Genomic DNA, 57671 nt, shown 5'->3' on the forward strand with positions numbered 1-57671 from the left:
TAATCAATGACTTAGCTCGCAGGTTCGAGATAGATGTTAGTGACCTGGATGAAAAGTTAAAATCGATCCCGGTTGAAATAGTTAAGCATTCTTTGAAGAAGGAAGAGTCACAGCCAGGAGAACTGCGTGCTTGCCCGGAAATCTTTGATTTACCGACGGCTTTCTTTCCCTCCGATATGGCTCCCACAAGCTACACCGATCTGTTGGAAGAGTTTGCTGCTAGATATTACGATACAGGGGATCGTCTGTGCCTTCCGTTTCAGTCTTATCAAGCGGTAGAAAAATCCCCAAAAGACCGTATCAGAGCAGCTCATCTACATTCAAGAAATTCTTCTGTAGAGGGGGCTAAGAAACGTTTAACTGCTAAACAAAAGTGTGAGCTGAAAAGGCTGATTACCAGCAATAGTGTACAAAGCCTGAAACTGAGAGGGGCTCAGTGGTCAAAAACAAATGTAGCTGAGTTGGTAAGGAAAACTTTTCAAGTGGCCTGCTCTGAGGATTATGCAAACCATTTGGTTTACTCGCAGGGAATGAGTTTTAAAGGCTTAAATAAGCCTCCAAAGTTATAACTAATACTACATATATCGCGGCGTAATTATTAAGAGTTTATGTTTGAATCTTGCCTTCTGAAAGCTCATCGGCAAGCTCTTCAAGCACCTCAGGGTCGTGCCAGGCGTTGATGATTTTCTGGATGGTTTCCTGGCTCATGGACACCTGATTGACGATATCTGCCATCTCATCTGCTTCCAGACAGTGGCCATTCAGCCCATAACAAAGTGTACTGAATGCTTGAAGCTGGTCAAGGATGTTGGCAGTAGACAGGCTTTTCAGGCCAATAAACTGAATGGCATTCAATACTCGTGGGTGAAGATGCCCATTTCTACCCAGAGTATGAATGGCCTGACGAAAAACTTCAGCCAGAATGGGAGATTCAGAGTCATTATTATCAAATGAGGTATTATTCACGATGTTGCACCAACGCTCCTGTTCATCATAAGACCATCTGCGCATCAGAACACTGAAGTCGGTATTACTCAGGCTCGGGTTAAATGTCTGCAGTTTGCGAAAGGCCTGTAAACGGGGCATTATTCCGGGCCACACCATATAGATTCGACCGAGATCTTCACTTAATGCCTGATACTCAGACTTGCTTGCTATCAGGCCGGAATCAATCAGTTGCTCACTGGAAATGCTCTTTAGGGCTTTGGGCGTTTTTCCATAAGCTTCTGCTGAGGCCATGGGCGTTTCCTGTTCCGTTATTAATGAGTTTATGGGGTACACAACCCACTCAATATCTTTTCTTTCTTTTTGGTTCCTGTTTACAAACTCGGTGATGGCCTGATTGATGGCTTCAGAAACGCAGTTGATCAACGTTTCATCCGGAGCTTCATCTGATTCCTGCCGGGATCGGATAGTGTCATTGGCCGTTTCCACAAGTAGGCTCTTGAAGCAGCCAAGGTCTTTTTCTGACTGACTTATCTTATGGAATTGATCCCAACTGTTCTGCAGTTGATCTTGCAATATTGAGAACCAGTCGCTTTCAGTCAGTTCTGAAAGCTCATTACAGTGTCGGCTAAAGCCAGTACTGATGCTTTTGTTCAGAATAGTGGTAGCCTCAACAGCCTGCCCATGTGCACTTTCGACCAGGCTACGAATCAGTGAGGCAAGATGTTCGACCGTAAATGATGGCCAGTTGAAATCAGTAAATGTCTTTGTGAACTGGGCTTTCAGCCCCATATTGTGGCCAAGCTGATCTGCCCGTTTGGCTGCATTCAGACAGGTGGCTTTTATTTGCTCCCGTTCCGAAGCGCTTTTCATTGATGCTACTTTATTGAGCAACCCCTTTGCTGAGCCCCTGCCTGCAACCAGCTGTTTTTTTTCATTTAACCGGGCTGGCGAGGTGCCAGAGCCACTTTTAATGAGAATGTTAGCCTGTGCAAGCCACTTGCGAAGATATTGGTAGTCCGAGAGCATCGGGAGGGTCCTTTCTAAATTCCTTTTGTTTTTTATCTACATTTTTTTAATTTAGTTCAGGAATAAATGGTGGGTTGCTCTTTATTTCGGTTTATTGACGTCTGGCAAGATAAACTGGTCACCGCCTCCATATACTCAGAATCAATGATAACAATGAAGATGTGAGGCGCTCGTTATGAAAAGCGGCATGGCTGAGTTACACAACGACCCTATCCGAAATATCGCCTTGCTGGGGCACTCTGGCAGCGGAAAATCCACGTTGATTGAGGCTCTTCTAATACAGGCAGGAGCGATACCGGATCAGGAAGGCCAGGGGCGGAGAATTACGGATTGTACCCCTCTCGAACAGCAGGCTGGCCACTCACTGGAAACGTCTCTTTTTCATCTCCATCATCAAAACACTCATGTAAACCTGATCGATACTCCCGGAACGCCTGAGCTCTTTGGCCGGGCTATGAGCATATTGCCTGCTGTTGAGTCAGTGGCAATGGTGATTAATGCCCAGCTGGGAGTGGAGCCGGTCTCCCGTAAGTCCTTTGACTTGATGCAGAGCAGGAAAAAATGCGGGCTGATTATTGTCAATCACTGCGATGCCGGTGATGCCAAGGCTGAAGGCATTTTGGAGACTCTGCAGGATCGGTTTGGTCCGCACTGTCTGCCCATCAATCTGCCTTCCAGTGACCATTCTCGGGTTGTGGACTGTTATTTTCAGCCTGATTATGCCGCAGAGGTTGCCTTCAGCTCCGTCAACGAGGCTCATGACCGCTTGGTTGAGCAGGTGATCGAGGTTGATGATGATCTGATGGATCTCTATCTGGAACAGGGGCAGTCCATTGAGCCCCCCCAGCTTCACGATCCTTTTGAGCAGTGTCTGCGGGATGGTCATTTACTGCCAGTGTGCTTCGTTTCGGCCAGAACGGGAGCAGGTGTTGATCAACTTCTGAGAATAATCTGTGAGTTAATGCCAACCCCCGAAGAAGGGAATGCACCACTCTTCATGAAAAAGGAAGGCTCGAAGATGGGAGAGCCGGGTGTTGCTGTTTCGGTAACTGCTGATCCTGAAGCCCATACGATAGCCCATGTTTTCAAGGTAGTAACTGACCCCTTTATTGGTCGTATGGGAATATTCAGAATTCACCAGGGTACGGTGAAAACAGGCAGCCAGCTCTATATTGGCGATGGGCGCAAAGCCTTCAGGGTCAATCATCTGCTGAAATTACAGGGAGACCAGTCTTTAGAGGTGGGCTCTGCTGGCCCGGGAGATATTTGTGCGGTAGCGAAGGTAGATAATATTCACTTTGATGAGGTATTGCATGACTCTCATGATGAAGATCATTTCTATCTAAAGCCACTGGCCTTCCCTGAGCCCATGAGCAGTCTGGCTATTGATACCACACGTCATGGGGATGAGCAGAAGTTGTCGGATGCGCTCCATCGGATGATGCTTGAAGATCCCAGCCTGGTTGTTGAGCACCGTGAGTCCCGGAACGAAACGGTGATCAGTGGTTTGGGGAGTGTACACCTGCAGATAGTTCTGGAAAAAATGCAGGCAGTATACAATCTTGAAGTAAGTACACGCTTACCAATGATTCCTTATCGTGAAACCATTCTGAAACCATCAGAAGGTCATCATCGACATAAGAAGCAGAGTGGTGGTTCCGGCCAGTTTGGTGAGGTCTTTCTACGGATTGAACCATTGCCGAGAGGCGCTGGCTTTGAGTTTGCCAGCGAGGTCGTCGGTGGTGTGATACCCAGTCAATATATACCTGCGGTGGAAAAAGGGGTTCGTGAAGTGATGAACGCAGGAGCCATTGCCGGTTGCCCGATGCAGGATATTCGGGTTGTGGTTTATGATGGCAAACACCACAGTGTGGACTCCAAAGAAATTGCCTTTATCGCCGCTGGAAAAAAAGCATTTCTGGATGCCATTAGCCGAGCTGAAGCTGTGCTCCTTGAGCCTTACATGGCGTTAAAAGTGACGGCGCCTGTATGGAGCGTAGGGGATATTACCGGTCATCTCTCTGCGGATCGAGGGATGATTACTGGGTCAGAGTCCAGAGAAGGCGATGAAGTCTGTATTGAAGCAGAGGCTCCGCTGGCCAGTGTTATAGAGTACAGTAACGCCCTGAAGTCCATGACCTCTGGTGAAGGTGAATTTTCCATGACATTCAGCCGCTATGAACAGGTTCCTGGTAGTATCCAGAAAGCTTTGGTTGCAGAAGCCAGACAATAACGCCTCATGACACTCAATTCACTGGGTTGAGTGTCTTCTTTCCCTTCATCTATATCTGGTCTTTAATTGCAGGCATACTGATACCGTTTTTCGCCGATTGCCAAAGATTTTTCCCATGACGTTTTTCAATTCGCTGCTCCATAGAAAGGGCAGAAATAAAAGGATGTTCTCAGCGCTGTTGATTGCCGCATTATCCATTATTCCCCAGCAGGGAATGAGTAATGAGCAGGCTGTTGCCGAAGCAGAAATTAAAGCCATTGAGAGTGATATTCAGCATGCGAAGAAGCTGCTGGAATCTCTCAATTCTGAACGAACTTCAGCCCAGAACCAGGTTCAGACTAATGATAAAGCCATCCATCAACTGAACAGCGATATCAGTTCTCTGGAAACTCGCCTTAAGGAGGGGCAGGGCGAAATAAAAAAGCTCCAGAGCCGTCAGAAACAACTGACGGCAAAGAGTGAGCAGCAGAAGGTACAGGTTGCACAGAGTCTGCAATCTCTTTACAAGAGTCTGGGTGATAGTCGTATCAAGCTATTGCTGAACCAGGAGGATCCGGAGAGTGTTTCCCGGCAACTGGTTTATCTTGATTATTTTCAGAAGGCACAGCTTCAATCCATTCGAGAGTATGAGACAACGGTTGCGGAACTAAAGTCTGTGGAAAGCTCTCAGCACATGCTTATTACCCGACTTAATCAGGAAAAGGCATTGATTGATCAGAAAAAGCAAACACTGGTCAAACAGCAATCTGAACGCAAAAAGCTATTGAAGGATTTGGCGAATCGCTATCGCAAAGGGGGAAAGGAGCTTAAGCAGTTGGAGCAGGAGCGGGAGAAACTGGATAAGGTACTTGCCAGTATCATCAGTCGGCAGCTTAGTAACAGCCAGTCCTTCAAGACCCGCAAAGGCAAGCTTCTGTGGCCGGTGGATGGCAGGGTTCTGTTCAAATTCAACGATCAAAACCCCGAAACCCGTATGCGTTGGCAGGGCATGTTTATTGCCGCAAAATCTGGAACAACGGTAAATGCAGTACATGATGGCCGGGTTATTTTTGCTGACTGGTTAAGCAGTTACGGCCTGCTGGCTATCATTGATCATGGGGATAACTTTCTGACGTTGTACGCTCATAATGATTCCATTCTCAAGCAGGAGGGTGATACCGTTCTGGCTGGTGAACCGCTGGCATTGAGTGGTCAGAGTGGCGGGCAGCTGACAGAAGGCGTTTATTTTGAAGTCCGCCATAATGGTAAACCCCAAAATCCATCTCTATGGCTTGGCCGGTAGTAGCCTGCCTGAGTAATCAGTGTAGTTTCAATCGGTGATACCGATAAGTAATTCCTATACTTCACTGATTTTTATAAATGCTCGGGAGCATTCATGAATTTGATTTTTAACCTCAACCGGCTTTTCAAGGCATCATCTTTAGCGCTGGCTACCAGCCTGGCACTGAATGGCTGGGCTGATACTGTCGGTCAGGAGCCACAAGCTCTTGAGATCCCTGTTACCGGAAATACCGGTCAGGCACCGGTTGAGTTGGAGGCTGAGCACTCTCAAGAAGAGAAGGAGGAACTGAAAGGCAGACTCCCTCTTGATGAGCTTCGGACTTTTACCGAAGTCATGGAGCGTATTAAAAAGGCCTATGTTGAGGAAGTGGATGACAGGACGCTACTCGAAAACGCCATTCAAGGGATGCTGAGTGGTCTTGACCCTCACTCTGCCTATTTGAAGCCTGATGACTTTAAAGAACTGGAAGAAAATACGTCAGGAGAGTTTGGAGGGCTTGGTATAGAAGTAGGCATGGAAGATGGCTTTATCAAGGTGGTTAGCCCCATTGATGATACCCCGGCATCAAAAGCAGGTGTTCAGGCAGGAGATCTGATTATCAAACTGGATGATGTCTCTGTTAAGGGGATGAACCTGGGGGAGTCTGTCGACAAGATGCGCGGTAAGGCTGGAACGCCTATCAAGTTGACGATTGTTCGTGAAGGTGAGGAGAAACCGCTTGAGATCTCTTTGGAACGTGCTGTCATTAAAGTTCAAAGTGTCAAGGCTAAGAATCTTGAGCCGGGTTACGGTTATATTCGTGTCAGCCAGTTTCAGGCGGATACCGGCAAAGAACTTGTCGATACACTGAAGGAACTGAAGAAAGATCAGAAAGACGGCAAACTTCATGGTCTGGTTCTTGATCTTCGCAACAACCCTGGTGGTGTTCTTCAGGCTGCGGTTGGTGTTACCGATGCTTTCATCAGCGAAGGCTTAATTGTTTACACCGAAGGGCGTATCCCAAACTCTGAGCTACGATTTAACGCCACCGCTGATGATCCTTCACAGGGGGTTCCACTGGTTGTCTTAATCAATGGTGGTTCTGCCTCAGCTTCAGAAATTGTTGCCGGCGCTTTGCAGGATCATAATCGTGCGGTTTTGATGGGAACCGAGTCTTTTGGTAAGGGATCGGTACAAACGGTATTACCCTTAAGTGTCGATTCTGCAAAAGGCTTGAAGCTGACGACAGCACTTTATTATACGCCTAATGGGCGTTCGATTCAGGCGGAAGGCATCAAACCCGATATTGTGGTACAGCGGGCTAAGGTAACGCCGATTGATGCACCTCAGCAATATAAAGAAGCAGATCTTCAGAGACATCTGAGCAATGGCAATAAAGAAGATCAGGGGACATTAAGTCAGAAACAGTCAGAGGCCAGCTCAAATGCCAGGAAGGCAGAAAAAGAAATAGCGAATATGCTGGCTCAAGATTACCAGTTAAACCAGGCTCTGAATGTTTTGAAAGGGATGCACATTAACGCAGTCACTGCTGGTAAATCAGAAGAAAAGAAAACGGCTGCCCTGAAACCAATGAAGACCAAGCCTTAAAAACGGTAGGAAACACCAAAGCTGATAACGGGCTGCCAGCGTGCAGTTTCCGTTTCATCGAAATTATTTCTTGAAATGGACTTCAAACTATTGACTGAGGGGGTTGCAAGGTTGTGCCCCTCGTTATTTTCATAAACAGCGCCAACGTCGACTCTCACATCCAATCGTGCCTGATCAACCATTTTCTTCCAGCCTACGCCAAGGTATGTCTTGTTGTTATAGCGTGCGGTCTGAGAGTCTTTGGAAGAGTTATGAAAGCTGCCCGCAGACATACTGAAATTGCTGTCAAATGGCTGATAGTCAATACGCAGGCCTTTGGCATTATCAGCCGGATTTAGAGATTGGTTGCTCAGTTCAATAGCAGAGGTATGATCTTTAACGGAGGAATGAACTTCGGAAATCTGACCCATTGAGTCTATCATTCTGACATGGTCGTTTGCCTGAGCCGTGCTCAGAACGGTTACTCCTAAGGCAATGATAAACAGATGACCATTCATGGCACCTTTTCCTCCATCCTTCTCTCCATTTATATGGAGAACCGGAAAATGGTATGTTCTATGCCAGTAGATATTGAACAGCATTTTTTATAAGACGATTTTCTTTATCCTCCCTATATCGATCACAATAATCAACTATTCTTTTTCCCAGACCTCATCTATTTTTTAATGCACTATTTTTGTTCACTGATTACTTTTTATGAAGTCAGTTTCTTTTTCACTAGCTCAAGGCTGCACTGTACTAGGTATTTTTCACAATACCCGCTGAATTTACCACTCTGATACCTGATTCCTCTCACTGATAGACTTAGCGCCAAAATCGATTGGCTGTGGATAACCCGATGCAAGTTCAAAATATGCCCAACTATGGTGCAGTTCCTCCTGCGGAAATGGCAAAGCTGGCTGAGCAGGCGGCAATAGGTAAAGCAAAAAAGCATCCTGAAGTAACCATGATTCTGGCGATTATGGCTGGTATCTTTGTTGCGATCGCCGGAATGTTTTATTCCGTGGTTATGGCTGGAGCTCAAGGCATGCCTTACGGTATGTCCAAGCTGGTGGGTGGTATTGTGTTCAGTACCGGCCTGATGCTCGTGGTGCTCTGTGGTGCAGAACTGTTTACCAGCAGCACGTTGTTGCTGATGGGTAAGGCAACTGGCAAGCTGAAGTTCCGCAACATCGTAAAGAACTGGGGGCTGGTTTACGTTGGTAACTTTATCGGTTCTATTCTTTTTGCCCTGCTGATTATCGGTGGTGGTGTCTGGGAAGGCGGCAATGGTCAGGTAGGTCTCTCTTCCATGTATATTGCCAAGGCCAAGCTGGGCTACCCATTCTTCCAGGCATTAATCCTCGGCGTTCTCTGTAACCTGCTGGTCTGCCTGTGCTACTGGATGACGCTGAGTGCGCGTACGGCTGCTGGTAAAATGATGGCCTGTATTCTTCCAGTTGCAGCATTCGTTGTAGCAGGTTTTGAGCACTCAGTTGCCAATATGTACCTGCTGCCAATGGGCTACATGATCAAGTCTCTGGCAGGTCCTGAGTTCTGGCAGGCCATCGGTTATACGGCAGCGGACTTTGATATGATTAACCTGACCAATATCTTTATGAACCTGCTGCCAGTGACTATTGGTAACATCATTGGTGGTGGTGTTATGGTCGGTTTGAGTAAGTGGTTTGTGTACCTTCGTGTGAAGGGATAATTTTCCCATCCTGAATGGTCAGTTCTCATTGCATTAAAGCGGCTTTTTATAGCCGCTTTTTTGTACCTGTATGCAATGGTGTGAAGTGACAATTCTTTCATGCCGAGTGGTATTGTGACTGGTATTATCTGATGATGAAAAGATAAGTGCTGGAAATTAAAGTGGCTGGGGGAGAGCTATGAAGTCCGTTGCAATATTCTGTGGTGCCCGATATGGCCGGCAGGAGGCCTATCGTCAGGCGGCTGAAATACTGGTGAATAAACTGGTAGAAAGAGGTGTGACTATTGTCTACGGCGGCGGCAATGTTGGCTTGATGGGAGCTATTGCCGATCGTGCTCTTGCCTGTGGTGGCAAGGTGGTTGGTGTTATTCCCCATGCTCTTGTCGAACAGGAGCAGGCCCATAACGGTTTGAGTGAATTGATTCATGTGAATGACATGCATGAGCGTAAGCAGAAAATGAGTGAGCTGGCTGATGGCTTTATCACGTTGTCTGGTGGTGCCGGCAGTATGGATGAACTGTTTCAGGAAATTGCTCATAAGCAGATAGGTTACCATGGTAAACCCTGTGCCATTTTGAATACGGCTGGCTATTATGATCATTTGTTAGCGTGGTTGGAAAATGCTGTGAATGAAGGCTTTATTACTCAATACTGGTATGACCAGCTGGTTATTGAACGGTCTCCGGTTGAACTTGTGGATAGATTGATGGAAGCCATAATATGAAGCCGCTGCTTGTTTACCTTCATGGTTTGAACAGCTCCTCCCAGTCTCGGAAAGCCATTCAAACGGTAGAGTATGTGCAGCAGCACCATATGGAAGTTGAGCTCTGGGTACCAGATTTGCCAGTCTTTCCATCTGATATCATTCAGTGTTTACAAAGCCACCTTAAAAAGTCGATAAACCAGCGAGACATCTACATTATTGGAAGTTCACTGGGCGGCTTTCTTGGTACCTGGTTATTGGATTGGCTAGTGAATAATAGGCACCAGCAAAAGGTTCGGCTTGTGTTGATCAACCCTGCAGTTGTTCCCCATGAGCGATTTGAGGCATTTCTTGGTCCTCAGAAAAACTACCATACCGGTGCTGATTGGGTCATGACGGAAGAGTACGTTGAACAACTGTTACTTCTGGAAGTAGAACCAGCACCTTCACCTGAAAACACTCTGTTACTGGTTCAGACGGGAGATGAAACGTTGGACTACCGACTGGCTGTGGACAAGTATAAAGAATGCAGAGCCATCGTTCAGGAAGGAGGTACTCATGCCTTTGATCATTTTGAAGATATTCTCCCAGAAGTCTTCGATTTTCTGACATCCGTTTGAACAAATCCCTGTGCATTCGTTACACTTCCTTCATTAAACGATTTGTCAGCAAGGACTCATGGTAAAGAACGACTACAATGCCGAGGCGATTGAAGTACTCAGTGGCCTCGACCCGGTGCGCAAACGCCCCGGCATGTATACCGATACTACCCGGCCAAACCATCTTGCCCAGGAAATCATCGACAACAGTGTGGATGAGGCGCTGGCAGGTTTTGCCTCCTATATCAAGGTCACTCTGCACAAAGACCAGTCTCTGGAAGTAGTGGATGATGGCCGTGGTATGCCGACTGATATCCACCCGGAACATGGCATCTCTGGTATAGAGCTGATTCTGACTCGGTTGCACGCTGGTGGTAAGTTCTCCAATAAAAATTACCAGTTCTCCGGTGGTTTGCACGGGGTGGGTGTTTCCGTCGTCAATGCGCTCTCCAGCCGGTTGGAAGTAACCGCTCGCCGTGGTGGCGTGGTTTCGTCCATCAGCTTTAAAGATGGCTACAAGGACGAAGACCTGCATGAGGTGGGTACCTGTGGGCGTCGTAATACCGGAACAACGGTGCATTTCTGGCCCGACCCCAGTTACTTCGACTCTCCACGCTTTTCAGTCCCCCGGCTGATGCACATCCTCCGTGCCAAGGCAGTACTGTGCCCTGGTCTGCGGGTTGAGTTTAATGACAAGATTTCCGACGACGTTACCGAGTGGTACTACGAAGATGGCTTGAATGACTACCTTAAGAGTGCAACCAGGGGGTTCAGTACACTGCCTGCGGAACCTTTTACGGGCTCACTGAAAGGTGAAAGCGAAGCTGTGGACTGGGCCGTCCAGTGGTTGCCTGAAGGAGGAGAGTTACTCACTGAAAGTTATGTAAACCTGATTCCAACGCCTCTCGGTGGTACCCATGTCAATGGTTTGCGAACCGGTTTACTGGAAGCTATTCGAGAGTTCTGTGAATTCCGGAACCTTCTACCCCGTGGTGTTAAGCTCGGTGGTGATGACCTATGGGAAAACTGCGCCTATGTCTTGTCTGCTAAGCTGGCTGACCCACAGTTTTCCGGCCAGACCAAGGAGCGCCTTTCTTCAAGAGAGTGTGCCGCTTTTGTTTCTGGTGTGGCAAAAGACGCCTTCAGCCTCTGGTTGAACCAGCATACTGCCGAAGGTGAGTTGCTGGCTGAACTTTGTATCAGCAATGCGCAGAAACGGATGCGCAAAGCCAAAAAGGTTGCCCGCAAAAAAGTCACTCAGGGGCCGGCACTGCCTGGCAAACTGGCGGATTGTTCCAGTCAGGACCTGAACATGACGGAGCTTTTCCTGGTCGAGGGAGATTCGGCTGGTGGTTCAGCAAAACAGGCTCGTGATCGAGAGTATCAGGCAATCATGCCGCTGCGGGGTAAAATCCTGAACAGCTGGGAAGTCGACTCTTCTGAAGTACTGGCCTCTCAGGAAATTCACGATATTTCAGTAGCTCTGGGTGTTGATCCGGCTTCAGATGATCTTGGCGGACTGCGGTATGGCAAGATTTGTATTCTGGCCGATGCTGACTCTGATGGCCTGCACATTGCGACCTTACTCTGCGCTTTATTTGTTCAACACTTTCGCCCACTGGTTAAGCAAGGTCATGTTTATGTGGCCATGCCTCCGCTGTATCGGATTGATGTAGCTAAAGAAGTGTTTTACGCCCTGGATGAGGCGGAAAAAGAGGGTATCCTTGAACGTATCCGTGCCGAGAAAAAGAAAGGCAAGATTAATGTTCAGCGCTTCAAGGGGCTGGGTGAAATGAACCCTCTGCAGTTACGCGAAACCACCATGTCTGCCGACACTCGTCGCCTGGTTCAGCTGACTCTGGATGACGAGGAAGAGACTACCCAGCGGATGGATATGCTGTTGGCTAAGAAGCGCAGTTCAGACCGCAAATCCTGGTTGGAGTCCAGGGGCAATCTGGTTGAAATCGCTTAATTCACATCATTAAACATTAAATCTCAAATAGCTCATTAACGTAAAGCTATTGAGCTATTCAAGAATCGAGAGAGTTTCACGGCATTGAGACTCTCTTCACCCTCTCCCGTCCAGCTTTATAGACTCGTTGATAAGCCGATAGTCACCTCATTGACCCGTTTTCCTGAATCGGGATAAGGTGGAACTTTAACGCAGTTGTTATCAGATGATGGCTAATCCAGGGAGGGTTAATGCCTCATAAACTTATCCATAAGCTGCTGCTTGTCTGCTGTGTAATACTGAACATCTCTTCAGTTAAGGCTCAGCCCCCTGCTGAGATTGATGAGCCCCTCTATAAGCCGTTTATCGAGCGCTATATTCTTGATGAGCTCAAGAATCTCCGTCAGGATCAGCAGTTTATGCGGACTGAGCTGACCAACAAAGTTGCTGAAGCCCGGTTGGATGCCTCAGATCGGGCTGTTCGTTATACAACGGATACCGTCAACAATATCTTCTTCATCATCACTGCCGCGGCCTCGATTCTGGTTTTGCTTGGGTGGCGCTCATTGCGTGAAGTGCGTGAAACCATTAAGGCTCAGGTCGAAAGCCAGGTTTCTCAGATGACACTGGAGTATGAGAAAAGGCTGAATGAGCTTGAGAACAAACTGGTGATGCGTTCGGAGCAGATTATTTCTGCGCAGGAAAAGATCTCACAAACCAATCAGGTTCATTCATTATGGATGCGTGCAGGGCTTGAGACGAACCTTCATGAGCAGATCAACATCTATGACCAGATTCTGGAAATCAACCCTGATGATGTTGAGGCACTGACCTATAAGGCGGATTCTTTGCTGGATCTTGGTGAGGCTCGATGGGCACTGTCTCTGACCAATCAAGCGATTGACCATGATCAAGAGTATGCGCTTGCCTACTGGCAAAGGGCCTGTGCTGAAGCGGCACTTGGACAGTATGATGAAGCGGTACGAGATCTTGAAACTGCCATACTGCAATCTCCGGCATTAAAAGATGAAGTCGCCAGTGAAACGGCTTTTGAAGTTTTGCATGACCATCTGTCGTTTAAGAAGCTGTTACAGCCAGAACTACCGGATGAGGAAAGTAGTTAGGCCGATTCTGGCGGAAACAATGTCACTACTAAGACACAGAGAACTGAACCTGCTGTGTCTTTGCGTTTTTCCTCTTCAGCTCCAGCTTTCTTCTTCACTCAAGCCATTACTGTTATAAGGATATTTATTTGAATGGATAAGATGCAGGAAATATGAATCTTTACGTATGCAATTCAGATTTCCTTTGGGCATAATAACTGAGTTCTTTAGTTGGTTATTAGGTTTGTAGAGGAGATGTATTGGGTATGGTTAAGCCTGTCAGCTTTGCAGATCCGAAAAAGTGCAGTGAGATATTCGACTCAGAGCATCGTGTCGAATGGCAGAACACGCCTCATGTATTGAACAGTCTGGCACTCCGTGAAGATACCTCAATTGCGGATGTTGGTGCCGGTACTGGCTATTTTGCCAGCCAGTTTGCCCGTCTTGCGCCCAGGGGGAAGATCTATGCGCTGGACACCGAGGCCTGTATGGTCAGCTATATGGATCAGCGCTTCAGGGAGGAGGGGTTATCCAATATAGAAACCAGGTTGTGTGAACATACAGATCCCTGTCTTCCTGAGTCGGTTGATATTGTTTTTCTGGCTAATGTTTATCGTTTTATCCAGGATCGTCCCCGCTTTCTGAGTAACCTGCATCAGCAAATCGACGATAAGGTGATGGTTGTGTTTGTTGATTTCAGGGGTGGCCACGCCAGGGTAAAGCCTGCCCAAGCTCTGGATGAAGTTCGTCAGGCAGGTTTTCATATTATGAACATGGACAGCAGTGGTTGTCCTGATCATTACATCATGACGTTTAGAAAGGACGCTTGCCTTTAAATGACAAGCATCCATTTTAAAGTTACTCAAAACACAGGCAGTAAGTCAGCTCTTTAGAGGAACTTCAGCCTCATAAGCCGTGTTGGTAAACACCCCTTTAATATCTTCAAGCACTGAGTACATGCAGGGCAGCAGAAGCAACGTGATAAAGGTGGCAAATAGAATACCAAAGCCAAGGGATATAGCCATGGGGATCATAAACCTGGCCTGATTGGAGGTTTCCAGAATCATGGGAGCCAGACCACCAAAGGTCGTAAGCGTTGTGAGAATGATTGGGCGGAAGCGACGATGACAAGCTTCTAGCAGGGCGTCATGCACTCCAAGCATGTCCTTCTCCCGTCGCTCATTGGCTTCTGTTACCAGAATAAGACTGTCGTTAATTACTACACCGCTGAGGGCCAGTACACCCAGTAAGCTTACTACGCTCATGGTATAGCCAAGGGCAACATGGCCCAGCACAGAGCCAATCAGCCCAAAAGGAATAATGGCCATGATAATAAATGGCTGACTGTAACTACGGAATGGAATCGCCAGCAGGCAGTACAGGGCCAGCATTACCATAATGCCGTTCACGAATAGACTGTCCATGCTCTCTTTCTGCTCAATCTGATCTCCACGGAAACCGATATCCAGTCCGGGGTAGCTCTGCTTCAGGATTGGAAAAGTCTCCTCTGACAGCGTCTGGCTCAAGGTCATGGCTTCTGACGATGGGGTAATATCAGCGCTGACAATAACCCGGCGTCGGCCTTCCCGTCGTTGGATGACAGAGGCGGAGTAATCACGGGTGATACTGGCAACCTGCCCAAGGGGAACGTAATCATTACCAACCCGAACCGGTAACTGCTCCAGATCGAACTCACTGGCACGCTGGTAGTCTGGCAGCATGACTTTGATGTCAACCTCTTCACTGCCCCGTTGCTGGCGAATAGAGCGCACCCCATTAAAGGCAGAGCGAACCTGTTTGGCCAGTTCCTTTTCATTCAGACCCAGACTTTGCCCAGCAGGCAGTAGTTTCAGATTCAGCTTGCTGCTGCCGGATGAGAATGTGTTTTCAATATCAATAACACCGGCGTAACCGGCGAGCATCATGGCCAGCTCATTACTGGCTTCTTCAAGCATATTGTTGTCATGATGGCGCATTTCAATGGTGACACCGGCGACATCACTGCCAGGGCCGCTGCCTGCTGATGAGAAACGAATACCTTCAACCCCGGGAATAGTACCGGTGGACTCCCGCCAGAGCCGGGAGACTTCTTTGGTGCTCATTGTTCTAACTTCAGAAGGCTGGAGGAACATACGAACAATGATGATAAATTCGCCATCAAGGTTCCGCTGTATACTGGAGATGCCCTTGACCAGTGCTTTGCCACCGTTTTCATCCATGACTTTCTGTGCGGAGCGTTCCAGTCGATGACGAATGGCTGTGGCGTCCTCCAGAGAAGTTCCTACTGGCAGAGTTGCCCGACCTACCGAAAACTCGGCTTCCACTTTTGGCATGGTGGTAAAACCCATATGGCCACCGGCAATATAGCTGATCGATGTCATTAACATGGCAATGCCCAGGGCAACCACGAGATAGCGGAACTCCAGCAGTACACGCATCACCGGTTTGTAGAAATGGACAATTAATCGGTTCAGCCCTCGGTTGAAAAGGGCCTGCAGTGCCGTGGCAAAGCGAAAGATCAGTGCCGGATTATCATTCTTAAGGTGTACCAGGTGGGCAGGGAGAATGAACAGGGCCTCAATCCAGGAAATGGCAAATACGGTGATCACCACCAGGGGAATGACCTGGAACATCATGCCCATGGTTCCGGGCAGGAACCAGATGGGAATAAACGCTACGATGTTGGTCAGGATGCTGAATGTCAGGGGAACGGCAATATCCTTAACACCGATAATGGCCGCCTGGGCAAACGGCATTCCCTGATTCATATGATCGTAGACGTTTTCCCCGGCAATAATGGCGTCATCCACCACAATGCCCAATGCGATGATAAAGGCAAACATGGAAATCATATTGATGGATACATCCATGGCGGGAAGGAAAATCAGGGAGCCCAGAAAGGCCGTTGGAATACCCATGGTGACCCAGAAGGCCAGACGCAGATCCAGAAACAGTGCCAGTACCACCAGAACGAGAACCAGCCCTGAAAAGGCATTTTTTAACAGCAGTGCCATACGCTGTTCATAAAGAATGGCATCGTCGTTTACGATTTCCAGAAGGATACCCGGAGGAAGCAGTGCCTGAAGCTGTGGCATCATGTCATGAACTGCTTCAGAAATACCGATGGGTGTCTGGTCACCAACCCGGTATATCTTGATGCTGGTGGATGGTTTGCCGTTATAGAAAAACGAGAATTTACGATCAGCAAAACCATCTTCTATTGTGGCGATTTCATCCAGATAGATATGGCCTCCTTGGGCAGTACTGACCACGGGGACGGAAGAAAAATCTTTTGCCCACTCCTGACGATTATCCACCTCAACCAGTATATCCCCGCCAGCTGTTTCGAGCTTACCGCCGGACTGGGTAACGGCGTAGCGGGAAATGCTGTTGGACAGGCTATCCAGGGTCAGCCCGTATCGTTCGAGATTCTCTTTATCAACGTAGACTTTGACTTCATATTTGGAGGCCCAGTGCATTTCCACCTGGGTCAGGTAGGGTGATCGCAGCAGGGTGTCCCTAACCAGGCTGGTGGTTTCCCTGAGAGCAACCGGGTCAACGTCGCCATACAGAATCAACTCCATGGATTCATGCTGGATGGCAGAACGGGTGACCCTGGGTTTTTCAGCACCGGCTGGCAGGTTGGTTCGGTTTACTTCACTTTCAATCTCGCCAAGCACCCGGTCCACATTCACATTATTAACCAGCTCGGCGGTAATATTGGCAAAACCACCCAGTGCCCTGGAGTTGACCTGTTTGATCCCTTCAATCCCCCGGATGGCATTCTCAATGGGCAGAACAATACCCATTTCCATCTCATCCGGTGTGGCGCCACTGTAACTGACTGTTATTTTTACCGAGTTCAGCTGATAGTTGGGGTAAACTTCTTTCCTGATCTGGAAAGACGTCAGAAGCCCACCAACAATAAAGAACAGCATCAGCAGGTTGGCGGTGACACTGTTGCGGGCCATCCAGGCGATCGGCCCCCGGTTGATCAATGCATCTGACAGGCGGCTCACAGTCTCTCCTCTGACGCTGGTTGACCGGATTCATTCAGGGCTATCGCCTGCTTCTTCTTTTCCCGTTCATCGGTGCGCAGGGCAATGCCTTCAATGGCACCGGGTAGAGAGGTGGTCACCAACTTTTCACCGGCCACCAGGCCTCCATTGATCAACACATCATCACGTCCGTGGTAAGCGATGGAAACTTCGCGGGATTCCAGCTTATTGTCACCATCCATCAGCCAGACACGATTGCCTTGTTGCAACAACCGCCGGGGCAGGCTGACGACATGATCAATCTGGTGACCCCGGATTTCGGCCTGCAGGAACTCATTCACCAGAATTTTGGGCTTGTCCCGGTTATCCGGTTTGAGGGAGAGAGGGTCTTTGATTTCTACCAGTATCGTCGCGGTTCTGACCTTGTCATCCAGTTCGGGCAGCAGACTGACCAGACAGCCCTGACGATACATGTCCTCGGGCCAGCTCACGGTATTTCGGATATGTACCCGGGAGCCCTTACACTCATTTACTGTCGTATTTTCTCCAGATGCTGGAAAGGTAAGCCATGTCAGATACTGGGCTGGCAGGCTGACTTCCAGCCAGAATGCATCGGTAGCGACCAGGTCAAAAAGATTGGTGTTTTCCTGAATGACGCTGCCAATGCTGACGTGTCGGGCACGTATCTGGCCATCAAAAGGCGCCTTGATATGGGTCCGTTCATAGTCAATCTGTGCTTCGGTCAGCTCGGCTTCAGCCCGTTTCAGGCTTGCTTCCGCTTCCGCCAGCTGTGGCTTTCTCAACACCAGCGCGATTTCATTATCTGACAGGGTATTACCGGAAAGTTCATATTCGAGACGGGCAACTCTGTGTCGGCCTTTTTCCTCTTCAAGGGTAGCCTGTGCTTTTGCCACACCGGCTCTGGCTTTCTGAATGGCCAGCTCATGATCCCGGGGATCAATCTGGAGCAGCACTTCACCTCTGGAAATCTGCCCACCGGGAATGTACTGGTCTGGCAGCCGGGTGATTTCACCCTTCAGCCGGGAACGAAGGTTGACTTCATGTATCGCCCTGACCTGACCATTGCCGGTGATCACAGGGCGTGCTGATTCAGTCTGGACGGTGTGAGTCTGCACCAGTCGGGCAACCGTCTGCCCTTTGCGGGCACGGATTCTGGGCTTGCTTTCCAGGTAGTAACTGGCAGCCGCAGCACCCAGTACCAGTACCAGACAGGGGGCAATGATTTTGAACCATCGCCTGCTATTATCCAGAGTCAGCTTCATTGCCCAATCGTCTCCGAAGGTACTGTGCTCAGCAGCTCGCCGTTGCTGCCAATGGTTATTATTCTGCCGCCCAGCGACTGATAGAGAGCGATCCGTCGGTCCAGTACCTGACGTTCGATATTCACTGAGCGCAACTGCAAATCAAACAGCCGTTCCTGTGCGTTCAGTACATCAAGGTACTGTTGAATACCCTGGCGATAGCGGGCACTTTCAATATCAAGAATATTGCTGGCCAGTCGGGTCTGCTCCTGCAAACTGTTCAGTTGCTCCTGCTTGCTTTGCTCTTCCAGTAAACTGGTTTCCACTTCCCTGAGAGCTGTCAGAACTGTCTGGGTGTAGTCATAAAACGCGCGGGTTGCCCGGGTTTCTGCCTGCTTCTGCTGACTTGCCAGCTGGCCACCGCTAAAGATGGGAATGTTCATACTGATGGCGAAATCGGTTGCCCAGAGATCAAACAGCTCATCCAGATCATTGGTGCTCAGATCTGCCCCTGCGGTTAAGGTAAACGACGGTAGACGTGCTGAAATGGCTTCAGCAACTTTATGCCGCCGAGCCTGATACTGGTACCAGCGGTCACGGATATCCGGCCGGTTCTCAATCAGCTCCGCAGGTATACCTGTGGAAGGTAGAGGAGGTAGCTCTGGAAAGCGGGAGTACTGCCACGACGGTTCTGCAGAAGGGCTTTTACCCAGCAGTACGTTCAGTTGGAAGGCCAGTATGTTTTTCCGTCGAAGGGTTTGCTGATGGTCTGCTCGAATTTCTTCCTCGAGCTGCTCCTGACGCCATACCGTACTGATCGAGTCCTGACCGCTCAGGTAACGTAACCGGGAGATTTCGGTAACCTGCTGGATATTGGTCAATTGTGCAGTGAGTATTTCCAGTCGTGCATTCTGCTCTGATAATTGATACCAGGTCCGTGCAATATTGCCAGCCAGAGAAATGGCTGCTGACTGCAGCACTTCAGAGCTTGCCAGGTATTCATTAACGGCCGCTTCTTTGCGGTTACTCAGCCGCCCCCACAGATCAATTTCCCAGTGTGAGTTGAGCCCGAACACAATGTTGTCGTTCTGATAGATGTTGCCGTTTTCCTGCATGTTCCGGCGGTAGCCTGGCTTGATCGATCCACTCAATGAGGGATACAGACTGGAACCCTGAATATCAGCTTGAGCAGCAGCTTCTTCCAGTCGTGCGAGATATGACTTCAGGGAAAAGTTATTGGACAGGGCGTCTTTCACCAGTCGGTTCAGCTGAGGGTCGTTAAACTCCTGCCACCAGTAATCGGACGCCGTGTGTTTGCCGGACTGGGTAAATTGCTTCTGCAGGTCAGGCATATTCTCTGTCTGGTCTGCAGGCATGAACGAACAGCCCGTTAAAACATAAAGCAGAACAAGGAGCGGTAACCGTTGTCTAAAAGTGTGATTGGTCATCAGGCAGGATTAATTTATGGACTGGAAAACCTTTCAGAGGTGGGTTTTAAAGCATTTTCCTGTCCAGTGTTATGATTCTGGTCATAAACTTTGTAGAAACAATTCTACAAAGTTTATCCAGTAATTTTTATCTCGTCAGGAGGGCTCAGTCAAAGCGATACAGTTCATTCCCTATGATGGTTCCACGTATCAGAAAAGCGGGTTGATTATTTGAACCGGGCTTTGGTGTAAAGAAAAATAATTCAGCAACTTGCCCTTCTGCCAGTGTAGTTTGTGGAATTTCCGGAAATACCGTATGAGCTCCATGTTGAAGTCGTTGTACCAATTCACACAGAGCCTGCTCTCCTTTCTGCCAGGCCCGGAACAGTACAGTAGTGAATGTATCTGTACATCTTGGGTGTACCTGGCCAAGGCCAAAGCTGTCAGAAGCGATAAAGGTTTCCGGCTGTGCCAGCAGCCAGAGCAAATCCTCTTCCTCGCAGAATGCACGCTGATAGGTTCCGCCACCATTGAGCGTCCTGCAGATTGTCAGTAATGCCTTTTCCAGACTTTCTCCCAGTTCACTGGCAATAGTTCCCAGTGTCTTCTGGTTGAATTGGGCATGATCACAAACGATGGTGGTTTCTGCCAGCCTGGGTGGCGGGTTGTCTACCAGCCATTGGCAGACATCCTCTTCGCTCTGCTCCTGCCAGAAATCTGTGGTTGGGAACAGGGATGTCAGCGTGGTGGAGGCGAAAGCAAATGGGTATGTATCCCAGCTTAATGGAAACGCACTGTTTTTCTGCCATTCCAGCAGTGTTTGATAACGCTCTGGAAACAGGCCCTTGTGGCTGGCTCCCCCGAATTTCAGGTGGCTGATATGGCACCGTGCCGCTGTTCCTTCATGCCAGCTCATGACTTCCTGAATACTCTCAAGGATCCGGTCCTGCTGATCTCTTACATGGTAGCTACAGCATACAGGCAGTCGGGTAAGCAGGCTGTTCATAAACCGGTATAGGCGCTCCGGAGGAAGGCTTTTTACCGGATGATAGTTCAGGCTGAGACTGAAACCCTGGAAAGGATAGCTCTGGTATTGCTCAATGCATGCATTGATTCTTTCTTCCAGAACATCATCGCTGCTGAGTGGGTAGTTATAGAGAAAACTGTTGATACCAAAGAGTTGATATTTTTTGACCGGCCCTGTCTGCTCAAGAGTCTTGAAAAAATGCTCCCATGAGGTGCTGAGCATGGCGGTATCACCGAGAAACCCAGTGTAGCGGATATAATCGTCACGTGACGTTGATTCCGGATACACAGGATGGAAGCCACAAAGCCCCGTGACCTGGCGGGTGACTCCCTGGCCAAGTGCGTAATCACGGGCCCTTGAATCACTGGCGGTAAAGTCTGCATGGGTATGGATATCGGTAATGCCGGGAATGATATAGCCGCCTTCCAGGTTAAGCGCTGCCTCATCAGCTTCCTGTGTTCCACTGTGGCAGATAATGCCATTGTGAACCCGGAAATAAGGCATGAATATGAACTGCTGGCCATCCCAGACATGGGCATTCAGAAATAGTGCTGATAGTGAATTCACAGTGTTGTTCTTAATGATGTGGACGTAGTAGAAGCACCATAAATCCAGGTTTCATCACTGGGAAATGCCAAAAGCTGATGTGGAATGCCAATTCGGCATGAATCAGTTGACCGTTGTCATCTGCTCACTGGCATGGTTTCTGATAGCCTGCAGCCTTTGTTAAGCCTGTGCACAGAAGTACCCATGAACATTGTTGAACGCTTCCTGAACTACACCCGGATTAATACCACCACTCACCGTGAAAACGGTGCTGCTGGCATCATGCCTTCATCTCCAGGCCAGATGGAGTTGGCAAAATTAGTCGCCAGTGAGCTTGAAGTGCTTGGGCTGGAAGATATCGTATTACGTGACAGTGCAATTTTAACGGCGACTCTGCCGGCCAATACCAACAGGAAATTACCTGTCGTATCTTTCTTTGGCCACCTTGATACTAGTGCAGAGCAAACCAGTGATACCCATGCGCAGATTGTTCACTATTCAGGTGGTGATATCTGTCTGAACAGTGATCTGGATATCGCATTAAAAGCATCAGAGTTTCCGGAGATCGCCCAGTATCAAGGCCAGGATATTATCGTGACGGATGGCACCAGCCTTCTGGGGGCTGATGATAAGGCGGCTATCGCGGCTATTCTGGATGCATTGCAGACCTTGAAAAATAATCCTGAGATTGAACACGGTACGGTGAAGGTCGCCTTTGTGCCTGATGAAGAGCAGGGGCTGCGTGGCGCCAAGGCTTTTGATGTGGAAACATTTGGGGCCGATTTTGGCTATACGCTGGATTGTTGTGGCATTGGCGACTTCGTTCACGAAAACTGGAATGCCGGTGATGCTGTCATTACCTTTACCGGCCAGTCTGCCCATCCCATGTCAGCAAAAGGCAAGCTGAAGAACTCGTTGCTGATGGCTCATAAATTTATTGCCATGCTGCCAGCGGGTGAAGCGCCGGAATATACAGAGGACCGTGAAGGGTATTACTGGGTTAAAGAGCTTGCTGGTAACAGTGCCAGAACTGTGTTGAAAATGGATATCCGGGACTTCACTAAAGAAGGTTACCGTAGTCGCATGATGTTCCTGCAGACACTGGCAGAAAACTGTCAGGCTTTATGGGGTGAAAAGGCGGTCAATATTCAACTGTCTGACCGTTATGAGAATGTGGCCAACAGTCTGGAAGGCGATGCCGGATTTCCTATTGAAATTGCCCGAGAAGCCTATGCCCGCAACAACATCACCATGAACGCCGTGCCCATGCGGGGAGGTTACGATGGTGCCGTGCTTTCCCAGAAAGGCCTGCCTTGTCCGAATATCTTCACCGGCGCTCATAATTTCCATTCAATTTACGAATATCTGCCCGTGAAATCGTTGCAGGCTGCTAGTGATGTAGTGGTGGATGTGATTCGGGTGACGGCGGAAAAAGATTGGGGAATGTAAAGCAACAGGCTTTGAATTCAGGTTCCATCAGCCTGGTTGGCTGATGGAACTTGGTTTGAACAAGTCTTTTATTCTATAACTACAGAACCTGCGCATGCAGCAGGTCATAGAAATACATCCGTGACATGACTTCGCCGATAACCACCAAAACCAAACCAGCAGCAGCACCTATAAAGCTGTTTTGGCCTTTCATGGTTGGAATGATCCAGCACAGCAAACCTGCCAGCATTAACCCACTGTAGATATAAAGTTGAGTATCTCCGGAAGAGCTGATGATACCCAGCCCAGCCAGGTGATTGCTAAACATCATGGATACTGAAACGACCAGGAAAAGTGCTGCTATTCCAGCCCGAGCGCTAACTTTTCCAGCCACTGCTTTCAGGTCACCAAGACGACCATGACTGCCTGCAATCAACAGTGCTGCCAATGATGAACCGATGGTCAGTGCAGTCCTGAAAAACTGAATGGAAGTCAGGGGTGTGTCCCACGCAGCGACTGCCGACAGGGTATAAACGTTGGCGATAGCCTGAACCAGAGCTACAGCAAGCAGTACGGTAAGGATTAGCAAATTCTTGCTGAGACCATTTTGCTGCATTGTGCGAACCTGTAAACCGGTGAACAGCAACAAGGCTCCACCAAATGCACTGATGGCCAGAATTTCCATACTCAGTGGTGAGCTGTGGAGCAGACCATAGATCACATTCATGGCTCTGAATGGCTGGCCCAGATGGGTAATGGAGGCTATCAGGGCAGCGCCCAGAATCACCAGTGCCAGTACATAGTGGCGGTTTAACAGCCGCATATTTCCGGTAGTTAACACATTACCGGCCATCAGCTGAATAACACCGGTAACCATCAGCAGTCCTGCTGCACATTGGGCGAGTACTGTAAAAATAGCCAGAGACAGATGTTCCATCACTTCACCTCCCGGCTGTTTTGAACAGAGCCAGATTTATCACCACTGGGTTTGGCCTGTACGTTGGGTTTTATTACCAGATTGGGGGATGTCATACCAGCGTCGGGTAATGGCGCAATGCTGGCTTCACTGCCGTATTTGGCACGCAGCTCATCAATTGGGCCAAAGTCCAGAGCACGCAATGGGCAGGCATCCACGCAAACCGGTTTGCTGCCTTCTGCTACACGCTCATAACAACCATGGCATTTGCTCATCACTTTCTTCTCGGCGTCGTATTGTGGCGCGCCGTAAGGGCAGGCCATGGAGCAATACTGACAGCCAATGCAGCGATCCTGATCCACGGCAACCAGACCATCCTGCTCCCGCTTATGCATGGCACCGGTCGGGCAGGCTTTAACACAGGCCGGGCTGTCGCAATGGTTGCAGCTTATGGAGGTGTAGTAACTGAACACATTGTGTTCCCAGGTACCGTCCTTGTTCTGCTCCCAGTCACCGCCGCCGTATTCATAAATACGGCGCCAGTCACGATCAACGCTGATGTCGTAGAAGTCTTTGCAGGCCAGGGAACAGGTTTTACACCCTGTGCAACGGCTGCTGTCAAAATAAAATCCGTATTGAGCCATTGTTTATGTCCTCAGGCCTTCTCAATATTAACCAGGTTACTGTGCTGTGGGTTGGCTTTGGCCAGAGATGTTGGCCGTTGACCGGTGAGCGTATTGATACAGGCACCCAGGTCGACCTTGTCTTTATTGGGCGAATACCAGGCACCCTGACCCATGGCGACAACACCGGGAACGATTCTTGGGGTGACTTTGGCGACGACTCTCAGTTCACCACGGTCATTCCACACCCGCATCAGGTCGCCGTCTTTGATAGAGCGTGCTTCGGCATCTACCGGGTTAACCCACATTTCCTGACGGTTGGCATCCTTGATTGTGGCAACGTTTCCGTAAGTCGAGTGGACACGGGCCTTATAATGGAATCCATACACCTGCAGTGGATACTTTTTGGCCAGTTCAGATTCATGACCTTCCCACATGGAGACGTATTCAGGCAGAGGCTTGATGAACTCGTCACTCTTCAGCTGCCAGCTGCTGGCCAGTTCAGCGAGTCGTTCCGAATAAATTTCAATCTTTCCGGAAGGGGTTGCCAGCGGATTGGCTTCGGGATCCTGACGGAAGGCTTCAAAAGCTACGTACGGTTTGCCAGGGCGCTTCTGTTTGACGATTCCCTGTTTGATAAACTGCTGAAGACTGGGCAGTTCTGGGTTGTTCTGGCGGGCATTTGCATAAATCAGTTCCAGCCATTGCTCACGATTTCGTCCTTCGGTATAGGCTTTTTCAACACCGAGTCGTTTTGCCAGATCTGCGCAGACTTCATAGAGACCTCGGCATTCAAACATTGGCGAAACTGCAGGTTGTGTGCAGACGACAAAGCCCATGTTTCCTGCATCCACCTGGTAGGCAAAATCAAACTGTTCGGAGGTGGTCAGGTCGGGAAGCAGGATGTCGGCATAGCGGGCGCTGGACGTCATGTGGTTTTCGATCACCACAATCATTTCGCACTGGTTTTCATCCTGAAGGATTTCATGGGTCCGGTTGATATCGCCATGCTGGTTGAGAACACAGTTACCGGCGTAGTTCCACAAAAACTTCAGTGGTGCTTTCAGGCGTTCACTGCCCTGAATGCCATCGGTGGTGCTGGTCATCTCTTCATGACGCCAGATGGCATCGGTCCACAGGAAAACCGGTATGGACGTTTTCACCGGGTTTTCCAGCTGCGGGAATCCGGCAAATGGCATGTAGTAGGCGCTCATTGAGCCGCCGTTACCACCACCGGGAATGCCCACGTTGCCGGTCATGATGGACAGCATGGCAATGGCGCGAACCGTATGTTCACCGTTCACATGACGCTGAGGGCCCAGACCTTGGGTAATGGTGCAGGGCTTGGTGGTCGCTATTTCACGGGCCAGGCTTTCGATTTTATGCACAGGCACGCCGGTGATTTTGGCTGCCCATTCAGGGGTTTTCGGTGTTTTATCAGGTCCATTCCCGAGAATGTATGACTTCCAGGAAGCGCCTTTTGGTGCAGAAGCTGGCAGGGTATCTTCATCAAAACCAATGGTGTATCGGTTGATAAAGTCCATATCCACCAGACCGTTGGTGATCATGACATAAGCCATACCGGCAATCAGGGCGGCATCAGTACCCGGTCGCAGTGGCACCCATTCGTTATCGTTACTGACGACCGTGGTGTCATTTTTACGGGGGTCAAAACTGATGGTGCGAATCGGGTTGCGTTCTCTGGCCTGTTGCAGATGATAAATATGACCACCGCCGCCCATATCGGTTTCTGCCGGGTTGGTACCAAACATCACCAACAGTTTCGAGTTCACCAGGTCAGAGATCTCATTGCCGGAAACCCAGCCACTGCCGCCATAGGTGTAAGGCAGGCCAACGGTGTACTGAGCCGAAGAATAGGTGTTGTGGTAATTCAGGTAGCCACCGTAGCAGTTCATCAAACGGGCGATCATGGTGGCGGAGTGAGGGAAGGATTTGGAAACGGTTGCACCCAGGGTGCCGGTGCCGTAGTTGATATAAATGGCTTCATTGCCATAGCGGCTGCGGATATCTTTCAGGCTGCCGGCGATGGTGTCCAGGGCTTCATCCCAGCTGATTCGTTTGAATCGACCTTCGCCCCGTTTACCCACCCGTTTCATTGGGTATTTCAGACGGTCCGGGTGATATACCCGTTGTTTCATGGAACGACCACGTAAGCAGGCTCTTACCTGGTGGTCTCCCCACTCTTCGGAGCCGGTGTTGTCCGCCTCAACATGGGTGATGACATCATTGGAGACGTGCATGCGCAGTGGGCAGCGGCTGCTGCAGTTTACGGTACAGGCAGACCAGACGACTTTTTCTTCCGGTGTGGTTTCCGCTTTCTTTTCACTGGCACTGAGGGAGAAGGGCAGGCCAGAGCCCAGAACGGCAGCACTCCCTCCTGCGAGAGAGCTCCATTTCATAAAGGCACGGCGACCCAGTGCGGTCTTAAAGCCACGTTTGATCGTATCAGACATAGTGTTTCTTCACAGATGAGAATTCAGGAAGGACTTAAAATTGGTTCTGCTGGTCGGTGATTTCACTACATCTGAGTGTGGATAATGATGATCTGGCGCAAATTAACCATACTTTTTTTATTGATTTATGCGGTTTTGAAAGACAGCTTTTGTCGTTTTTTAATGAGAGTTTTAATGGTCGGTCAAAACTTTTAAATACTTTTAAAGTGATTATTAATAGTTCTGGGTTAATAACAGATTAATTCCGTGTTTAAACACTATTGTTTTCCTTTATGAAAGGTGTATTTTCTATTTTATTTTTATTGCCTAATGCTTTCGATTTCACTCAGGAATACTTTCCATGTTGGCTCTTGTGTAAGGAATTAAAATGTCGAGTAAACGTACCCGGCTGGACCGGTTTCTTGCCAAGCATCTACAAGTCCCCCGTAAGCAGGTTCGCCTTGTTTTATTAGCGAACCGCATTACGGTAGATGGTGATGTGGTTCGGGAGATGGATTATCAGCTACATGAGTTTGATCAGGTTGCCCTTGATGGACAGCTTCTGAGAGGGGATAAGCCCCGACACATCATGGTGCACAAACCCGTTGGTGTGGTCAGTGCCACTAAAGACGATATTCACCCAACAGTACTGGATTTGTTACCCGAAGAAGAACGACACGGGCTTCACATTGTGGGTCGGTTGGATCTGAATACTTCTGGCCTGGTACTGCTGACTAATGATAGCCGCTGGTCAAAAGCGCTGATGGCACCGGATCATCATGTTGCCAAGGAGTATCTGGTGACGCTGCAGAACCCACTTTCCGGCGATTACATCCCGGTATTTCGTGATGGTATGTACTTTGGCTATGAAGGCATCACCACGCTGCCAGCGACTCTGGAAATTTTAAGCCCATACCAGGCAAAAGTTGTACTGGTCGAGGGCAAATACCACCAGATCAAGCGAATGTTTGGTCGCTTTCGTAACCCAGTGGTTGGATTGCATCGCAGCCGGGTGGGCAATTTGATTCTGGACAGTGACTTGCCACCCGGGCAGTGGCGGCATTTAACGAGCGGTGAAATTGCAGCACTATGAGACAGTATCAGGCCTTTATTGCCAGACAGGAAAGTCTGTCTGGCAATAAAGCAGAGTTTTTATTAACTGTGCTTGGGTTGCAGGTTTATAGCTTTTTCTTCTTCAGTGGTTTCTTCCACCGCTTCTTCCCCCCAGTTTTCAATGGTTAAGCCATTACCGGGATAGAGATGGCTGATCACCATATAGCTGACAAAGCTCATCAACAGCCCCAGGAAGATACCGTCCAGCCCAAAGAAGTTTATCCAGTCGTACTGTACGGCCAGAATGCCCAGTGTTCCCAGGAACAGAGAAGCCCAGGTGGCCTGCTTGCTGCCTTTTTTGTAGAAATGACCCAGCAGATACGGTACCAGCACCCCGCCGGCCCTCAGACTGAATGAGAACATCAGTATGGAGATAATGGCAGAGGTATTCATCACTGCAATCACCAGGGCAAAGACACCAAAGATCAGCATGGTGAAGCGGGCAACATTCAGCAGCTGCTTTTGACTGGCTTTAGGGTTCAGATAGATCTTGTAGATATCGTTGGCAAAAATGGAACCCGCACCAAGAAGGTCTGAAGAGGCGGATGACATGGTGGCTGAGGTGATACCAGCAAACAGAACACCGACAAGAACCGGTGGCATTACCTGTACAGCCAGTGTTGGCAGCACATAACGGGCACCGTTTTCAAGAATGTCAGTAGCGTCAAGGATGCCCAGCTCCACCATGGCTTTGGCAATGACGCCGAGCGAGGCAGGTATCAGAGCGAAAGCGAAGAACAGCACACCGGCAAAGAGGCTACCCAGCAGGGCGGTTTTACCGTTTTTGGCGGCATACAGTCGCTGTGTAACTTCCTGTCCACAAATAAACGACGCAGTGTAAATAAAGATCAGGCTAAGGATGGTTGGCCAGCCTATACCCTCAGTGAGGGACATTGATTTGGCTGGAAGTGTTTCAACCACCATGTTCCAGCCACCAACCATATCAAGTGAGTAGGGAAGGACTGCCAGCATGCCAAAGACGATCATCAGCATCTGGAAGAAATCCGTCAGCGATACCGACCATAATCCGCCCATAATGGAGTAAATAATCACGACCACCGCAACTACGGCGACAGAGGTCTGATAATCCAGCCCCATAATCACGGACAGGATAACCCCGGAAGCAATGAACTGTACGGCAGTCAGGCCAATCAAGGGCAGGGTCATGATGATGGAGGTGAATAGTGCAGAATGCCGGTCGTATCGGCGGCGGAAGAATTCAGGAATGGTTTTCACCATGGCTTTGCGCAGCATGGGCGCAACGATGGCAATAATGGTAAAGGTGACGCCCATGGTGGCGACATACCAGAGTGATGACAGTCCCCAGTCACCGTAAGCTTTTTCAACAACGCCCAGTGATGAGCCTCCACCAATTTCCGTGGCTGCCAGGGTTCCGGCAATCAGAAACGGCCCAAGACGCCGACCCGCGACCAGAAAGTCCTCCGAACTCTGTATTTTTCGGGTCGAATAAATACCAATACCAATTAACACCAGCAAATACCCAAGAACAATCAACAGGACAATCGTCTGCCCATCCAGATTCAGGCTCATGGCGGTATACTCAAGAAAGAAGTTTGATTGTTATTTGTTGTGACTCTGTGTTTATTGTTTCAGTGTTGTTTGAATGGTTTGTTGATTTTTATCAACAGGAATACCGATTCAAATAAATGAGGGGGAATATATAGAAAAATAAGATTAAGATTTGTACTGAATTGTAAATTATACCAATTAAATTTTCTAAACCCGTTATGAGCATGAATAGCTGGATAGCCTTAGCTATGGCGAGGAGCTTCAACGCAGAATGTCTGTTAAGATCATCAGCGCAATAGGGATTTAGAAAGTGCAATTGTTATTAATTAGCCATTAGTCTATTTATTAACCGGTTAATTGATAATAGAACCGAATGTAGGTTGGTATAAAAACAAGGCAGGTTTACCTGCCTTGTTTTAAGTTTATGCAAATGAATTAGACAGCATAAGAGCGGCACTGATCGTAATTAGACCAAGAGTTATGTGATGGAGTAATCCGTCGGAGACCAGTTTAATCAGATACCCTGAAGGTTCGCAGGTCAGTGCAAAGCATCAAAAGCCCATGAGATTACTGTGTGATTAACCACTCTCCCGTTTCGGTATCCATTGTCCACTGATCTATCCACTGCAGTCTAAGCTCGCCATTCTTGCCTTTCTGTATGGGCAACCATACATACCGTGAATCAATCAAATTGTCTGCTTCATGGCGATCGGCTGCATAAATGTAGGTCGTTTTCTGATCTCCCACGACGGGAATAATAAAGGCGGTTTGAGAGCCATAAGCTGTTTCATCCCCAATATTTTTCCAGATACTCCAGGGACCTGTCATCGCTGGTGCTGTTGAATATTTTTGCTGGTTAGGCCTCCAGGCCATGGTGCCCGAGGAAAACAGGATATAGGTATCACCCATTTTAACAATACCGGGTGCTTCTCTCTGTTCTTTGTGCACTGTTTCAACAGGGAAGTCGTAGACCAGTTTTTGGATATTTCTAAAATCCGGGGTCATTTCAAAAATTTTCAGACGACGCATGATCTGACCTTCAGTCAGTACGCCCATCTCGCCATCTTTCAACTCGCCAATAGAAGAGAGAACGTAGTAACCCTTGCCATTTTCGTCAGCATAGAGGGCATTATCTCCAGCATAGTGAGCAACTCTGTCAGCTGTTGGAAAAAAAACAGATTCAACGTGATAGTCACCACAAGGAGTTTCACTGCTGGCAACACCGGCTCTCATATTGGGCTCAATGCCTCCGGGTCTGCGGTACTTGAACCACATAACAAAACTGTCGGTTAACTGGTTATAAATAACTTTTGGCCGGGCAATAATGACATCGGAAGGCAGCTCAGTATTTCTTTTACTGGTCATTACCTGGTTTTCAAATGTCCAGGTGGTGAGGTCATTGGATGAGTAGCAATTAAGGGCATTAAACAGGTTGCTGTTTTGGGTTCGATCCTGACCAATCCAGTAATATGTTTCTTCAGCTTGAAACAGGGTGCCACCGTGGGCATTAATCAGTTTCCCGTTGGTATCAAGCCAGTCTTTGCCTGATTCGATGGGTTTCAGATCCGCGATAGCTGATGATGTCAGCAAACCAAAAACAACAGCAGATGCAACCCTGATAAGATATTTCTTACCTGACATAAGAACACTCAACTCGTTTTACCGTAAATGGAAACCCTGACTTTGTCAGGGTTTTATAGAGTGGTTATTTGAAGGAGTAACGGAAACTCAATCCGTAATACATGTAGTACTTTTCCGGATTGGTCGCATCTTCGTTATTCCAGGTTTTGACGTCAGCTTCTTCCATATAGATTTCAGGCAGGATGGACAGTTGTTTGCTCAGTTTATAGGTGGCCAGCATACCGTAACGGTTTCGTTTCTGATTTCTTTCATTACCGACACCGTCGGTTTGATTCTGGGTTAAATCAATACGGGTATAGGGTTCCAATGTTAAATCATTCAATCGATGGCGATAGTAGAGACGCAGCTGTAAGGAATCACTTTCTTTATTGCTGAAGGCACGGCTCTCATATTCCTTACTAAACATCTCATGATATAAAGAAACCGTCACTCGTTGACTGGATGAAAGAGAGTGGCCCAGTTTCAGTTCAAGCTCATGGGTATAATCATCGTAACTGGTCCGTAGTTTTTTATCGACGCCATCATCACGGAATCGTCCATGGCTTCTTGTGGGCGCCATCCAGCCTGCGAGATTAATTGAGGTACTTTTGCTGAAATCATATCGAAGGCCCGGGTAGAAGCGATACTCCATAGAGCGCGTATTGCCTTCATAAATCTGGTGCCGAAAACCCACTTTTGGTGCCCAGGTAAATTGACCCAAAGTCCATTGATAGCCTACGGCTAACGTCTGACGTGAGCGATTATTCCAGCTTCGTTGCTCTGGCAGATCCATATGACGGTAGTCAATCTTGGCGATGACCTGTAGAGGTGACCCTTCTATTGGATTCAGATTGAATGATACATAGGGCATCTGGTAGCTGTCGCTTTTGTAGGGTTCATTAAAGTCCCTGAACTCCGTACCTATCTGAACATTACCCGCCAACGCACTGGTTGATAGGGCCATTAAGATAAGGCTGCTGGATGTGTATCTTTTAATCCCGGATAGATTAATGGCAGTCATACCGCCTCCCCCTATTAAAATAAAAAATAATGAATATCTGATCTGGTTGTCAGAATGGTGTTACTGAATCGGTCCATGGATCATGATGTCATCGTAAACGGCGACGCTTCCTGATTCTTTGGTCGCTGTACCGATTCGAATGTTGTCTATAAAGCTGGCGGCCTCTGCAAAGTGAGCGCCTCCCCATATAAGGCGATCATTCAGAAAAATATCGTAGGTATTAGCATCGGTATTCATCACCAGCCGAAGCTTGTACCACGTGTCATTGTTGATAGAGGCGATGGCTGTTTCATTAAATCGGTTGTCGGTAATCGCAAGCTTTCGATGCTTCACTGAATTAACAATATTGATCAGCATTTTTTTACCCGACATCAGTCGAATGTAATCTCCGCTGCCTGACGTGTTGTATTTAAATCGGAGCGTTGCTTCAACCCGTGCGCCTTTTTGTGGTGTCAATGTGTGGCTGGCTACGACACGACCGTTATTATTGTTATCCTGAAGTTGAAGAGCGCCACCAATATCGGCCTTAATGACCGAAGCGGATGTCCCTGATGAGCGAATAACCTCCCAGCCTTGAGGAAGTGTTCCGGTTTCAGGCGTATCAAAGCCTGCATGGAGTTGAGGTGATGGACTGTACTTATTTCCCCAGATTTCAACCTCGTAAAAGCCAAAATCATTGGTCGTGCCGCTGCTATTCCCTTTGTGGTTCTCTATAAGTGACAGTCTTAGATATTGGCCGTGTGCTTCAGGTAGGTTGATGGTCTGAAGCCAGTTTATGGAGCCGACAATGTCTTCAAAAACGGGAGTGAATGTCTGCCCATTACCCACTTCAACCTTTAACCGGGGAGTGCGCAGACTGACGTCCACCTTATTATTGTACTGATCAAATTGTTTTAGCTTAATGGCCTTGATCCGTTGTGCTTCTCCCAGGTCAAACGTCAGGGTCTTTTTATCGGAGTGGTTGTTGTTATACCAAAAGGTCGATAAGTCATTATCCGTCAGTGCAGTAACATCATCCTGAAAGCCCTGTAGAACCGTATTTTTTATGGATAATTGAGTGCCGTGATCCAGCTGATAGCCGGTAACAGTTCCTTTTTCTTCATCAAGGGTGATGCGATCGTAATAGTTAGTGGCAAGATTCGTATCGGTATTAAAATACAGCGGCATCCAGATATTGCGGTTGTCTTTTCCATTCCAGGTGGCCGCATTACGTGTACCTGAAAACAGTAATGAACTGTGCCCGGAACCATTCGATGAACGAATTCGTTTTACACCGAAAACCTGAGAGTGGTAAGCGGTACTGTCACTGATAGGTATCAGATGATCCGTCCACGGCCCTTTGACGGAAGGGGCGTACGTGTATTTATGCTGATTGGGACGCCAGCCGGTTTTACCGGAAGTCATCATAAAGAGGTAACCGTTTTCACGGAAAATGGCTGGCGCTTCCCGGTGATCAATACTGTTGTCATCATTGAACCATTGAAGAGACAACAGTGGACCATTGGGTTTGATGTCGCTGCATTCATCGTTTAATTCAAGAATATGAACAACGCCCTGCTGAGTGTCCGCCGATGCCAGGTACAGCTTGCCATCTTCAACAATTTCTCCCAGGTCACCGGATACATTGCCATAAGGCAAGTCAATGATAATGGAGTCGGTATAGCGGTCTGCCGGTGTCTTGCCACTGCCCACTACAGCGGCACGCAGCAGTTCTTTACGGGGAATGATTTTATTGTTCGAATCAATACCATGCCGCTTAGCCCAGATGGACAGGTTGCCTGTTGCCGGGCACATCAGCCATTTTACAGCAGCGAGTTTTGAACGCGTATAGTCTTCATGTTGATCTTCACCTTTATTGGTAAGATCTTCATTGCTTAATACGACCGTTGGCGTGGACCATGTGGTTTTATTATCGGTTGAGGTAGAAATTGTAAACTTATCAAAAGCACCGGATGGGGTTTCATGAAGTTTTAACCCGTACCAGGTACCTTTTATCTGAGTGGTTTTATTAAAATCAGTAATCTGGTTGAGTGTCTTACCGTTATTTTCTATCCGTGCGATTGATACCTGACTGTGAAATGCTGACAAAATAATACAAATAATTAAGCACAGATTCCTGCGATGAGACTTCACATTGATGTCCTGTATCTTTTTGAGTGAATCAGTTTGTTTTTTAAATAAACGAGCTCTCTCAGCAGTAATAAGAAAAAGGAGAGCTCGTTACGTATTATTTGGAGCTGGCTTGCCATTCTCCTGTTTTAGTATCAATGCTCCAGCCGTCATACCACTTCATATCCAGTTGATTGTCCTTAATTTCAATGGGCAACCAGACATAGCGGGAGTCAATCAGCTTTTTACCCACATGGCGGTCTGCACCGTAGATATAGGTGGTTTGTTCACTGCCGTAGACAGGAATGATATAAGCGGTCTGAGAGGTAAAGCCTGATGCGGGGCCGATGTTTTTCCATTCACTCCAGGGGCCCGCCATAGAGGTTGCCGTCGAGTATTTCTGCTGATTTGGCTTCCAGGACTGGGTCCCGGATGTCAGCATGACGTACTTTCCATCAATTTTTGCCAGAGCGGGTCCTTCTCGACGGGCTTTTCGGTCTGTCTCTAATGGAAAGTCATACAGCAATTCGGCAACATTGCGAAAGTCGGGGGTCAGTTTAAAGACTTTCATACGACGATCACGGGAGCCATTGACCAGCGTACCCATCTTTCCATCTTTCAGCTCACCGATGGATGAAATTACGTAATAACCGCTTCCATCGTCGTCTACCAGCATGGCGGTATCACCAGCATAATGGGACACGTTATCAACGGTGGGGAAGAAGATATCTTCTACGGCATAGTCACCACAGGGTTCAGAACTGCTGGCAACACCGGCTCTCATGTTTGGATCAATACCGTTTGGGTGGCGGTATTTAAACCACATTACATAGCTCTTGGTCATCTCGTTGTAGACCACTTTGGGGCGGGCAATAATAACTTCTTCAGGAAGTTCTTTATTTTTTGCGGGAGTCAGGCTGTCATTCTCCAGCGTCCATTGGGTTAAATCATCGGATGAATAACATTTTAAAGATCTGAAGGTGTTGTTGTTATGGGTCCTGTCCTGACCAATCCAGTAAAATTTTCCTTCTGCTTGGAAAACATGACCACCATGGGCTTCGATCAGGTTCCCGTTGGTATCCAGCCAGTCCTGTCCTGATTGAATCGGCGTTATATTGGCGAGTACGCCTGAAGACGCAAGGAATAAACCGGCCATACTTATGATGGTCTTTTTGAGTATCTGATTGCTCATTGCTATCACGCAGCACCTGATGATCAGCCAATAACTAACGGTGATTACCTTTTATCAAGGCACACATTCCCGATTACCTTCAGAAAAGTAATGGCGGGTATTAATTGATTGGCTGATAATGTGTAATTAAAAATTTAATGAATTATGTTCGAGTTTATTGCACACCAAATTGTTCTTTATAATTCAGGTTAGGCTCAGGTATGCGTGCTTTAACGCTCTCTTTCCATTCCTGTAATTGCTTATAAAGCGCTTTGGTTTTTTCTGGATACTTATCCGAGATATTATGCTCCTCTGAAATATCCTCTCTCAGGTTGTAAAGTTCCAGATGTTCATCTTCGAAAAACTCAATGAGTTTCCAGTCTCCTTCACGAACGGAACAACCAGGTAGCCCGCCTTGATTACTGTAATGAGGGTAATGCCAGAAAATAGCACCTCGATCAAAGGGCTGGTCACTGGTTAATACCGGCAGAATGCTTTTACCGTCCCGGTGGTGTTCCGGCATTAATTCGATGCCTGCTGCTTCCAGAAAGGTCGGGAAGAAATCCGTGCTGGTCATGATTTCATGGCTGATCGTGTTCGATTTTACCTTGTCTGGCCAGCGAACAATCAAGGGCTCACGGGTTCCGGCTTCGTACATCCATCCTTTGCCTTCTGCTAAAGGACTGTTACAGGTTGGGGAGCCTTCTGAGGTTGCCAGTCCGCCGTTGTCACTGAAGAAAACAACAATGGTGTTATCTTTCTGGCCAGTGGCTTCCAGCGTATCCAGCACCCGGCCAATATTCCAGTCGACGTTTTCTACCATGGCGGCATAAGCCGGGTCACTCTGAACAATACGCCTCAGGATCTTTTCATCTTTCTTGTGATAGCAGGAGAAGTGATCGCCTTCAATAAACGGTGATGTTTGATCCCGGCCCAGCATCTGTGCTTTGTCACGATATTTCTGAACCAGCTCTTCATGGCATTCAATGGGCGTATGTACAGCATAATGCGAAAGGTGCATAAACCAGGGCTTGTCACCATGCTGCTCAATCAATGAAATGGCTTCATCGGTAATTCGGTCGGTCAGGTATTCACCATCAGGCCCTTCTTCCAGCGTTTCCAAACCATAAGGGGCAAAGAATCCATTTTTTGGATGGCCCCATTCACAGCCGCCGATATTAACGTCGAAACCCAGTTTTTCAGGAAAGCTGTCGAAACGGTCATCGCCATGTTTGCTCAGATGCCACTTGCCCACATGCCAGGTGTCATAGCCATTACCGCGCAATGCACTGGCAATGGTTGTGTAACCTGGCGACAGGTGGTCAATATAGGGAACATTCGCCAGTTTCCCTTCTGAGTAGCCACCCAGCCATTGGGTCATACCAATTCTGGCGGGATACTGACCTGTCAGAATACTGGCCCGTGTGGGTGAGCACACAGGGCAAGCCGCGTAAGCATTACTGAAACGCATGCCTTCCTGAGCCAGTCGGTCAAGACGTGGCGTTTCATAAAAATCACTGCCATAACAGCCCAGATCTCGCCAGCCAAAGTCATCCAATAGAATAAACAGGATGTTTGGTCGGGTAGTGCCTGCAGGATTGGGTTGATTACTCATTATCAGTCCTTAGTTTGCTTTAACCGGAGTAAAGGAAGTGTTTTGTTCCTGCTGCTGTGCGTAGGCCTGTTTGTCTGCCTCACTGCCAAAGTGCTTGAGGGTGTAGCGCTCATAAGCAGGCTGGAGTTTGGTATGAGACCAGAAGCAGACAGCGGCGCAGAGTCCACCGATGCTCAGGAAGTAAGTCCAGAACTGGGGAGAGACAACTCCATCGGCATAAGCAAGACCCACATTGGAGAACACCACATACATCATGACGGCAATGGTCAGCAGGATACTGCTGGTCAGCATGGCATAGCGCCAGGGAACCATGGCAACCTTGGGAGCATGGACATGGGTGAAGGTATTCTTACAGGGTTTGACCAGTGCCCAAATCACCAGAATGGCAACTTCAACGACAAACAGCAGGGCAAACACATGCATCCAGTGGATCGGCATTTTAATACCCAGTGTCTGCTCAAGACCCCATACCATCAGGTAATAGGTAATGACGTGGAAAACAATAATAAACTGTGCTGCTCGGGGGGGAATGGCCAGTCTCTTGGCGAATAAGCCCATCATCACCAGCGTTACAATCGGTACCGCAATAAAGCCGGTAAACTGTTGCAGGAAGACAAATAAACCTTCAGGAGCGTATAACAGAGCCGGTGCAGCAAACAGAGCGGCAATTGCACAGATAATGGCAAAGACCTTGGAAACATAAATCAGTCTGCTGTCGTCGGCATCCGGATTCACAAAAGGTTTATAGATATCCAGGGCAAACATCGTCGCTGCTGAGTTCAACAGCGAATTGTAGGTTGAGAATACAGCGCCCAGCAGTACAGCAACAAACAGACCCAGCAGAGGGGCTGGTAAGGTTTTAGCCACCAGTTCCGGATACGCCAGATCCCTTGGCTCCAGACCTGGACCAAATAAATGGAACGCAATCAGGCCCGGCAGCATCGCCATGAAGGGCACCAGCATTTTGAAAAAGCCCGCCATCAACAGTCCGCGCTGTCCTTCCTTAAGGCTTGCTGCGCCAAGTGCACGCTGAATAACGAACTGGTTGGTTCCCCAGTAGAAGGTTGCCGTCACCATCAGGCCAGTAAAGATGGCGGAGAAAGGAATAACATCCACATCACTGCTGCCACCGATGGCGTTCAGTTTTTCGGTATGGGTGGTGGCCATGTGATAGAGCGCATCACTGATGCCGCCATCCAACTTGTCACCCAAGGCAATCAAACCATAGATAGGAATCAAACAGCCAACAACCAGCAGGGCAACACCATTTAACGTATCGGAAATAGCAACAGCCCGAAGTCCACCGGTAATGGCGTAAACCGCACCAATAATGCCTACTACCCAGGTGACCAGCCACAACGCTTCAACCTGGCTCAGGCCTGTCATGGCTCGAATATCCAGCAGCTTCATCAGAGCAAGGGAGCCACCGTAAAGAATGGTGGGAGACCATACGAAGATATAACCGAACATCAGCAGGCCAACCACCAGACGGCGAGTGCCTTCTCCGTACCGGGACCTCAGGAAAGCAGGCATGGTAGCGAAAGCGCCACCGAGGTACATGGGCAGGAAAAGACAGGCCAGAAGAATGATGCCTCGAACAGCCCACACTTCCCAGGCCAGGGCGGTCAGGTTGCCAAAATAGACGATGCCATTCTGGCCAATAAGCTGTTCAGTCGAGATATTGGTCAGCAGCAACGACCCGGCAATAAAGACACTGCTGAGGCCATTGCCAGCGAGAAAATAACCATCAGCAGAGTCGATGGTGCCTTTGGTCTTATACCAGGAGTACCAGGCCACAAAGGCCATGAAGCCTATGCATGTAATTACGGCAAACATAAATCAAAAAGCCTTCTGTCTGTTGGAAATCGCTTGAGTCTGTGAGCTTGTTGTTCGTTTGTGTCATGAGCCGGGAGGAAAGTATCCGATGATCAGAGAGGGGAGAAATGCGTAAAAAACGTGAAGCCATACCTTTTTTTTATGGTTTGGTAACGGTTTTGATGGATGGCCCGGAAGAATATCTCCTCCGGGCCTTATATTATCTAGTGTCTGATGTTTTTAAAGGTGATTGGTGTTTGATTTAATCGTCACAACATGCACAAAAGTTATCATTTAAACTCTTGACGCCAATCAATAAAAAGCAACGCCCCCTAGTGGCTTAACTGTTTTAAAAATATCATCAAGCGTTGATCTAAACAGGGAACTCCATTTAGAACGACATGTTAATCTATAACATAACTGTCGTTTATTTGTTCGATTTGGGAACTGGAAAGCAGGGATGGATAAACAGCTTTATCACTTTCAAGTGGTCGCAAAACATCAAAATATTACTCTGGCCTGTGATGAGTTGCACATTTCTCAACCAGCGTTGACCCGAAGTATTAAAAAGATTGAGGAACAGCTGGGCATTGAACTCTTCAAGCGTTTGCCAAGGGGAATGGAATTAACGCCATCAGGCAGTGTTTTCCTCAACAGGGTCAACCGAATGGATATGGAGTATCAGTTTGCCCTGAAAGAAATTAATGCACTGAAATCCGGGCAGAACATCAGCCTGAGGATTGGCTCGGATAATCTGTGGGCAGAGGTTCATATTTCTTCACTGCTGGATCAGTTTTATGACTTGAATCCTGAGGCTGAAGTCCGGGTAAAAGCGGGAACCGTTGCCAGTACTGTGCCTGAGTTATTAAAAGGGGAGCTGGATCTGGTACTGGGTAAAATTGGTTATGAAGGTGAAATATTTCAGGCATTAACCTGTAAGCCACTTATTCCAGTCAAGTTTGTTGTTGTTGCCAGACCAGAGCATAAGCTGCATCAACAAGCTTCAGTAACACTTTCCATGCTTCAGGGGTATCGATGGATTATTTATCAGCACTCGGATAACTATGTCTGGCATATTAATGAAGCATTTTATGAGCAGGGGCTGAGGCCTGCAAAGGTGAGCCTTCATACCGCCTTTTTGGATAATGCCGTATCCCAGATGCAGAAAGATGATTTCCTGATGTATATCCCACATCAGTTATTAAGTTCGATGTCCAGTAAAGGGCTGGAACAGGTTCCGCTGATTGAGCCTATTCACAGTTTTCAAAGTGGTGTTTATTATTCTGAATTTGCCGCTCAAATGCCTGGGGTAAGACAATTTTTAAAACTGCTTGATAAAAAATTTATCGGTTAGTGTATTTTTAAATTTTTTCTTTTAGTTCAAAGCATTTGCTCAGGTGTCATTAAATATTTCTGGTTGAATGGAAAGATTCTTTAGCCGTGATTTTTTAAATCAACAGTCGTTGACGTTCTTATAACAGTGAAAAGGTGAGTGTTCAGGGATATGATGCGGCCTGATCATCAGTATTGGAAATCCTTTTATGAGTTCAAACACTGTTTTTTTGGATGATAACAATACCCTTTATGGGCGCATGAAAGCAGCCTGCCAGGAGGACTGGAATGACTATTGTCACCATCCATTTGTCCAGGGAATTGCGGATGGTTCTCTGCCACTGGCCTCTTTTCGCCACTATCTTCAGCAGGACTACCTATTTCTGATTCACTTTGCCAGAGCGTACTCATTAGCGGTTTACAAATCGGATAACCTGGAAGATATGCGCTCTGCCTCGGAGTCGGTCAGCGGTATCCTGGGCGAAATGACACTGCACTTGGCCTATTGCCAGGAGTGGGGGCTGACCGAAAAGGATGTGGTCAGCCTGCCGGAAGCCCGGGCCAATATGGCTTATACCCGTTATGTTCTGGAGCGGGGAATGGCCGGGGATATTCTGGATCTTTACACCGCTTTATCCCCATGTGCTGTGGGCTATGCAGAAATTGGTTACCGGTTGAAGCATGATCCAGATACCTTGAAAGAAGGTAACCCCTATTGGGCCTGGATTGAGACCTATGGGGGGGAGGAGTATCTGGAAGGTGCCAGAAAGCAGATTGAAAGGTTGGATCATCTGGCTAAATCCCGTTACAACGCGGCCCGTATGGACTCTCTTTGCCAGACCTTCCGGGAAGCAACCCGTTTGGAAATCGGGTTCTGGCAAATGGGTTTGGATTGCTCGTTTTAAACCATACTATTCATACGGTTTTCCCTCCACTCACTACTCCTCGTTCCTGCGGGAACGAGGAAAAATTACCAACAATATATCCGCTAAAACGTGCCACTGTTGTTGGCAATCTTCTGGGTTACCGACCTGCGTATGTTTTCAATATGCTGACATTAGAACCGATAAGTTCAGGGCATTGTCAACGGTACTTTCTCTCAAAATAATCCATTTCTTAGAGCCAGAACATCAGTTAAGCGTTCATTTGATGTTTTTCTGGTTTGATATACATCAACGGAATGTAAATTTTCACAAACCAACAAGGAGTGTTTTTATTGTCTATTGCGGAAATTACTTACGTCATTGTTTGTGTCCTTTAAATACTGTTCCTTTTTGTTACTTATCTCTTTCCCTGATTAATCAAGGCTTACAAGAATAGTTTTGATTATTTGATACCTCATACTGTTTGAAAAGCATTCACGCAATAGCAAAAAAAATCATAAGAAGATTCGTTTTTGTAATGTGACGTTCGTGCAAACACTCTTGAATAATCGTCCCACAATAAGTCGCTCGCATCGGTGAGGGGGTTTTTGCATTTCACCATGCATAAGAAGAAAGGCGACAGAAAAAGCACACACATCACACACAATTTCAGGAGTGAACTCCATGCAAAAGAAAATTCTTGCAGCTGTTGTTGCCTCTATGGTTGCTGGCCAGGCTATGGCTGTGACTATCGTTGACGATGGCACTAACAAGGCTACCATCGGCGGTTACCTGGATCTGCGTTACATCGATCAGGACAACTCTGTAAAAGGTCACGCTGGCGACAGCAGCCGTATCAACTTTGCTTTTGAGCACAAGCTGACTGAAGCTACCACCGTTTTCTCCAAGGCTGAGTGGGGCTTCGACACTACTAATGATGATACCCATGTTGAAGTTGGCGAAGACAAAGACTTCATGTGGCAGCGTCTGGCTTACATCGGTGCCAAGAACGATCAACTGGGTGCTATCTCTTACGGTCAGCAGTGGTCTACTTACGGTCTGGTTGCTGGCTGGACTGACGTATTCGCTACTACTGGCGGTGAAGCTTCTGGTTACTACGGTGCTGAAGGCGACGCTCTGGGTACTGCTCGTGCTGAAGATGCTCTGCAGTATAACCACAGCTTCATGGGTCTGAACGTTTCTGCTCAGTACCAGGTTGGTGAAAAGTCTCTGAACGCTACTGAAACTCGTGACGGTTCTTACGGTGTTGCTGCCAGCTACGACCTGCCAATGGGTCTGAGCATCGGTGCTGCTTACAACGAAGCCAAGGTTGACTCCACTGTTGCTGGCGACGACTTCAAAGCCAAGTCTGCTATCGTTGGTGCCAAGTTCGAAGCTGACAAGATCTACGCTGCTGTTACTTTCGCTAAGCTGAAGAACCGTGACGTTGACAGCTACGTTGGTGACGCTGAGAAGTCTGAAGGTCTGGAAATGTACGCCAGCTACCAGTTGAACGAAATGTTCAAAGTTGGTGGTGGTTACAACCAGCTGAAAGACAAGAGCAATGCTGCTCAAAAGGGCGAGATGAAGTACATCCCAGTTGAAGTTGTTTACACTCAGGGCCCAATCCAGCTGTCCGGTACTTACCAGTTTGAAGACAGCAAGAAGGCTGACGGCACTAAAGCTGAAGACAAAGTTGTTCTGCAGGCTCGTTACTACTTCTAATATCGAAGTGGTTGCTTAGCAGCAATGTCTTCGCCGGATTTTCCGGCAACAAAAAACCCGCCTCGGCGGGTTTTTTGCGTTTAGCATTATTCCAATGCACTTAGGCTGTTGCGAAAATAGTACAGGCACTGGAACCACAAAAGACACAAAGAGCACAAAGTAATTCTTTTAAAGACTATCTCGTTTCCACGGTCATGAGGCTGTTGCAAAAGGTAGTTCTGAAACCAAAATCATAGGTCGGTAACCCGTAGGGGGGCCTCATTCCCTCGGTCATCCATGGGAATGCATACCAGTTCTAGCGAGAGGTATGAAGTTTGTAGTGAAAAACCTTCTGCATTCCCACACAGAGCGTGGGAACGAGAAGAAAAGGCTTTTCTTCGTGCTCTTTGTGATCTCTGTGGTTAAGAAGAAAAGATCACTCCGGCCCAGGCGGAAACCCATCCGTCATGATCTGCTCCATTGTCCACGGATTGGTATCCGGGAACTCCTCCTCCGGAATTTCCAGTTCCCGCGAAGCATCCCGACAGGCAATGGGATAACACTCCAGCAGACATTCATCCAGTAACCCATATAAACTGGGGTTCTTGATCAACAGCCGTTTAACGATCGCCCGTTCTTTTTCCAGACTGTAATCAATCACCATGAACCAGCTGCGATACCAGCGGTTTAATGTACGCAGGTCTTCCTTGAAGGCGCGGATCTGCCATTTCAGTAGAAGCACCAGCACCCGGGTCAGGTGAGTTTCCAATGTATTGACTTTTTCCTGTCCCAGGTCTTCCACCTCCTCGATCAGATTCTCCAGATCCAGAGACTGAAACTTACTCCTTTTCAGTAAATCAATTTGCTGACGGGTCCACTGATAAAAGTCCGTTTTATACAGGTTACTCATAGTGATGACCTCCCGATGCTACTGATGTTTTTTTAAGAATCTCAGTGGTGTATCACACAATCTCCTGCAACCGGCCAGTGCAGCAATGCGAGTCATTATTGTTGTACTCATCATCAGTTCGATCAGTGAGGCAGAAGGCTGTTTTTTCAAATACCTCAGATAAATGAGGTGATGTTTTGTAGTGACAGTTTCGGAGCTATTACATTTCAAAAAACAGGAGAGCAGATGGAGTACCAAGTCCGGTTTTAAGCCTTGTCCAAGTAGAAAAAAATCAACATCTGAAGAAGCTGTCACAAACCGGCTGCAGTATAGGTCATGAATGTCAGGCTATGGGAACTTTGACAATAAATTGAAAAATGCTTGTGAAAAACGAGTAGGCTTTCTACACAAAAGAATAGAGTGTCGGTGGTCGTTTATATTTATATCACCAGCACCATAGCGTGATTCTCAGAGGGGGTATTAAGCATTTATCCCCTGTTTTTATCGGTTATAAAGTTGAACCACAGAGATTGCAAAGAGCACGAAGAAGAGCTTTTCTTTTCCTTTGTGCCCTTGGTGATCTCTGTGGTTCAAAAAGAATCCCTGCAACACCTCCTAGATAACCAATTGTACCGTTTCGCCACTTTGCTCGGTAAGGCAGCGGTTTAATAGTGAAATAAAGGATTCCCCCCGGCCATCCAGCAGCCAGTCGCCTTGCTCATCATTGTAATCAAAGTGGAAACCACCACTGCGGGCAGCCACCCACAGTTGCAACAAGGGCGTTTGCCGACTGAGGATAATTTTACTGTTGTCTTCGCAAGTGAGGGTCAGGATACCTGCGGAGGTTTCATAATCGATGTCCAGTCCGGAATCGTCTATGGCGTCTTCAATGGCCAGCATCAGGCCATCAAGCAGTTCATTGTATTGACTCTCAGTTAGCGGAAGGCTCTCTTTCATCGTTATCTCAGTGAAAACAGGATCAGAATGAGCAGATTTTAGCCTGCCTATGGCTCCGTCGATAGAGCTTTCAGTGTATTTCAACAACAGCCTTCAGCGTTTTACAATAAAATCTTCCGCTATTTATAAGTAGAGCCATAAGTAATTCGGCAGTTATACTGTGTGCCACCGAGTATAAGGGAAAGGGCTATGAGATTGTTCTCCGCTATTAATCAGCTGAAGGCTCCAGCGCTAGCTGCTGTTGCTTTCTTTGTCCTGCTGCTGACAGGCTGTGGGCAGAAAGGCGATCTTTATCAACCGAAGATCTCAATGGCTGACAATAACGTATCGGGTTACCACCCGGGTTAAGGGGGTTTTGCCAGCCCGCTGGATAATTACACTAAGAATTAAATGAATATGGGGAACAGTCACCTTATGGAGTGGTTTACTTTTCAGTCTTCAGCCAATAAAGCGCCTTCAGCAAATAGAGAGTTGTTTGCCGAACAAATTCCCGTTCAGCAGCTGGCGGAGAAGTTTGGTACGCCCTTGTATGTTTATTCCCGGCAAGCGCTTGAAACCAGTTATAACGCCTATTACCAAGCCCTGGCGGACAGGGATCATTTGATTTGTTATGCAGTAAAAGCCAATAGTAATCTGGCGGTTTTGAATGTGCTGGCGCGACTTGGCGCAGGCTTTGATATCGTTTCCATTGGCGAGTTGGAGCGGGTGCTTGCCGCGGGTGGCAATCCTGAAAAAGTGGTCTTTTCCGGTGTTGCCAAGCAGCGTCATGAAATTCGTCGGGCTTTAGAAGTTGGGGTTCACTGTTTCAATATTGAGTCTGAACAGGAGCTTGAGCGTATCCAGGAAGAGGCTCAGGCAATGGACAAGATTGCCCGTGTATCGCTCCGGGTGAATCCGGATGTGGATGCCCAGACTCATCCATACATTTCCACAGGCCTTAAAGATAATAAATTTGGTATTGATATAAACCATGCCCCGGTTGTTTATGCCCGTGCCGAAGCTCTGAGTCATATTGAGGTCGTTGGGGTTGATTGCCATATTGGCTCGCAGCTGACCACAACAGGCCCGTTTCTTGATGCATTAGAGCGTCTGCTGTTATTAATGGATCAGCTGAAGGCACAGGGAATTCAGCTGAAGCATCTTGATATTGGCGGTGGTCTCGGTGTTCAGTATCAGGATGAAGTTGTACCTTCACCTTCCGATTATCTGGTCTCTGTGAAACAGCGACTGGCTGAGAAAGGCTATGGTGATTTGACACTGGTCGTCGAGCCTGGTCGCTCCATTGCTGCTCAGGCGGGTATTATGCTGACCCGTGTTGAGCTGATTAAGCCCACGGAGCAAAAGAATTTTGCCATCGTTGATGGTGCCATGAATGACCTGTTGAGACCTTCCATCTACAGTGCCTGGCACACTATTGTTAATACGGTAGAACACTCAGATGTTGAAAGCCTGTCTTATGATGTGGTTGGGCCAGTTTGTGAAAGTGGTGACTTCCTGGGCAAGGAGCGAGCACTGGCCATCAAAGAAGGTGATCTTTTGGCGATTTATTCTTCAGGTGCCTACGGTTTTGTTATGAGTTCAAATTACAATACCCGTTGCCGGGCAGCTGAAGTGATGGTTGATGGTTCCGAGGCTTACGTGATCCGGCGTCGGGAAACCGTTGAAGAACAATTTGCTTCAGAAAGCCTGCTGCCGTAGGTCGGTAATCCTGAACGGATTGCCGGCAACCGATCTAAAAGAGGAATTTTGGCGTTGCTTTTACACTTCACAAAAATGCACGGTCTGGGTAACGACTTTATGGTGGTCGATATGGTGTCCCAGAGCCTGCGGCTGCCTCCGGAAAAAATCCGCCGCCTTGCGGATCGGCGGTTCGGGGTTGGTTTTGATCAGCTACTGCTGGTTGAGGCACCGACCAACCCGGATATGGACTTTCGCTACCGTATCTTTAATGCTGATGGCAGTGAAGTGGAGCAGTGTGGTAACGGTGCTCGTTGCTTTGCCCGGTTTGTGCGCGATAAAAAGCTGATTGGCCGGGACAGAATCCGGGTACAAACAGCCGGTGGGAACATTGAGCTGAATATTCAAAGTAATGGTGAAGTCTCTGTTGATATGGGGATGCCCAGGTTGGATCCTGAGCAAGTCCCCTTTAATGCACAGCAGCGTTCTGTTACTTACCCTCTAAAGGTTGAAGGTCAGGTTATTGAGGTGTCCGCCATCTCCATGGGGAACCCTCACTGCGTTTATCGGGTGGATGATGTTCATCAGGCACCCGTAGAAACCTGGGGGCCGATCATTGAAGCGCATCCTGATTTTCCACGGAAATGTAATGCCGGGTTTATGCAGGTGGTCAGCACCGATGAAATTAACTTACGGGTCTTTGAGCGTGGTGTGGGCGAAACACTTGCCTGCGGTACCGGTGCCTGTGCTGCAGTGGTCGCTGGTCGCCTGCAAGGCTTGCTGGATGAAACGGTCAAAGTAAATTTGCCTGGAGGCAGCTTGTTTATTTATTGGCCGGGTGAAGGGAGTCCGGTTATGATGACAGGTGCTGCAACCCGTGTTTATGAAGGGTACACCCGGCTGTAGAGCGGCTAGAGGCTTAAAATCAGCTAAGGGCTTAAGACAATGACTGAGCAAATCGTCGAAGTAGACAAGGAAAAGCAGAAAGCTATTGATGAGATGATGGCTTCTGGTGACCGTGGGGCTCTGAAACCGAGACAGGTTGCTGATTATTTAAAAGAACACCCTGATTTCTTTGTGGGGCGAGATGAGCTGTTGCTGGACCTGAAACTGCCTCATCAACGAGGCGATGCCATTTCTCTGGTGGAGCGTCAGGTCGCCCTGCTGCGGGAACGGGCCCTGAATTATCGACATCAGCTAGCGGGCCTGGCTGAGAACGCCAAAGAGAATGAAAAACTCTTTGAACGCATGCGGCTGTTGATATTGTCATTGCTGGAAAGCAAAGACCTGGAGCAGCTGGTGGAAGTGATCGGCGACAGCCTTAACCATGAGTTTGGCATTGAGTTCCATTCGTTGATTTTGTTCAGTGAGAAACCGATGAGCCTGCCCGTGAGGATTGAACATACGGATGTTGTTGTCGAAGCACTGGGTTCCATAATGACCAGTGGGAAAGCCATTTGTGGGCAGGTTACCCAGGCAGAACTGGACTTTCTGTTTCAGGAACAGGCCGGAAATGTTGGCTCAGTGGCTATTGCTCCCCTGAGCTATGCTCTCAGTGAGCCACAACAGCTTGGGGTTCTGGCCCTGGGCAGTAAGGATAAAAATCATTTCAAAGCCAGTATGGGCACCCTGTTTATCAGCTACCTGGGTGATGTGCTGAGCCGTATTCTGGCTCGGCAGCTCCATTCATGAGTCATTCCTCTCCTGATAGCGGCCTGCAGCAGTCAGTGGCCGCTTTTATTGATTACCTTCGTTATGAAAAGCAACACTCACCTCATACCCTGTCTGCCTACCAGGGCGATCTCACCCGGGTTATGCAACAGGCTACAGTCAGTGATATTCAGGACTGGGAAGTAATTTCAGAGAAGCAGTTGAAGTACTGGCTGGGACTCTGGCATGAGGATGGATTATCCAGTCGAAGCCTGCAGCGGCTGATCTCTTCACTCCGTCGTTTTTATCAATACTTGTTAGCGCAGGGCGCTGTAGCTAATAACCCTGCCCAACTGTTACGGGCGCCCAAAACCGGCAGACCGCTGCCGGTCACACTGGATGCGGATCAGGTTAACAATCTGCTTGATGATCAGTATGGTCAGGCGGATAGCGACCCTCTGAAGAGCCGGGATCTGGCCATACTGGAACTCTTTTATTCTTCAGGCTTACGCCTCGCTGAGCTGACAGCGCTGAATATTGAGAATTTCTCTGATGGGTTTTCACAGCTCAGGGTATTGGGGAAGCGCAGCAAAGAACGCATAGTTCCTGTTGGCAGTAAAGCGCGTCAAGCAGTTCAGCGGTGGTTATCATTTCGGGAACTGTTTGTAAAAAACGACAGTGGTAGTGCTCTGTTCCTGTCAAAGCTCGGACAGCGTATCAGTACCCGGCAGATTCAGAATCGTATTAAAGAGTTCGCTCGGGAAGCGGGTATGCCGGTGGGTGTTCACCCTCACATGTTAAGGCACTCTTTTGCCAGTCATATATTGGAGTCCAGTGGTGATCTGCGATCGGTGCAGGAACTCCTTGGCCACAGTGATATATCCACAACCCAGATCTACACCCATCTGGATTTTCAGCATCTGGCAGCGGTGTATGACAAGGCCCATCCCCGAGCAAAAAAGAAAAAGTAAGATTAAATCTCGATTAGTCATACTTAATTTTGTCTGCAGGCATAACAGGTGTCATACCGTCTGAATAACCTCTTAGTAACCTCAGCAGATTTCTAATTTCGATTGCGTCGATGCAGGTGTGATCTTTCAGATTAGACTGAATACTGAATTTTTACTTCAGGAGCGAGTCTTGTTATGGCAGGGGCAGTGTTAGGGCAAAATATCGTTCAATATCCTGATTTAGGTTCTGGCCCCTTGAATGTGGATAGCAGGGGGAAGGCTTTCGGGAGTTCGGTAGAATCTTTGGATGATGGTTTGCCTGCTGGAGATCGAGAGGTACTCCAGTTTGATGGCAATGCTCCAACTGAAAAGGATAGAGTGGTTAGTGAGGTTGTCCAGAATGGCGATGGCTCAAATGAAAGGGCTGAAATTGATTGCCTGAAGAAGGAGATTGATGAGCTTGAAAAGGAAATTATGCAACAGTCTGGCGAGTTCTCTCCAATCTCTGATGAAAAAATAAGGGACTATGAAGGTTGTATTCGCGGATTCAAGGGTGAAATTGATAACGTCCATAAGCAAAGAGAGCAATTAATAGCTTTGTTTTCCAGTGAATTTGTAGCTCCTTTAAAAGAATTGATCCAGATGCTTGGAGAGTTTAGGGAGGACGATTTTGATAAGGTGCATTTGTGCCATCTAGATCAGCGAACACCAGTTTCTGCGGAAAGCATATTTTATGCTTCTGATATTGGAGTGGGCTTATCTGGTATACCAACCGCTTTTACATGGGATGATGTGCCCTTTTCTGCGATAGAAAGCATGTTCAATAATTTGGATGTTTCAGCATATCATGGAGAGGGAGCTTTTGTTGATAGTGTAGTTACACAGCCTTCTGTCCCGCAGCCGTTTATTCAGGGAAACGCTAAGCAGAAATATACTCCGATACCAGGGCAGGATATGGGTACGGCAGAGCGTCATTCTGCAGCTCCTGTGCAAGGGTCTATAGCCGCGCCATCTACTGATTTTGTTCCGGCGAGTGACTCTGAAAATCCGAGAGTTGTACCAGACGCTGCCAGTATGAATAAAGGTGAGGTTTTTCCGTTTTCTGGGCAGTCGGATGTAGTCAGAGAGAGCCAGATACTGGATGAAAATAAGCTGCAGGATAACACCAGAAAAAGTATTTTTATATGGAAGCTATTTGAGAAACTGTTAGATGCTTGTCCAGCCAGTCTTAAGGGAAGTTCTGAAGTTGAAGCAGGTTTGAAAACTCAGGTATTAGAAAACCTTAAAAAAGAAGAGTCTCTTTCGTCGGTCGCTAGAGATAATCAACTAGAGGCTCTTAAAGAGAGGAAAAAAAGGCTAGAAAATATACGTTCTTATTTTAAAGAATTATCTGTAGCCAGCGAATGGATGAGGAAGATGGAGCTATTTGTAAATAGAAAAGAGGCTCTGAAAGGAATAGCTAAGGATGGTGGTGGCAGTGCTCATGATGATTCCCGTATGAATGATAAAAGTCAAAAGCCACTGCCGCAGGCCGATCTCGTTGTTCATGCTTAAGATGCTAAAAGGTATCAGTCGAAGCTGGTGGAGTAATTACCTGAATGAAGTGGTTCGCTAATTACTTAATCCGTAACCCGCAAGAGCCTGAAAGCACTTACGGGTTATGGTTGATGGGCTGCTTAAATTAAGAACTGGCCAATCAGGAAGTAACCCACCAGTGTTACCAGAATAATCCCCATAATATTCAGGGCAAAACCAGCCTTCACCATATCTTTGATTTCCAGTTTTCCTGAACCAAAGACAATCGCGTTAGGTGGTGTGGCGACCGGCATCATAAAGGCAAAGCTACAGGCCAGTGCAGCTGGTGCAGCGAGCATTACCGGATCAATTCCAAGTGTGACGCCCAGTGCACCCATCAGAGGGAGGAAGCCTGCAGCTGTGGCGGTATTACTGGTCAGCTCGGTGAGGAAGGTAATAACCGTTACCACAAAAGCCACCACCAGAAGTACTGGCATACCGTTGGCTATGCTCATGGCTTCTGCAACCCAGCCGGCCAGACCCGTACTCTTGATTTGCGCTGCCAGAGTGAGACCTCCACCAAACAGCATCAATACACCCCAGGGGATTTCCCGGGCTTTCTCCCAGGACATTACATAGACTCGTTTGTCCTGCTTAACTGGAATAATAAACAGGCTGATGGTCGCTGCGATGGCAATGATCGTATCTGACAGTCCGGGAATATAATCTTTCAGGAACGGTCTCAGAATCCAGGACAGGGCGGTCACTGTAAATATGACTGCAACGGTTTTTTCTCCGCGGCTCATCGGGCCCAGGTCGGTCAGTTGCTGACGGAATAGGCCTCTGGCTTCCGGGTTTTCCTCATTGGAAAGCTTAAAACCAAAACGTGTGAGCCAAATCCAGGTGACAACCAGCATGAGTATGCTCATGGGCAGGCCCACCATCATCCACTGGGCAAAACCAACTTCCATGTTGTAATTTTCAGACAGGAATGCTGCCAGCAGAGCATTGGGTGGTGTACCGATCAAGGTCGCCAGACCGCCAATACTGGCACTGTAAGCAATAGCCAGAAGCAGAGCTTTGGAAAAAGCACTGTTTTCAGCTTCATTGCTACCACTGACCATTGATGCAACGGATAAACCAATAGGCAGCATCATAACGCTGGTTGCGGTATTGGAGACCCACATACTCAGAAAGGCGGTGGCTATCATAAAGCCGGCAATCTGCATGTCGGGCCTGACACCGGTTTTCAGCATGATATGCAATGCGATTCGTTTGTGAAGATTCCAGCGTTCCATCGCCATACCCAGCATAAATCCACCAAAGAAAAGGTAGATCGTAGGATGCGCATAAGGGGCTGTAACTTCTTTAATACTGGCAATTCCCAGCAGAGGAACAATCATCATGGGCAATAATGAAGTGACCGGAATGGGCACGACTTCCGATACCCACCAGATGGCCATCATGGTGGCCACACCCACCATATACCAGGCGTGCAGCTCCATACCGGCTGGAGGTGGAACTACCAGAGTAAGCAGTAAGACCAGTGGCCCTGCAAACAGAGAGAGCCAGTAGAGCGCACCGGGAGAAGATCGTTTAAAGGCCGTATTTTTTTTTGTCACAGTATCAGATCCATTGCGGTTTATACGCATAGTGTCTTTTATTTTTTAAAATGCGGATATTGATCTATATCAATACGTCTGTTGTTATTTGTCTGTGTTTGTTATTTTTGGGGGGAGTGTGTTTTTGAGGAATGTAAATTACAGACCCCTTGTTGGGCTTAACTGTGCTTTAGGTATCATTTTAATTATTGCTCTCAGCGGTATTTTTTGATCTCTCATCATGGGTGGTTGGCAATTAGTTATAAATTCTTTCACTTCAAATTTTATTTCATGGTTGGAACATGCTCGATACTTAGCCAGTTTATGTAAATCCCTGTCGCAGTGATGAGGGGGCTGTATACGTCTACATTCTTGGCTGTACCTGGCAGTACGAAGCTTATTCTGGTTAACTCTATTGGTGTCATCCAGTCTGTGTATAAACTTTCGTCCGTTAGCCTTTACAACTCTGGATCGATAATTTAATAGCTCATTTTGGACTGCATAGATAAACAGGTTAGAAAAACGTCGTTCATTCCCTTTTTGATATCTCTCTTTGTAGTTTTCCAAGTTCTGATCAAAGGCTTCATAGCCGTCATGTGTGACTTTTAGAGCAACAATATGTTCATCACTGAAGAAGTGGAAAATACGAGTCTGGCTTCTTTCGGAAACACTCTCTCCAATCTTGATTATGAATAAATAAAAGCCCTCATAGGTTAAACTCAGTGGGTAGGGTTTTGTTTGATAAAAGGGTGGATCTACTGTTGGATTATTACGTACTAATAAGTGACAACTCTTGAGCATACTTTGAAATTTGATAATGTGAGAAAGCTGTGTGAGCCTGGGTGACTGCAATAATAAGATCAGCTCGATAAATGGCCTTATTTTTAATAAGAAATGAGTGTCTTTATCAATATTTTGTGAATTGGCTCTGGCTTTATTTTGAGCTCGGAGGATTGCGCGGCCCAAACTTTTATAATGTTTCTCCCAAAAGACCCAACCAATTTCTGAGTTCTGGCTAATACTTTCCATTAAAGCGTTGAATTCTTCGCTTCTACCCATTAACTCATAAAGTACGTAGCTGGAGGCCAGGCCATAACAGCACCCGTCACTGAAATTGTATGGCTGATCGGCTTCACCAAATTCTCTGGCAATATCCATCAGGTTTTTTACAAGAAAAGGAAGCCTCTGTTGGGGCTCATTTCGTGACTGCTCAATAACTTGCTTGCGTAATGAGAGGCTTTCACGGTGAGTGACTAAGTGAATAATAGGGCGAACAATCGATACCCTGAAACGATTTGCCAAAGTGTTAGGCTGCAGAGTATGACTTTTCTTTTCGGTCAACTGTTTCAACGTCGGTGTGACTTGATCTACATCTTGGCTCCAGAGCCTTCTTGTTCTTTCGCTGAAATCCTTATCTTCAGAGGTGACTTGAGCATATGTTGGTTTTGATAGTGGAAGGAGTTCCATATTTACATCTATATATCATTTTTTTGATGGTGCAGCTCCTTAAAGCTTAGCGCCTCTCTATGAGTGTCTCTGTAACGATTGTGAAAGGATGATAGCTACTCTTTGATAAATCCGTAGCTATTGTAGTCACCAGGGAGCGCTATTAGCTGGTTGGATGTCCAGTTGGTTACGCCCCTGGCTATAAGATGAGCTTAAGGGTTACTCATTTAGCAACATTACCTGCAACATTCAGTGCATCCCAGGTACGGGCAAAGGGTGGTGCATAACAGAAATCCATCATTCCCAGATCTTCCGTTGTTAAGCCACCTTTAATGGCCGCAACCAGCGCATCAACCCTTAATACCGCACCTCGACCACCGGCAACCTGGCCACCAAGTAGCTTTTTGCTGACGGTTTCATAAACCAGCTTCACCAGAATATCAGACTGGTCCGGATAGTAGTTAGTGTGGTCCTTGTCCTTGATAACGACTGTCTGGTAGTCAATACCCTGCTCTTTGGCGTCCCGCTCGCTTAGCCCAACCCGACCTGCTTCCAGGCTTAGGACTTTGACACAAGCTGCACCGTAAGCACCGGGGAAGTGTTTGTCTAAACCACCCATCACCTCACCGGCCAAACGACCCATTTTATTGGCATATGTCGCCAAGGGAATCCACACGGCTTTATCCAGCTGTCCATGGATAACCGTGGCACAGTCACCGGCAGAAAAGATATTGGGGATACTGGTTCTGCCTTGATCATCGGTAACAATGGCACCGTTGGCCAGCATATCCAGACCAAGGTCTCTGACCAGTCGGGTATTGGGGCGAACGCCGGTACAGAGCACCACCAGGTCTGCCTGATACTGGCCTTTGTCGGTGGTTAATAAAAGCCGGTGGTCGTTATCTTCTTTCAACGATAGAACCGATTCCTGCCAGTGGCATTGAACCCCTGCTTTGTTAAGGGCGTCCATCACCCATTCCGCTACTTCCTGATCGAAAGTGCCGGCCAGTGGGTGTGAAGCGCTTTCAATGATGCGAACGTTCTTACCCTGTCGTTCAAGAGCTTCTGCCATTTCAAGACCGATATAGCCGGCACCGATAATGGCAACCTCCCTGACTTCCGGATTCGTAATGGTTTCTTTTAGATAGATACCATCATTCATGGTTTTGACACAGTAAACCCGGCCATCCTTCAACCCTTCCTTAAGGCCGGGAACCGGCGGGATGACGGGCTCGGCCCCGGTCGCAATCAACAGGCGGTCATAAGGCTGTTCAAAGTACTCGCCAGTGGCCAGGTTATGCACATGAACGGTCTGTTCTTCAATATTGATTTGCGTAACCTGGTGGCGGGTTCGTACATCAATCCCCCTGGCGGCAAACTGCTCGGGAGAAAACTCGGACATCTCACTGGCGTCGGAAAAGAAATCACCCACGTAATAGGGTAGGCCACAGGCGCCAAAAGAGATCACGTCCGATTGTTCAAAGACCATGACGGTAGCATCTTTTGCCACCCGGCGGGCTTTGGCAGCGGCACTCATGCCCGCTGCCTCACCACCGATAATCACGATTCTGAGTGGCTCAGACGTCGTGGATTGATTCAGTTCAGGCTCTCGTTTTTCAGAATAAGCAGACATCAGGAAACTGCATCCATATCCAGTTCAAGGGAATCATTGCTGTTGAAGGTTTCCATATCTACCTCTCCCATGGCACGGCCACTGACAAAACCGGTGGTAATGGCACCACTGACATTGACGGCAGTACGACCCATATCGATCAATGGTTCAATGGAAATCAACAAACCAGCCAGCTCAACAGGAAGACCCAGGGCAGAGAGAACAATCAGTGCAGCAAAGGTTGCGCCGCCACCCACACCTGCTACACCGAATGAGCCAATGGCGATAGTAACAATCAGGGTGCCGATAAAGCTCAGGCTGGTTGGATCAATGCCCACTGTTGGTGCAATCATCACTGCCAGCATGGCCGGATAAATGCCCGCACAGCCATTCTGCCCAATTGTGGTACCGAAGGACGCAGCAAAGTTGGATACCCCTTCAGACACACCAAGACGCTGAGTCAGGGTCTGAATGGTCAGCGGCATGGTGCCTGCACTGCTCCGTGAGGTAAAAGCAAAGGTAAGTACCGGCAGGATTTTCTTGATGAACTGGATCGGGCTGGCACCCACCATGGTCACCATGATCAGGTGAACCACAAAGACCGCAATCAGAGCCGCATAGGATGCGATGACAAACTGGATCAGTTGCAGAATATCGGTGAAGTTACTGCCTGCCACGACTTTGGTCATCAACGCGAGGATGCCAAAGGGCGTCAGTCTCAATACCATCGTCACGATACGCATCACGATGGCGTGAGCAACCTCAACGGTTCGTTCAAAGTGACCGGCTACTTCAGGCTGTTTGCGGTGTAGACCGAGTACAGCGACACCAATAAAGGCTGAGAAAATCACCACGCCAATAATGGACGTACTGCGGGCTCCGGTCATATCCAGGAATGGATTAGACGGGATCAGGCTGATCAGCATATTGGGAATGGAGAGGTTTTCCACCCGGGTGACAGTGGACAGCAGCTGCTCACCTCTTGCTGCTTCGCGAACCCCGGAAGTAATGGACTCAGCACTCAAACCGAAACCAAGGGCGGAAATAATACCAATGGCTGCCGCGATGGAAACGGTCACCATCAGCAGTGCCAGAATCCAGCCACTGATTTTGCCAAGCGTGCCGGCACCCTTCAGCTTCAGAATGGCTGAAATGACAGAAACCATGACCAGTGGCACAACAATCATCTTCAACAGGCCAACATAACCGTTACCGACAATATTGAACCAGCTAATGGACTCAGTCAGGATTTCGGAAGGGTAACCATAAAACAGCTGCAGACAGGCACCGTAACCAACCCCCATACCCAGTGCAATAAAGACCCGCCGGGTGAAAGGCATGTACTGCTTCTGGAAACGGTAGAGGAGGTAGAGTAACCCCACCATAATAAGGATATTGGCCAGTACTGCTAATGACATGGTTCTTATTCCCTTCCTGTTTTAAAGGTGTTATTTGCTTAGGGCCTGCTTATGGCTGGCACTGAGATATCCTCAACCCATGACTCTATATAAGATTTTTTCAGGGCTCTGAGTTGAGACGTAAGATCTTTGACTTTAGTTCCGCAAGGTGGCTTTGAGATCAACTGCCTGCAGCAGCAGGTCGGCCATTATTCAATAAATTAACGGTGTGCGATAGCATGGTAACCCGCTGTTTTTTAGAATATTTTTTTGTAATAACTGTGGTTTTTAGGAATAAGGAGGAGTGTACCTGACGGGGCTTTGAATAAGTAGATATTGGTTAAACAAGCAAACAACTTCTTGTGAAAGTGGCCTGCCTGCTTTTTAGAAAGTGATAAATAGTCAGAGTTGTAAGTGAAAATAACGCCATTTGACTAGAATTGGGTCTGGCAACAGGAATGTTTACAGGTGAAAGGAATTATGACTATATCTTAAACATAAAAGTAAACAACATGATTAAAGATTGCTGTTCATGGGTATCAGGGCTTTGGGGATCAAGCTCAAGCACGACAACTGAAGTACCTGCCAGCCAGAAAATCTCAGAGCGCACTCCGTTCATCCAGCGGGACGGCAATCAAGGCGTTTTTTCACCTCCAAGACCCATTAAATCGATTCGAGACTATGGAATTGCTCATAGTAATCCAGCCATTACATTCTCTCACATTGAAGCTTCCGCAGGTAAAGTTTGCCAGTTAGTCAGAATGACTGGAAATACTATTTTGAAGATTTCATCTTACCCCTCAAGGGCCACTTTCCCGATACTTGAGGATCTACTTTCCAGTGGCATAAAGGGACAAGGGTTACCAACTCTTGCTGCCGTTTGCGAAGATCGAGAAGCATTTATAAAAAATTCTATGTCTCCAAAAAACTTCCGGGTGGAGGCTGGTGAAACTGCTTACTATTACCTTCAATTGCTACTTTACTTAAATGCGCGTGAAGCTCCTCATATTCGAGATTTGGCTCCTTATCCCTATGTTAAAGATACTCTGGTGAAATATTGGGATTGTCTATTTAAGCCAATGTCAGTGGCAGCTGAAGCCAAGGTAATGTGTGAATTGGAATTAGGGTCATATGATAAGCCTGAATTTAATAACAACGATGGGGGTGAGAGAATGCGGGAAGAAGAGAGCAAGCTAAACCAGCTGGCCGTCAACCTAAAAAAGCTTGTGTTATCTTCCGGTGGTAGTCGAGCTGAACGCGACATTTCCAATAATCAATG

General features: G+C 47.8%; 44 protein-coding genes (2 of these 44 only partly in view). 22 read left to right on the top strand and 22 right to left on the bottom strand.

Features of this window, described 5'->3' with window-relative positions; all coding sequences use genetic code 11:
• On the top strand, positions 1-569 hold the 3' portion of the coding sequence (locus GV64_RS04160; RefSeq protein ID WP_152553915.1) for a hypothetical protein. 718 nt of this gene lie to the left of the window's left edge; only the last 569 of its 1287 coding nucleotides appear in the window; its start codon lies beyond the left edge, outside the window; the stop codon is at positions 567-569.
• Positions 570-606: 37 nt separating this feature from the next.
• Here GV64_RS04160 and GV64_RS04165 read toward each other — a convergent pair whose 3' ends face one another.
• Positions 607-1974 carry a hypothetical protein gene (locus tag GV64_RS04165; protein WP_020584175.1) on the bottom strand — a complete coding sequence of 456 codons (1368 nt, stop codon included), beginning with the start codon at positions 1972-1974 and terminating at the stop codon, positions 607-609.
• A 175-nt stretch (positions 1975-2149) separates the two neighbouring features.
• On the opposite strand from GV64_RS04165, the gene fusA reads away from it, so the two are divergent.
• The 3 genes from fusA to GV64_RS04180 all read left to right on the top strand — a co-directional run bounded on the left by fusA (position 2150) and on the right by GV64_RS04180 (position 7076).
• On the top strand, positions 2150-4207 hold the full coding sequence (fusA, locus tag GV64_RS04170) for an elongation factor G (protein WP_020584174.1): 2058 nt from the start codon (positions 2150-2152) through the stop codon (positions 4205-4207).
• A 115-nt stretch (positions 4208-4322) separates the two neighbouring features.
• The gene (locus tag GV64_RS23580) at positions 4323-5489 is read left to right on the top strand and encodes a murein hydrolase activator EnvC family protein (RefSeq protein ID WP_081622202.1); all 1167 of its coding nucleotides are present in this window, start codon (positions 4323-4325) and stop codon (positions 5487-5489) included.
• 93 nt (positions 5490-5582) lie between these two features.
• Entirely contained in the window at positions 5583-7076 is a 1494-nt protein-coding gene (locus tag GV64_RS04180) for a S41 family peptidase (protein ID WP_020584172.1), read from the top strand.
• Here GV64_RS04180 and GV64_RS04185 read toward each other — a convergent pair.
• Positions 7073-7573, bottom strand: a complete 501-nt coding sequence (locus GV64_RS04185; protein ID WP_152553916.1) for a hypothetical protein — start codon at positions 7571-7573, stop codon at positions 7073-7075. The two genes, GV64_RS04180 and GV64_RS04185, sit on opposite strands and share 4 nt — an antisense overlap.
• 341 nt (positions 7574-7914) lie before the next feature.
• Between GV64_RS04185 and focA the strand changes: the two genes are divergently transcribed.
• From focA to GV64_RS04215, 6 genes are all read left to right on the top strand, one after another.
• A complete protein-coding gene (focA, locus tag GV64_RS04190) occupies positions 7915-8769 on the top strand; it encodes a formate transporter FocA (RefSeq protein WP_020584170.1) in 855 nt (284 codons plus the stop codon).
• Positions 8770-8947: 178 nt separating this feature from the next.
• On the top strand, positions 8948-9493 hold the full coding sequence (locus tag GV64_RS04195; RefSeq protein ID WP_020584169.1) for an LOG family protein: 546 nt from the start codon (positions 8948-8950) through the stop codon (positions 9491-9493).
• Complete coding sequence (locus GV64_RS04200; RefSeq protein ID WP_020584168.1) at positions 9490-10092, top strand: YqiA/YcfP family alpha/beta fold hydrolase; 603 nt, start codon at positions 9490-9492, stop codon at positions 10090-10092. The genes GV64_RS04195 and GV64_RS04200 overlap by 4 nt, the downstream gene beginning before the upstream one ends.
• 58 nt (positions 10093-10150) lie before the next feature.
• Complete coding sequence (gene parE, locus GV64_RS04205) at positions 10151-12043, top strand: DNA topoisomerase IV subunit B (protein WP_020584167.1); 1893 nt, start codon at positions 10151-10153, stop codon at positions 12041-12043.
• A gap of 230 nt (positions 12044-12273) precedes the next feature.
• Positions 12274-13146, top strand: a complete 873-nt coding sequence (locus GV64_RS04210; RefSeq protein ID WP_020584166.1) for a tetratricopeptide repeat protein — start codon at positions 12274-12276, stop codon at positions 13144-13146.
• Positions 13147-13391: 245 nt separating this feature from the next.
• Positions 13392-13961, top strand: a complete 570-nt coding sequence (locus tag GV64_RS04215) for a class I SAM-dependent methyltransferase (RefSeq protein WP_020584165.1) — start codon at positions 13392-13394, stop codon at positions 13959-13961.
• Between the two features lie 45 nt (positions 13962-14006).
• On the opposite strand, the gene GV64_RS04220 is transcribed toward GV64_RS04215, so the two are convergent.
• From GV64_RS04220 to GV64_RS04235, 4 genes are all read right to left on the bottom strand, one after another.
• Positions 14007-17144 (bottom strand): efflux RND transporter permease subunit, encoded by a 3138-nt coding sequence (locus tag GV64_RS04220; protein WP_020584164.1) that lies wholly within the window; start codon positions 17142-17144, stop codon positions 14007-14009.
• Positions 17141-18406, bottom strand: a complete 1266-nt coding sequence (locus tag GV64_RS04225) for an efflux RND transporter periplasmic adaptor subunit (RefSeq protein WP_020584163.1) — start codon at positions 18404-18406, stop codon at positions 17141-17143. The genes GV64_RS04220 and GV64_RS04225 overlap by 4 nt, the downstream gene beginning before the upstream one ends.
• Positions 18403-19833 carry an efflux transporter outer membrane subunit gene (locus tag GV64_RS04230; RefSeq protein ID WP_081622201.1) on the bottom strand — a complete coding sequence of 477 codons (1431 nt, stop codon included), beginning with the start codon at positions 19831-19833 and terminating at the stop codon, positions 18403-18405. Before GV64_RS04230 ends, GV64_RS04225 begins: the two co-directional genes overlap by 4 nt.
• A 145-nt stretch (positions 19834-19978) precedes the next feature.
• Positions 19979-21406 carry a hypothetical protein gene (locus GV64_RS04235; RefSeq protein WP_020584161.1) on the bottom strand — a complete coding sequence of 476 codons (1428 nt, stop codon included), beginning with the start codon at positions 21404-21406 and terminating at the stop codon, positions 19979-19981.
• 183 nt (positions 21407-21589) lie between these two features.
• On the opposite strand from GV64_RS04235, the gene pepT reads away from it, so the two are divergent.
• Positions 21590-22834: a peptidase T gene (pepT, locus tag GV64_RS04240; protein ID WP_026258505.1), complete on the top strand. Its 1245-nt coding sequence runs from the start codon at positions 21590-21592 to the stop codon at positions 22832-22834.
• A 79-nt stretch (positions 22835-22913) separates the two neighbouring features.
• Here the strand turns inward: pepT and GV64_RS04245 are convergent, their stop codons facing one another.
• From GV64_RS04245 to GV64_RS04255, 3 genes are read right to left on the bottom strand one after another with little or no spacing between them, the layout of a single operon-like run.
• Positions 22914-23750 (bottom strand): dimethyl sulfoxide reductase anchor subunit family protein, encoded by an 837-nt coding sequence (locus GV64_RS04245; protein WP_020584159.1) that lies wholly within the window; start codon positions 23748-23750, stop codon positions 22914-22916.
• On the bottom strand, positions 23750-24373 hold the full coding sequence (locus GV64_RS04250) for a DMSO/selenate family reductase complex B subunit (RefSeq protein WP_020584158.1): 624 nt from the start codon (positions 24371-24373) through the stop codon (positions 23750-23752). Before GV64_RS04250 ends, GV64_RS04245 begins: the two co-directional genes overlap by 1 nt.
• 11 nt (positions 24374-24384) lie before the next feature.
• Positions 24385-26826, bottom strand: a complete 2442-nt coding sequence (locus GV64_RS04255; protein ID WP_020584157.1) for a DMSO/selenate family reductase complex A subunit — start codon at positions 26824-26826, stop codon at positions 24385-24387.
• Positions 26827-27193: 367 nt separating this feature from the next.
• On the opposite strand from GV64_RS04255, the gene GV64_RS04265 reads away from it, so the two are divergent.
• Entirely contained in the window at positions 27194-27898 is a 705-nt protein-coding gene (locus tag GV64_RS04265; protein ID WP_020584155.1) for a pseudouridine synthase, read from the top strand.
• A 62-nt stretch (positions 27899-27960) separates the two neighbouring features.
• On the opposite strand, the gene GV64_RS04270 is transcribed toward GV64_RS04265, so the two are convergent.
• The 7 genes from GV64_RS04270 to GV64_RS04300 all read right to left on the bottom strand — a co-directional run bounded on the left by GV64_RS04270 (position 27961) and on the right by GV64_RS04300 (position 38820).
• The gene (locus GV64_RS04270; RefSeq protein ID WP_020584154.1) at positions 27961-29469 is read right to left on the bottom strand and encodes a sodium:solute symporter family protein; all 1509 of its coding nucleotides are present in this window, start codon (positions 29467-29469) and stop codon (positions 27961-27963) included.
• A gap of 546 nt (positions 29470-30015) precedes the next feature.
• On the bottom strand, positions 30016-31089 hold the full coding sequence (locus GV64_RS04275; RefSeq protein WP_020584153.1) for a family 43 glycosylhydrolase: 1074 nt from the start codon (positions 31087-31089) through the stop codon (positions 30016-30018).
• 64 nt (positions 31090-31153) lie between these two features.
• The gene (locus tag GV64_RS04280) at positions 31154-32089 is read right to left on the bottom strand and encodes an OmpG family monomeric porin (RefSeq protein WP_034844030.1); all 936 of its coding nucleotides are present in this window, start codon (positions 32087-32089) and stop codon (positions 31154-31156) included.
• A gap of 60 nt (positions 32090-32149) precedes the next feature.
• Positions 32150-34222 (bottom strand): discoidin domain-containing protein, encoded by a 2073-nt coding sequence (locus GV64_RS04285; RefSeq protein ID WP_152553917.1) that lies wholly within the window; start codon positions 34220-34222, stop codon positions 32150-32152.
• A gap of 94 nt (positions 34223-34316) precedes the next feature.
• Entirely contained in the window at positions 34317-35390 is a 1074-nt protein-coding gene (locus GV64_RS04290; RefSeq protein ID WP_051087843.1) for a family 43 glycosylhydrolase, read from the bottom strand.
• 154 nt (positions 35391-35544) lie between these two features.
• Complete coding sequence (locus tag GV64_RS04295) at positions 35545-36984, bottom strand: sulfatase (protein ID WP_020584151.1); 1440 nt, start codon at positions 36982-36984, stop codon at positions 35545-35547.
• A gap of 9 nt (positions 36985-36993) precedes the next feature.
• Positions 36994-38820, bottom strand: coding sequence for a solute:sodium symporter family transporter (locus GV64_RS04300; RefSeq protein WP_020584150.1), 1827 nt, complete (start codon positions 38818-38820; stop codon positions 36994-36996).
• Positions 38821-39259: 439 nt separating this feature from the next.
• Between GV64_RS04300 and GV64_RS04305 the strand changes: the two genes are divergently transcribed.
• The 3 genes from GV64_RS04305 (at position 39260) to GV64_RS04315 (ending at position 42719) form a co-directional block, all read left to right on the top strand.
• Positions 39260-40153, top strand: coding sequence for a LysR family transcriptional regulator (locus GV64_RS04305; RefSeq protein ID WP_020584148.1), 894 nt, complete (start codon positions 39260-39262; stop codon positions 40151-40153).
• A gap of 187 nt (positions 40154-40340) precedes the next feature.
• Entirely contained in the window at positions 40341-41036 is a 696-nt protein-coding gene (tenA, locus tag GV64_RS04310; protein ID WP_020584147.1) for a thiaminase II, read from the top strand.
• Between the two features lie 642 nt (positions 41037-41678).
• Positions 41679-42719, top strand: a complete 1041-nt coding sequence (locus GV64_RS04315; protein ID WP_020584146.1) for a porin — start codon at positions 41679-41681, stop codon at positions 42717-42719.
• A gap of 415 nt (positions 42720-43134) precedes the next feature.
• Here the strand turns inward: GV64_RS04315 and GV64_RS04320 are convergent, their stop codons facing one another.
• Together GV64_RS04320 and cyaY are read right to left on the bottom strand one after the other, a co-directional pair.
• Positions 43135-43608 (bottom strand): DUF29 domain-containing protein, encoded by a 474-nt coding sequence (locus GV64_RS04320; RefSeq protein ID WP_020584145.1) that lies wholly within the window; start codon positions 43606-43608, stop codon positions 43135-43137.
• A 594-nt stretch (positions 43609-44202) separates the two neighbouring features.
• The gene (cyaY, locus tag GV64_RS04325; protein ID WP_020584144.1) at positions 44203-44544 is read right to left on the bottom strand and encodes an iron donor protein CyaY; all 342 of its coding nucleotides are present in this window, start codon (positions 44542-44544) and stop codon (positions 44203-44205) included.
• Between the two features lie 189 nt (positions 44545-44733).
• On the opposite strand from cyaY, the gene lptM reads away from it, so the two are divergent.
• From lptM to GV64_RS04350, 6 genes are all read left to right on the top strand, one after another.
• On the top strand, positions 44734-44892 hold the full coding sequence (gene lptM / locus GV64_RS24125) for an LPS translocon maturation chaperone LptM (protein ID WP_020584143.1): 159 nt from the start codon (positions 44734-44736) through the stop codon (positions 44890-44892).
• 66 nt (positions 44893-44958) lie between these two features.
• A complete protein-coding gene (lysA, locus tag GV64_RS04330; RefSeq protein WP_026258502.1) occupies positions 44959-46242 on the top strand; it encodes a diaminopimelate decarboxylase in 1284 nt (427 codons plus the stop codon).
• Positions 46243-46296: 54 nt separating this feature from the next.
• A complete protein-coding gene (gene dapF / locus GV64_RS04335) occupies positions 46297-47127 on the top strand; it encodes a diaminopimelate epimerase (RefSeq protein ID WP_026258501.1) in 831 nt (276 codons plus the stop codon).
• 39 nt (positions 47128-47166) lie between these two features.
• Positions 47167-47913: a DUF484 family protein gene (locus GV64_RS04340; protein ID WP_020584140.1), complete on the top strand. Its 747-nt coding sequence runs from the start codon at positions 47167-47169 to the stop codon at positions 47911-47913.
• On the top strand, positions 47910-48842 hold the full coding sequence (gene xerC / locus GV64_RS04345) for a tyrosine recombinase XerC (protein ID WP_020584139.1): 933 nt from the start codon (positions 47910-47912) through the stop codon (positions 48840-48842). Before GV64_RS04340 ends, xerC begins: the two co-directional genes overlap by 4 nt.
• Before the next feature lie 174 nt (positions 48843-49016).
• A complete protein-coding gene (locus GV64_RS04350; RefSeq protein ID WP_020584138.1) occupies positions 49017-50375 on the top strand; it encodes a hypothetical protein in 1359 nt (452 codons plus the stop codon).
• Between the two features lie 122 nt (positions 50376-50497).
• Here GV64_RS04350 and GV64_RS04355 read toward each other — a convergent pair whose 3' ends face one another.
• The 4 genes from GV64_RS04355 to GV64_RS04370 form a co-directional block, all read right to left on the bottom strand.
• Positions 50498-51958, bottom strand: a complete 1461-nt coding sequence (locus GV64_RS04355) for an SLC13 family permease (RefSeq protein ID WP_026258499.1) — start codon at positions 51956-51958, stop codon at positions 50498-50500.
• 138 nt (positions 51959-52096) lie between these two features.
• Positions 52097-53404, bottom strand: a complete 1308-nt coding sequence (locus GV64_RS04360) for a hypothetical protein (RefSeq protein ID WP_020584136.1) — start codon at positions 53402-53404, stop codon at positions 52097-52099.
• Positions 53405-53606: 202 nt separating this feature from the next.
• A complete protein-coding gene (locus tag GV64_RS04365; RefSeq protein ID WP_020584135.1) occupies positions 53607-55016 on the bottom strand; it encodes a CoA-disulfide reductase in 1410 nt (469 codons plus the stop codon).
• Positions 55016-56413, bottom strand: coding sequence for an L-cystine transporter (locus tag GV64_RS04370; protein WP_020584134.1), 1398 nt, complete (start codon positions 56411-56413; stop codon positions 55016-55018). The genes GV64_RS04365 and GV64_RS04370 overlap by 1 nt, the downstream gene beginning before the upstream one ends.
• A gap of 437 nt (positions 56414-56850) precedes the next feature.
• On the opposite strand from GV64_RS04370, the gene GV64_RS04375 reads away from it, so the two are divergent.
• On the top strand, positions 56851-57671 hold the 5' portion of the coding sequence (locus tag GV64_RS04375) for a hypothetical protein (protein WP_020584133.1). The gene runs 190 nt beyond the window's last position; only the first 821 of its 1011 coding nucleotides appear in the window; the start codon lies at positions 56851-56853; its stop codon lies beyond the right edge, outside the window.

The sequence above is a fragment of the Endozoicomonas elysicola genome (assembly GCF_000710775.1).
In the GTDB taxonomy this organism is placed as follows: Bacteria; Pseudomonadota; Gammaproteobacteria; order Pseudomonadales; family Endozoicomonadaceae; genus Endozoicomonas; species Endozoicomonas elysicola.

Excerpts from the sequence above, each read along its gene's own strand:
- GV64_RS04165 (WP_020584175.1), bottom strand. The coding sequence starts at position 1,974 with ATGCTCTCGGACTACCAATATCTTCGCAAGTGGCTTGCACAGGCTAAC.
- fusA (WP_020584174.1), top strand. The coding sequence starts at position 2,150 with ATGAAAAGCGGCATGGCTGAGTTACACAACGACCCTATCCGAAATATC.
- GV64_RS23580 (WP_081622202.1), top strand. The coding sequence starts at position 4,323 with ATGACGTTTTTCAATTCGCTGCTCCATAGAAAGGGCAGAAATAAAAGG.
- GV64_RS04180 (WP_020584172.1), top strand. The coding sequence starts at position 5,583 with ATGAATTTGATTTTTAACCTCAACCGGCTTTTCAAGGCATCATCTTTA.
- GV64_RS04185 (WP_152553916.1), bottom strand. The coding sequence starts at position 7,573 with ATGAATGGTCATCTGTTTATCATTGCCTTAGGAGTAACCGTTCTGAGC.
- focA (WP_020584170.1), top strand. The coding sequence starts at position 7,915 with ATGCAAGTTCAAAATATGCCCAACTATGGTGCAGTTCCTCCTGCGGAA.
- GV64_RS04195 (WP_020584169.1), top strand. The coding sequence starts at position 8,948 with ATGAAGTCCGTTGCAATATTCTGTGGTGCCCGATATGGCCGGCAGGAG.
- GV64_RS04200 (WP_020584168.1), top strand. The coding sequence starts at position 9,490 with ATGAAGCCGCTGCTTGTTTACCTTCATGGTTTGAACAGCTCCTCCCAG.
- parE (WP_020584167.1), top strand. The coding sequence starts at position 10,151 with ATGGTAAAGAACGACTACAATGCCGAGGCGATTGAAGTACTCAGTGGC.
- GV64_RS04210 (WP_020584166.1), top strand. The coding sequence starts at position 12,274 with ATGCCTCATAAACTTATCCATAAGCTGCTGCTTGTCTGCTGTGTAATA.
- GV64_RS04215 (WP_020584165.1), top strand. The coding sequence starts at position 13,392 with ATGGTTAAGCCTGTCAGCTTTGCAGATCCGAAAAAGTGCAGTGAGATA.
- GV64_RS04225 (WP_020584163.1), bottom strand. The coding sequence starts at position 18,406 with ATGAAGCTGACTCTGGATAATAGCAGGCGATGGTTCAAAATCATTGCC.
- GV64_RS04230 (WP_081622201.1), bottom strand. The coding sequence starts at position 19,833 with ATGACCAATCACACTTTTAGACAACGGTTACCGCTCCTTGTTCTGCTT.
- pepT (WP_026258505.1), top strand. The coding sequence starts at position 21,590 with ATGAACATTGTTGAACGCTTCCTGAACTACACCCGGATTAATACCACC.
- GV64_RS04245 (WP_020584159.1), bottom strand. The coding sequence starts at position 23,750 with ATGGAACATCTGTCTCTGGCTATTTTTACAGTACTCGCCCAATGTGCA.
- GV64_RS04250 (WP_020584158.1), bottom strand. The coding sequence starts at position 24,373 with ATGGCTCAATACGGATTTTATTTTGACAGCAGCCGTTGCACAGGGTGT.
- GV64_RS04255 (WP_020584157.1), bottom strand. The coding sequence starts at position 26,826 with ATGTCTGATACGATCAAACGTGGCTTTAAGACCGCACTGGGTCGCCGT.
- GV64_RS04265 (WP_020584155.1), top strand. The coding sequence starts at position 27,194 with ATGTCGAGTAAACGTACCCGGCTGGACCGGTTTCTTGCCAAGCATCTA.
- GV64_RS04270 (WP_020584154.1), bottom strand. The coding sequence starts at position 29,469 with ATGAGCCTGAATCTGGATGGGCAGACGATTGTCCTGTTGATTGTTCTT.
- GV64_RS04275 (WP_020584153.1), bottom strand. The coding sequence starts at position 31,089 with ATGTCAGGTAAGAAATATCTTATCAGGGTTGCATCTGCTGTTGTTTTT.
- GV64_RS04280 (WP_034844030.1), bottom strand. The coding sequence starts at position 32,089 with ATGACTGCCATTAATCTATCCGGGATTAAAAGATACACATCCAGCAGC.
- GV64_RS04290 (WP_051087843.1), bottom strand. The coding sequence starts at position 35,390 with ATGAGCAATCAGATACTCAAAAAGACCATCATAAGTATGGCCGGTTTA.
- GV64_RS04295 (WP_020584151.1), bottom strand. The coding sequence starts at position 36,984 with ATGAGTAATCAACCCAATCCTGCAGGCACTACCCGACCAAACATCCTG.
- GV64_RS04300 (WP_020584150.1), bottom strand. The coding sequence starts at position 38,820 with ATGTTTGCCGTAATTACATGCATAGGCTTCATGGCCTTTGTGGCCTGG.
- GV64_RS04305 (WP_020584148.1), top strand. The coding sequence starts at position 39,260 with ATGGATAAACAGCTTTATCACTTTCAAGTGGTCGCAAAACATCAAAAT.
- tenA (WP_020584147.1), top strand. The coding sequence starts at position 40,341 with ATGAGTTCAAACACTGTTTTTTTGGATGATAACAATACCCTTTATGGG.
- GV64_RS04315 (WP_020584146.1), top strand. The coding sequence starts at position 41,679 with ATGCAAAAGAAAATTCTTGCAGCTGTTGTTGCCTCTATGGTTGCTGGC.
- GV64_RS04320 (WP_020584145.1), bottom strand. The coding sequence starts at position 43,608 with ATGAGTAACCTGTATAAAACGGACTTTTATCAGTGGACCCGTCAGCAA.
- cyaY (WP_020584144.1), bottom strand. The coding sequence starts at position 44,544 with ATGAAAGAGAGCCTTCCGCTAACTGAGAGTCAATACAATGAACTGCTT.
- lptM (WP_020584143.1), top strand. The coding sequence starts at position 44,734 with ATGAGATTGTTCTCCGCTATTAATCAGCTGAAGGCTCCAGCGCTAGCT.
- lysA (WP_026258502.1), top strand. The coding sequence starts at position 44,959 with ATGGAGTGGTTTACTTTTCAGTCTTCAGCCAATAAAGCGCCTTCAGCA.
- GV64_RS04340 (WP_020584140.1), top strand. The coding sequence starts at position 47,167 with ATGACTGAGCAAATCGTCGAAGTAGACAAGGAAAAGCAGAAAGCTATT.
- xerC (WP_020584139.1), top strand. The coding sequence starts at position 47,910 with ATGAGTCATTCCTCTCCTGATAGCGGCCTGCAGCAGTCAGTGGCCGCT.
- GV64_RS04350 (WP_020584138.1), top strand. The coding sequence starts at position 49,017 with ATGGCAGGGGCAGTGTTAGGGCAAAATATCGTTCAATATCCTGATTTA.
- GV64_RS04360 (WP_020584136.1), bottom strand. The coding sequence starts at position 53,404 with ATGGAACTCCTTCCACTATCAAAACCAACATATGCTCAAGTCACCTCT.
- GV64_RS04365 (WP_020584135.1), bottom strand. The coding sequence starts at position 55,016 with ATGTCTGCTTATTCTGAAAAACGAGAGCCTGAACTGAATCAATCCACG.
- GV64_RS04370 (WP_020584134.1), bottom strand. The coding sequence starts at position 56,413 with ATGTCATTAGCAGTACTGGCCAATATCCTTATTATGGTGGGGTTACTC.